Origin of the sequence: Streptomyces monashensis (genome assembly GCF_001866665.1) — a bacterium.
In the GTDB taxonomy this organism is placed as follows: domain Bacteria; phylum Actinomycetota; class Actinomycetes; order Streptomycetales; family Streptomycetaceae; genus Streptomyces; species Streptomyces monashensis.
Map to the genome: position 1 here is coordinate 56,394 of NZ_MLYO01000040.1, position 44,804 is coordinate 101,197.

47 protein-coding genes and 1 pseudogene (1 of these 48 only partly in view) are annotated in these 44,804 nt (G+C 71.4%); 22 read left to right on the top strand and 26 right to left on the bottom strand.

The features are described 5' to 3' along the window. Positions 1–398 carry the 5' portion of an SDR family oxidoreductase gene (locus BIV23_RS24370; RefSeq protein ID WP_071383071.1) on the bottom strand. Its footprint begins 307 nt before the window's first position, so 398 of the gene's 705 nt are visible here — the first part of the coding sequence; it begins with the start codon at positions 396–398; its stop codon lies beyond the left edge, outside the window. 170 nt (positions 399–568) lie between these two features. Between BIV23_RS24370 and BIV23_RS24375 the strand changes: the two genes are divergently transcribed. Then, positions 569–1,708: a (4Fe-4S)-binding protein gene (locus BIV23_RS24375; protein WP_071383072.1), complete on the top strand. Its 1,140-nt coding sequence runs from the start codon at positions 569–571 to the stop codon at positions 1,706–1,708. Positions 1,709–2,408: 700 nt separating this feature from the next. Then, on the top strand, positions 2,409–3,209 hold the full coding sequence (locus tag BIV23_RS24380) for an SAM-dependent methyltransferase (RefSeq protein ID WP_071383073.1): 801 nt from the start codon (positions 2,409–2,411) through the stop codon (positions 3,207–3,209). 262 nt (positions 3,210–3,471) lie between these two features. On the opposite strand, the gene BIV23_RS50480 is transcribed toward BIV23_RS24380, so the two are convergent. Beyond that, entirely contained in the window at positions 3,472–3,831 is a 360-nt protein-coding gene (locus tag BIV23_RS50480; protein ID WP_177240011.1) for a hypothetical protein, read from the bottom strand. Between the two features lie 194 nt (positions 3,832–4,025). On the opposite strand from BIV23_RS50480, the gene BIV23_RS24390 reads away from it, so the two are divergent. Then, positions 4,026–5,504 (top strand): glutamate-cysteine ligase family protein, encoded by a 1,479-nt coding sequence (locus BIV23_RS24390; RefSeq protein ID WP_071383075.1) that lies wholly within the window; start codon positions 4,026–4,028, stop codon positions 5,502–5,504. A 6-nt stretch (positions 5,505–5,510) separates the two neighbouring features. Here BIV23_RS24390 and BIV23_RS24395 read toward each other — a convergent pair whose 3' ends face one another. The 3 genes from BIV23_RS24395 to BIV23_RS24405 form a co-directional block, all read right to left on the bottom strand. Continuing rightward, positions 5,511–6,884, bottom strand: coding sequence for a S41 family peptidase (locus BIV23_RS24395; protein WP_071383076.1), 1,374 nt, complete (start codon positions 6,882–6,884; stop codon positions 5,511–5,513). A 113-nt stretch (positions 6,885–6,997) separates the two neighbouring features. After that, positions 6,998–7,414: a nuclear transport factor 2 family protein gene (locus BIV23_RS24400; protein WP_071383077.1), complete on the bottom strand. Its 417-nt coding sequence runs from the start codon at positions 7,412–7,414 to the stop codon at positions 6,998–7,000. Positions 7,415–7,467: 53 nt separating this feature from the next. Then, positions 7,468–7,833 carry a winged helix-turn-helix transcriptional regulator gene (locus BIV23_RS24405; RefSeq protein ID WP_071383078.1) on the bottom strand — a complete coding sequence of 122 codons (366 nt, stop codon included), beginning with the start codon at positions 7,831–7,833 and terminating at the stop codon, positions 7,468–7,470. A 129-nt stretch (positions 7,834–7,962) separates the two neighbouring features. Between BIV23_RS24405 and BIV23_RS24410 the strand changes: the two genes are divergently transcribed. After that, entirely contained in the window at positions 7,963–8,613 is a 651-nt protein-coding gene (locus tag BIV23_RS24410; protein WP_071383079.1) for an FMN-dependent NADH-azoreductase, read from the top strand. A gap of 56 nt (positions 8,614–8,669) precedes the next feature. Here BIV23_RS24410 and BIV23_RS24415 read toward each other — a convergent pair whose 3' ends face one another. Continuing rightward, the gene (locus tag BIV23_RS24415; protein WP_071383080.1) at positions 8,670–8,999 is read right to left on the bottom strand and encodes a branched-chain amino acid transporter permease; all 330 of its coding nucleotides are present in this window, start codon (positions 8,997–8,999) and stop codon (positions 8,670–8,672) included. Next, positions 8,992–9,636 (bottom strand): AzlC family ABC transporter permease, encoded by a 645-nt coding sequence (locus BIV23_RS24420; protein WP_342746376.1) that lies wholly within the window; start codon positions 9,634–9,636, stop codon positions 8,992–8,994. Before BIV23_RS24420 ends, BIV23_RS24415 begins: the two co-directional genes overlap by 8 nt. A 167-nt stretch (positions 9,637–9,803) precedes the next feature. Here BIV23_RS24420 and BIV23_RS24425 point away from each other — a divergent pair, with 167 nt between their 5' ends. From BIV23_RS24425 to BIV23_RS24435, 3 genes are read left to right on the top strand one after another with little or no spacing between them, the layout of a single operon-like run. Next, a complete protein-coding gene (locus tag BIV23_RS24425; protein WP_071383081.1) occupies positions 9,804–10,262 on the top strand; it encodes an Lrp/AsnC family transcriptional regulator in 459 nt (152 codons plus the stop codon). Positions 10,263–10,278: 16 nt separating this feature from the next. Beyond that, a complete protein-coding gene (locus BIV23_RS24430) occupies positions 10,279–11,136 on the top strand; it encodes a thioesterase family protein (RefSeq protein WP_079173330.1) in 858 nt (285 codons plus the stop codon). 57 nt (positions 11,137–11,193) lie between these two features. Continuing rightward, complete coding sequence (locus tag BIV23_RS24435; RefSeq protein WP_071383083.1) at positions 11,194–11,796, top strand: flavin reductase family protein; 603 nt, start codon at positions 11,194–11,196, stop codon at positions 11,794–11,796. Positions 11,797–11,805: 9 nt separating this feature from the next. On the opposite strand, the gene BIV23_RS24440 is transcribed toward BIV23_RS24435, so the two are convergent. Next, entirely contained in the window at positions 11,806–12,567 is a 762-nt protein-coding gene (locus BIV23_RS24440; RefSeq protein ID WP_071383084.1) for a PDC sensor domain-containing protein, read from the bottom strand. Between the two features lie 37 nt (positions 12,568–12,604). Continuing rightward, positions 12,605–13,354 (bottom strand): FadR/GntR family transcriptional regulator, encoded by a 750-nt coding sequence (locus BIV23_RS24445; protein ID WP_425443520.1) that lies wholly within the window; start codon positions 13,352–13,354, stop codon positions 12,605–12,607. A gap of 100 nt (positions 13,355–13,454) precedes the next feature. Between BIV23_RS24445 and BIV23_RS24450 the strand changes: the two genes are divergently transcribed. From BIV23_RS24450 to BIV23_RS24490, 9 genes are all read left to right on the top strand, one after another. Further along, positions 13,455–14,486 carry an ABC transporter ATP-binding protein gene (locus BIV23_RS24450; protein ID WP_071383085.1) on the top strand — a complete coding sequence of 344 codons (1,032 nt, stop codon included), beginning with the start codon at positions 13,455–13,457 and terminating at the stop codon, positions 14,484–14,486. Positions 14,487–14,521: 35 nt separating this feature from the next. Then, a complete protein-coding gene (locus BIV23_RS24455; RefSeq protein ID WP_071383121.1) occupies positions 14,522–15,718 on the top strand; it encodes an ABC transporter substrate-binding protein in 1,197 nt (398 codons plus the stop codon). Positions 15,719–15,721: 3 nt separating this feature from the next. Then, entirely contained in the window at positions 15,722–16,615 is an 894-nt protein-coding gene (locus tag BIV23_RS24460; protein ID WP_071383086.1) for an ABC transporter permease, read from the top strand. Between the two features lie 25 nt (positions 16,616–16,640). Then, positions 16,641–17,456: an ABC transporter permease gene (locus BIV23_RS24465; RefSeq protein WP_071383087.1), complete on the top strand. Its 816-nt coding sequence runs from the start codon at positions 16,641–16,643 to the stop codon at positions 17,454–17,456. A 39-nt stretch (positions 17,457–17,495) separates the two neighbouring features. After that, positions 17,496–18,161, top strand: coding sequence for a maleylpyruvate isomerase N-terminal domain-containing protein (locus BIV23_RS24470; RefSeq protein ID WP_071383088.1), 666 nt, complete (start codon positions 17,496–17,498; stop codon positions 18,159–18,161). 75 nt (positions 18,162–18,236) lie between these two features. After that, positions 18,237–18,518 (top strand): hypothetical protein, encoded by a 282-nt coding sequence (locus BIV23_RS24475; RefSeq protein ID WP_071383089.1) that lies wholly within the window; start codon positions 18,237–18,239, stop codon positions 18,516–18,518. 205 nt (positions 18,519–18,723) lie between these two features. Further along, complete coding sequence (locus tag BIV23_RS24480; RefSeq protein ID WP_071383090.1) at positions 18,724–20,475, top strand: carbohydrate binding domain-containing protein; 1,752 nt, start codon at positions 18,724–18,726, stop codon at positions 20,473–20,475. 31 nt (positions 20,476–20,506) lie between these two features. Then, entirely contained in the window at positions 20,507–20,851 is a 345-nt protein-coding gene (locus tag BIV23_RS24485) for a hypothetical protein (protein ID WP_071383091.1), read from the top strand. A gap of 80 nt (positions 20,852–20,931) precedes the next feature. Beyond that, positions 20,932–21,813 carry a DMT family transporter gene (locus BIV23_RS24490; RefSeq protein ID WP_071383092.1) on the top strand — a complete coding sequence of 294 codons (882 nt, stop codon included), beginning with the start codon at positions 20,932–20,934 and terminating at the stop codon, positions 21,811–21,813. Between the two features lie 30 nt (positions 21,814–21,843). Here the strand turns inward: BIV23_RS24490 and BIV23_RS24495 are convergent, their stop codons facing one another. Then, positions 21,844–22,452, bottom strand: coding sequence for a TetR/AcrR family transcriptional regulator (locus BIV23_RS24495; RefSeq protein ID WP_245790616.1), 609 nt, complete (start codon positions 22,450–22,452; stop codon positions 21,844–21,846). An 85-nt stretch (positions 22,453–22,537) separates the two neighbouring features. Between BIV23_RS24495 and BIV23_RS24500 the strand changes: the two genes are divergently transcribed. Both BIV23_RS24500 and BIV23_RS24505 read left to right on the top strand, forming a co-directional pair. Further along, positions 22,538–23,359 (top strand): SDR family oxidoreductase, encoded by an 822-nt coding sequence (locus tag BIV23_RS24500; RefSeq protein ID WP_071383093.1) that lies wholly within the window; start codon positions 22,538–22,540, stop codon positions 23,357–23,359. Positions 23,360–23,509: 150 nt separating this feature from the next. Further along, complete coding sequence (locus BIV23_RS24505) at positions 23,510–24,739, top strand: polysaccharide deacetylase family protein (RefSeq protein WP_071383094.1); 1,230 nt, start codon at positions 23,510–23,512, stop codon at positions 24,737–24,739. Positions 24,740–24,779: 40 nt separating this feature from the next. Here the strand turns inward: BIV23_RS24505 and BIV23_RS52105 are convergent. Beyond that, a pseudogene (locus tag BIV23_RS52105) lies at positions 24,780–24,911 on the bottom strand (Rid family hydrolase); the annotation flags it as partial. Between the two features lie 42 nt (positions 24,912–24,953). Between BIV23_RS52105 and BIV23_RS24510 the strand changes: the two are divergent. Beyond that, complete coding sequence (locus tag BIV23_RS24510) at positions 24,954–25,340, top strand: pirin-like C-terminal cupin domain-containing protein (RefSeq protein ID WP_071383095.1); 387 nt, start codon at positions 24,954–24,956, stop codon at positions 25,338–25,340. 217 nt (positions 25,341–25,557) lie between these two features. On the opposite strand, the gene BIV23_RS24515 is transcribed toward BIV23_RS24510, so the two are convergent. Further along, positions 25,558–25,986, bottom strand: coding sequence for a type II 3-dehydroquinate dehydratase (locus BIV23_RS24515; RefSeq protein WP_245790617.1), 429 nt, complete (start codon positions 25,984–25,986; stop codon positions 25,558–25,560). Positions 25,987–26,576: 590 nt separating this feature from the next. Here BIV23_RS24515 and BIV23_RS48830 point away from each other — a divergent pair. Next, positions 26,577–27,614 carry a helix-turn-helix transcriptional regulator gene (locus BIV23_RS48830; protein WP_177240014.1) on the top strand — a complete coding sequence of 346 codons (1,038 nt, stop codon included), beginning with the start codon at positions 26,577–26,579 and terminating at the stop codon, positions 27,612–27,614. A gap of 127 nt (positions 27,615–27,741) precedes the next feature. Here BIV23_RS48830 and BIV23_RS24525 read toward each other — a convergent pair whose 3' ends face one another. Both BIV23_RS24525 and BIV23_RS24530 read right to left on the bottom strand, forming a co-directional pair. Next, on the bottom strand, positions 27,742–29,082 hold the full coding sequence (locus tag BIV23_RS24525; protein ID WP_071383096.1) for a cation:proton antiporter: 1,341 nt from the start codon (positions 29,080–29,082) through the stop codon (positions 27,742–27,744). Further along, on the bottom strand, positions 29,079–29,795 hold the full coding sequence (locus BIV23_RS24530; protein WP_245790618.1) for a thioesterase II family protein: 717 nt from the start codon (positions 29,793–29,795) through the stop codon (positions 29,079–29,081). The genes BIV23_RS24525 and BIV23_RS24530 overlap by 4 nt, the downstream gene beginning before the upstream one ends. Before the next feature lie 329 nt (positions 29,796–30,124). On the opposite strand from BIV23_RS24530, the gene BIV23_RS24535 reads away from it, so the two are divergent. Beyond that, positions 30,125–30,319, top strand: coding sequence for a ferredoxin (locus tag BIV23_RS24535; protein ID WP_071383098.1), 195 nt, complete (start codon positions 30,125–30,127; stop codon positions 30,317–30,319). A 134-nt stretch (positions 30,320–30,453) separates the two neighbouring features. On the opposite strand, the gene BIV23_RS24540 is transcribed toward BIV23_RS24535, so the two are convergent. Next, positions 30,454–31,260, bottom strand: coding sequence for a class I SAM-dependent methyltransferase (locus BIV23_RS24540; protein ID WP_071383099.1), 807 nt, complete (start codon positions 31,258–31,260; stop codon positions 30,454–30,456). Then, complete coding sequence (locus BIV23_RS24545; RefSeq protein WP_071383100.1) at positions 31,257–32,558, bottom strand: cytochrome P450 family protein; 1,302 nt, start codon at positions 32,556–32,558, stop codon at positions 31,257–31,259. Before BIV23_RS24545 ends, BIV23_RS24540 begins: the two co-directional genes overlap by 4 nt. A 347-nt stretch (positions 32,559–32,905) precedes the next feature. On the opposite strand from BIV23_RS24545, the gene mhpA reads away from it, so the two are divergent. Further along, the gene (mhpA, locus tag BIV23_RS24550) at positions 32,906–34,543 is read left to right on the top strand and encodes a bifunctional 3-(3-hydroxy-phenyl)propionate/3-hydroxycinnamic acid hydroxylase MhpA (RefSeq protein ID WP_071383101.1); all 1,638 of its coding nucleotides are present in this window, start codon (positions 32,906–32,908) and stop codon (positions 34,541–34,543) included. Between the two features lie 30 nt (positions 34,544–34,573). On the opposite strand, the gene BIV23_RS24555 is transcribed toward mhpA, so the two are convergent. From BIV23_RS24555 to BIV23_RS24600, 10 genes are all read right to left on the bottom strand, one after another. Then, a complete protein-coding gene (locus BIV23_RS24555; RefSeq protein ID WP_071383102.1) occupies positions 34,574–35,473 on the bottom strand; it encodes an ROK family protein in 900 nt (299 codons plus the stop codon). 16 nt (positions 35,474–35,489) lie between these two features. Beyond that, positions 35,490–36,203 carry an HAD-IA family hydrolase gene (locus tag BIV23_RS24560; RefSeq protein WP_071383125.1) on the bottom strand — a complete coding sequence of 238 codons (714 nt, stop codon included), beginning with the start codon at positions 36,201–36,203 and terminating at the stop codon, positions 35,490–35,492. A 15-nt stretch (positions 36,204–36,218) separates the two neighbouring features. After that, positions 36,219–37,301, bottom strand: coding sequence for a Gfo/Idh/MocA family protein (locus BIV23_RS24565; RefSeq protein ID WP_071383103.1), 1,083 nt, complete (start codon positions 37,299–37,301; stop codon positions 36,219–36,221). Continuing rightward, on the bottom strand, positions 37,298–38,458 hold the full coding sequence (locus BIV23_RS24570; protein ID WP_071383104.1) for a DegT/DnrJ/EryC1/StrS family aminotransferase: 1,161 nt from the start codon (positions 38,456–38,458) through the stop codon (positions 37,298–37,300). Before BIV23_RS24570 ends, BIV23_RS24565 begins: the two co-directional genes overlap by 4 nt. A gap of 118 nt (positions 38,459–38,576) precedes the next feature. Continuing rightward, positions 38,577–39,392 carry a shikimate dehydrogenase family protein gene (locus BIV23_RS24575; protein ID WP_245790619.1) on the bottom strand — a complete coding sequence of 272 codons (816 nt, stop codon included), beginning with the start codon at positions 39,390–39,392 and terminating at the stop codon, positions 38,577–38,579. Then, a complete protein-coding gene (locus BIV23_RS24580) occupies positions 39,386–40,684 on the bottom strand; it encodes a 3-deoxy-7-phosphoheptulonate synthase (protein WP_071383106.1) in 1,299 nt (432 codons plus the stop codon). Before BIV23_RS24580 ends, BIV23_RS24575 begins: the two co-directional genes overlap by 7 nt. Then, entirely contained in the window at positions 40,681–41,751 is a 1,071-nt protein-coding gene (locus tag BIV23_RS24585; RefSeq protein ID WP_071383107.1) for a 3-dehydroquinate synthase family protein, read from the bottom strand. Before BIV23_RS24585 ends, BIV23_RS24580 begins: the two co-directional genes overlap by 4 nt. Positions 41,752–41,758: 7 nt before the next feature. After that, positions 41,759–43,102 (bottom strand): NAD(P)/FAD-dependent oxidoreductase, encoded by a 1,344-nt coding sequence (locus tag BIV23_RS24590; RefSeq protein ID WP_071383108.1) that lies wholly within the window; start codon positions 43,100–43,102, stop codon positions 41,759–41,761. A gap of 59 nt (positions 43,103–43,161) precedes the next feature. Further along, positions 43,162–43,932 (bottom strand): arylamine N-acetyltransferase, encoded by a 771-nt coding sequence (locus BIV23_RS24595; RefSeq protein ID WP_218161873.1) that lies wholly within the window; start codon positions 43,930–43,932, stop codon positions 43,162–43,164. A 44-nt stretch (positions 43,933–43,976) separates the two neighbouring features. Next, positions 43,977–44,804: beta-ketoacyl reductase (locus BIV23_RS24600; protein ID WP_143079105.1), on the bottom strand; the 828-nt coding region annotated here is incomplete at its 5' end.

Genomic DNA, 44,804 nt, shown 5'->3' on the forward strand with positions numbered 1-44,804 from the left:
AGCACGGAGTGCACGTTGAGGAGGTGTCCGCCGCCGTTGCGCTCGAGGACCGGAACGAAGGCCCGGGTGACCAGGAGCGGACCGTAGAAGTTGGTCTCGAACTCACGCCGTACGACGTCGATCTCGGCGTCGAGGAAGGAATGCGCGCCGAGCGAGACACCCGCGTTGTTGATCAGGATATTGACGTCCTGCGCCTGCGCGGCGGCCTCGGCGACGGAGGCCGGGTCGGTGACCTCCAGGGCGAGCGGAACGGCGTCCGGGTGGGTCACGGTGCGCGGGTCCCGGGCCGTGGCGTACACCTTGGCGGCCCCGCGCGCGTACAGCTCCTCCACCAGCGCCCTGCCCAGGCCCCGGCTGCCACCGGTGACCAGGGCGACGGAGTTCTTGATCGCGGTCATGTCGTCTCCAGGGGGAAGTCACGAGTGAAAACCGATCGGTTTCCGATCGGTCTCCCCACGGTAAACCGATCGGTTTCCAACTTCAAGCGCGCCCCGAGGCCGCCTGTTGCCACCCCGCCCACTATCCTGCCTAGTAAGTTTGATTTTCCAACTCAGCACGAGGAGGCCGCATGAACGAGCAGCGCACGGCCGACGGAGCGGGGAGCCGGAAGCTGCCCGCCCGCCTAGCCGCCCACCCGTCGGTACGGGCCGTACTGGCATCCCGTGCGAACGCCGCTCCGGCACCGCCGCCCGCGGTGATCGACGCGGAGTGGCTGCGCGCGCTGTGTCTGGAGGCCGGTGCGGACGACGCGGCGGCGGTGAGCCTGGACCACCCCGACCTCGCCGGGGAGCGGGACCATGTCCTGGCCGCCCTGCCGGGCACGCGCGCGCTGGTCTCACTCATGGTCCGGATGAACCGCGACAACACCCGCTCGCCCGCGCGCAGCGTGGCCAACCAGGAGTTCCACCAGACCGACGAACAGGTCAACGCCGCCGCCCGCAGGGTGGTCCGGGCCCTGGAGGACGCCGGCCATCGCGCGCTCAACCCGTCCGCCGGGTTCCCGCAGGAGATGGAGCGCTTCCCCGGCCGTATCTGGGTCGTCGCGCACAAGACGGTCGCCGTGGCCGCGGGTCTGGGCGTCATGGGGCTGCACCGCAATGTCATCCACCCCCGATTCGGCAACTTCGTACTGCTCGCCACCGTGCTCGTGGACGCCCCGGTCAGCGCGTACGGCCGACCGCTGGACTACAGCCCCTGCGTGGACTGCAAGCTGTGCGTGGCGGCCTGTCCGATCGGGGCCATCGGCAAGGACGGCTCGTTCGACGCCCTGGCCTGCACGACCCACAACTACCGGGAGTTCATGAGCGGCTTCACCGACTGGGTGCAGACCGTGGCCGACAGCGCGGACGCGGCCGACTTCCGCTCACGGGTGACCGACCCGGAGAACGCCTCGATGTGGCAGAGCCTCGCCTTCAAGCCGAGCTACAAGTCCGGCTACTGCCTGGCCGTGTGCCCCGCCGGCGAGGACGTGCTGGGCCCGTATCTCGACGACCGCAAGGCCTATCTGGAGACCGTGCTGCGCCCGCTCCAGGACAAGACGGAGACCCTCTACGTCCTGCCGGGCTCCGACGCCCAGCGGTACGCCGAGCGCCGTTTCCCGCACAAGCCGGTCAAGGAGGTCTCCGGCGGCTGGCGGCCCCCCGCCGTGCGCCGTCCCGTCGAGCGGCCCGCCGACGAGGAGCGCCCGGGGTCCCCCGGACCCGGCTGAGCACCGCCACCCGCCGGGCAGCCCTCGTCACCCGGGCGGCCCGTCTCCGCTGGCCGTCGCGCGCCCGGTGGCAGAGGGTCTGAACAAGATCGGTGGGTCGATGCCTCGTCCGACCGGTCGCCGAGTCGCCCCTCCCTGTCCGTGACGACGTGCCGAGGCGGGCCGACCCACCGGGGGGGGCGGGGAGCGATCAATCCATGCGCTCGGGTAGTTCCCCGCCCTCTCCCACCCCGCCCGTGCCACCCGCGTCGCCCGGCGACCCGCAGTCCGGCCAAGAGCAGCCCTGATCGCTGACCGCCGCGCCGCAGGAAGCGGATCACCGGGTGTCCGTCGGCGGTGGTGACCGCGGCGTCGACGCCGTACACCCGCTTGATCAGGTCGGTGGTCGGGACCTCGCCGGGCGGGCCCTCGGCTACCGCCCGCCCGCCGTGCAGCACGAGCAGCCGTGGCCGTGCGCACCCGCCCCCGCAGTCGGGCGACGAGCTGCTCGCCGCGCTTCTCCACGCCGAACGCCCGGGCCAGGTCGCGTGTTTCGCCGTAGACGGCAGCCAGGGCGAGCGGCTTCGCGCGGGACCCGTCGCCGCCCCGCGCACGGCCGTCGGCAGCCGGAACTGTGGGCACGAACGGGGTAGTTGATATGGCAAGCTTTGGCCAATCGTTCACGGGACGAGGCCGTGACGGTCGGGGAGAGGAGCCCACTGTGACTCAGGACGGCGGCCAGGCCGTGCGCATCGACACCAGCAAGCCGCATCCCGCGCGCATCTACGACTACCTCCTGGGCGGCAAGGACAACTACGAGGTGGACCAGCAGGCGGGCGACCAGCTGGCCGCGGCGGCCCCCGAGGTGTGGATCTCCGTGCGCGCCAACCGCGCCTTCCTGCACCGCGCGGTGCGCTACGTCGTCGACAGCGGCGTCCGCCAGATCCTGGACATCGGCACCGGACTGCCCACCTCCCCGAACGTGCACGAGGTCGCCCAGCAACTGGCACCGGACGTGCGTGTCGCCTACGTCGACAACGACCCGATCGTGAAGGCGCACGCCGACGCGCTGCTCAGCCGGGCCGGCACGACCAGCATCGTCCTCGCCGACCTGCGCGATCCGCAGTCCGTCATCGATCATCCGGAGGTCCGCCGGATCATCGACTTCGGCCGGCCGGTCGCCCTGTTCCTTGTCGCCGTACTCCACTTCATCCGTGACGCGGACGAGCCCGAGCGGATCGTGGCCACGTTGCGCGACGCGCTGCCGGCCGGCAGCTTCCTCGTCCTCTCCCACGCGACGGGCGACTTCGCCGACGACCGCAGCGACGCCGAGGCCGTCTACCGGAGCGCCACCGCCACCATGAACCTGCGCTCCCGCGACCGGGTCGAGCGGTTCTTCGACGGCCTCGAGCTGGTCGAACCCGGCCTGACCCAGGTCCCGTTCTGGCGCCCGGACACCACCCCGCCGGCCGGCTCCGAGGAGATCGGCTTCTACGGCGCGGTGGCCCGGAAGAACGCCTGAGCACGGCGAGTCCCCCCGGCCTGCTCGACCCCGACGACCTGGTGCGCGACCATCTGCCGGACTGCGCCGGGGGCGGCCGGGACGCCGTCACCGCCGGCCGTCCGTGGAGCCACACCGCGCCGCTGCGGGCCGCCGCGACCGGGCCGCGGGTGAGGCCTTCGACCAGGGCTGGGACAAGCTCATGGCGCTGATCCGCGCCTCGGACGCCGACCCGAACCGGGTTCCCGGGCAGCGGGCGGCCTGTCCGGGCCATGCCGGGTACCTACTGCTCGGGGAGATCGCGGCCCGCCGCAGCGGTACCGCCTTCGGGGACTTCCTGGGTACCGAGGTCACCGGCCCGCTCGGGCTGAGCGCCGCGCTCGGCGGCCCGCTCGGCGCCCACATGGTGCGGGTCCCGTACCACGGCCCCGCCGAGCTCGCGGCCCGCGTCGCCGGCTTCGACGTCGTCCGGGGCCACCCCGGCGCATGTGTGGCCGGCCCCTTCGGCGAGGCGGCCGTCGCCCTTCGGCCGCACCGCAGGCAGCGCCTGTGTGGTCCTGGCGGACCTCGACGCCGGGGTGACGATCTCGGCGTACTTCAACGGCAGCGCCGCGCTCACCGAGCGCGCGGCCGCTTCGATCACGCACTGTGCACGGTGGTGTACGAGGATCTCGGTCTCGCCGCCCCTGGGCACACGGGCCGCGACCACCTGGCCCCGGGCCGCCTCGGCCTCATCCGAGAGCCGCCGGCCGCGGGGTTCCGCCCGCTTGGTGGGTGTCGTCCGATGGTGCGACGCTGGGTGGAGACGTGGCCGACCCGGGGACTCCTGGAGGGCCGATGGGACGTGACGTCCCGGCGCTCGTCTTCACCCGCGAGGACCGCCGCCGGTACCGGATCAAGATGCACGGATGCCTCGACGCGCTGGCGCAGATGCTGCGCGAGCAGCGGTTCGAGTCCGAGCGGCCCCAGGTCGGCCTGGAGATAGAGCTGAACCTGGTGGGCGACGACGCCGAACCGGTGATGCGCAACAGCGATGTGCTCCAGGCCGTCTCGGACCCCGCCTGGTCCACCGAACTGGGCCGGTTCAACCTGGAGATCAACGTCCCGCCCCGGCGGCTGACGGCGGGCGGCCCCGACGCGTGGGAGGGCGAGATCCGCGCCGCGCTGAACCACGCCGACGAGCGGGCCCGCACGGTCGGCGCCCGGCTGATCATGATCGGGATCCTGCCCACGCTGCGCCAGGAGGACATCGGCGAGGGCGCGCTGTCGGAGAACCCCCGCTACCGCCTGCTCAACGACCAGATCTTCGCGGCCCGGGGCGAGGACCTGCGCATCGAGGTGGACGGCGCCGACCGGCTGCGGACCTACGCGGACACGATCACCCCGGAGGCGGCCTGCACCAGTACCCAGTTCCACCTTCAGGTCTCCCCCGAGGAGTTCGCCGCCTACTGGAACGCGGCGCAGGCGATCGCCGGCGTCCAGGTGGCGCTCGCGGCCAACTCCCCTTTCCTGTTCGGCAAGGAGCTGTGGCACGAGACCCGTATTCCGCTGTTCGAGCAGGCCACGGACACCCGCCCGGAGGAGATCAAGGTGCAGGGCGTACGGCCCCGGGTGTGGTTCGGGGAGCGGTGGATCAACAGCGTCTTCGACCTCTTCGAGGAGAATCTGCGCTACTTCCCGGCCCTCCTCCCGCTGTGCGACGAGCAGGACCCGGCCGAGACCCTGGACCGGGGTGACGTTCCCGAGCTGGGAGAACTCACCCTGCACAACGGCACGATCTACCGCTGGAACCGCCCCGTGTACGCCGTCACGCACGACGTGCCGCACATCCGGGTGGAGAACCGGGTGCTGCCCGCCGGTCCGACCGTCGCCGACACGCTCGCCAACGGCGCCTTCTACTACGGTCTCACCCGGGCCCTGACCGAGGAGGACCGGCCGGTGTGGTCGCGGATGTCGTTCTCGGCGGCCGAGGACAATCTGCACACCGCCGCCCGGCACGGCATCGAGGCCCTGCTGTACTGGCCCGGGATGGGCGAAGTCCCGGTGCCCGAACTGGTGTTGCGCCGGCTGCTGCCCCTGGCGCACCGGGGACTCGCGCTCTCCGGCATGGACGAGGCGTGGCGCGAGCCGCTGCTCGGCATCATCGAGCAGCGCTGTGTGACCGCGCGCAACGGCGCGGTGTGGCAGAAGGAGACGGTCCACCACCTCGACGCCACCACGCACACCAGCCGCCACGAGACACTGCGCCGGATGACCCAGCTCTACATCGACTACATGCACCTCAACGCTCCGGCGCACACCTGGCCGGTGGACTGAGCCGGCTCAGCCGCGGTCGCGCAGCAGGCTGACGGCCCGGTCGAAGGCCGAGTCCCGGTTCTTGGCGAACTCCTCCTCGGTGAAGACCGGTTCGGTCAGCTGCGGCGGGATGCCGGTACCGTCGAAGGTGCGTCCGGTGCGGGTCAGGTACTCCTCGTTCGGCAGGGTGAAGGCGAGCCCGTCGGGCAGGCAGCGCTCCATGACGTCCGAGAAGACGCCCTGCGTGGCCTGTCCGATGCGCACGGTCGGTCCGGGCCGGTCGATGAGCGCCTGGGTGAAGGTCTCGCCCGCGCTGACCGTGGAGCCGCCGGTGAGGACGGCGACCGGGCCGGTGTAGCGGGGCGCGTCGGCGGGGACGACGGGCACGGGTTCGGGCCGGGTGTGCCGGGCGGGGTCGGCCGGGTCGTTGCGGGCCCGCTTGGCGTACGCGGTGTAGGGCGTGTCCGTCAGCCGCTGGGCGATCCGGATGCCGAGGCTGTCGGCCCCGCCGCCGTTGACGCGCAGATCGATGACCAGTCCCTTGAGCCGCTTCGTCCGCCCGGCGTCGAGCACGGTGTTCAACGCCCGGTCCAGTTCGGCCTGTTCGGCGGTGTACGGCGCGTCCTTGCCGGCGTATCCGCCGAAGCCGGAGAGGCGCAGGTAGCCGAGGTCGCCCGGCAGGTCGGCGTAGGTGATCCGGCCGGCGCCGAAGTCCTGACGGTGGGCGGCGTCCCCGAGGTCGCGGGCGACGATGAACTTCTTGGCCTTCGCGTCGAGTTCCTCGCTCGGCACCTCGGTACCGCGACGCACCTCGGCGAAGTGCCGGCGACCGTCGGCGACCACGACATGGGCGTCGTACAGGGGGCGCACCATCCGGCTGAGGATGGCGAAGAGCCGGTCCTTGGTGGTGTCCTGGCGGACCAGTGGCCGGTAGCGGTCGCGTACGGCGTGCCAGTCGATGCCCTTGGCGGCGAAGAAGGGGTAGTTCTCCTCGAAGGTCTGCCAGAAGACGTCGAAGGCGGTGCGCGGGTCGATGGACGCCGGGCGGGCGCAGCCGGCGGGCAGGGCGGGCAGTCGGCGCAGTTGCCGGTGGCCCACCGAGCTGTCGGCGGCGAACAGTGCGTGATCCCGGTCGTGCAGGGTCCGTACGGTCAGCGCCGTGCCGTCGGTCGTGAGGTAGGTGCCCGGCCCGGTCTGGCGCGAGGTGTCGCCCTTGAGGCAGCTGACGGACGTCGTCTGGTACTCCTGGAGCACTCCCCCGCCGGCGACGAGGACGGTGCCGTAGCCGTCCACGCGCCACACCCCGTCGGTGCCGGACGGGCCGGACGCGGCGGCGGCCGCGGCCGGTACGGCTCCGGCGGCGAGGGTCAGGACGGCGACGGTGGCCGTGAGGGTACGCACGATGGGGTCCTTCCGGTTCGGTGCACGCAGGACTCCACCGTCGCCGCCGCGCCCCTGTCCGCACCATCCGGAGTCCCGGTGCACCGGACCGGGGGACAACCCCCGTACACGCCTCACCCGGACCGGTGCACGCCGTTCAGGGGGACGCGCCGCGCGGTCAGTGTGCGGTGGCTGATCCGCCAGCCGTCGGGGGTGCGGACGAGGACGTCGTCGTACGTGAGGGAACCGCACGTGCCGTCCGCCCGGACGCCCAGCCCCTTGGAGCGGGCGCGGACCCGGCCGTCCGCCTCCTCCCGCACGACGGTGTTGGTGACGTGATGCGCGACGGGATTGCCGTCCCCGAGTGCCAGCGCCGCCTCCCGGACGGCGGCCAGGCCCACCAGGGGCTCCTGGCCGAAGTCGGACACGTCGTAGACGATGTCCGGGGTGAACAGCTCGCCCATGCGGTCGAGTTGTCCGTCGTCCACGACATGACCGTGCAGCGCGATCAACTCGCCGATGGCAAGCCGGTCTTCGAGCCCCAGCGTCACACACGTCTCCCCTCGGCCGACCCCTGCGCGGATGCCCCGGTCAGGCCCTCCCGCTACGCCGCGCCCGGGCACTGCGGCGCGTCCGGCAGATGGGTCTTGGCCCAGTCTCCCAGCTGCCGCAGCGCGGGCTCCAGGGCGGCCCCCGCCTCGGTCAGGCGGTAGGAGACGCGCAGCGGCGGGCCCTCGTCGACCTCACGCACGACGAGGCCGGCGGCGCCGAGCTCGGCGAGCCGGTCGGAGAGCATGCGTTCGCTGATGCCGGGAACGGCCCGGCGCAGGTCCGCGAAGTGCGCGGGCTGATGCACCAGGACGGAGACGATCGGACCGCTCCAGCGCTTTCCCAGCAGCTGGAAGACGCGGGTGATGCCGTCGTCCACCCGCTTGCACATCTCACCGTCATGATTCCGCTCCGCCGCCATGTGATCAGGGTACTACTTCACCGTAGGAGGTGAAAAAAAGTAAGCCCCTGTGCTATTCATAGCTAGGTACGAAACTTCAGCCCGGCACGTCCGTTCCGGGCTGCCCTGATCCGTTTCCTGGAGTTCCCCATGGCCACCCTGCTGCACATCGACTCGTCCGTGTTCCCGGCCGAGGTCTCGTCCTCCCGCGCCGTGACCGCGGCCTTCCGCAAGCACTGGGAGGAGCAGCACCCCGAGGGCACGGTCGTCTACCGCGACCTGAACGCGCAGCCCGTCGCGCACATCACCGCCGCCTCGCACACCGCCGGTTTCGTGGACCCCGCCGCCCACACGCCCGAGCAGGCCGCCGCCTTCGCCGAGCGCGTCCGGCTGATCGAGGAGCTGGAGCAGGCGGACGCGGTGCTGATCGGCGCCCCGATGTACAACTTCTCGATCCCCTCGACCCTCAAGGCCTGGCTGGACAACGTGATCCTGATGGGCCGCACCGCGGGCGAGACCCAGTCCGCCAAGGGCACCCCGGTGACCGTCGTCGCGAGCCGCGGCGGCTCGTACGAGCCGGGCACCCCGCGCGAGGACTTCGAGTACGTGCGCAACTACCTCGGTGCCGCCCTCGGCGCGGGCCTCGGCCTGGACGTCGACTTCATCGTCCCGGAGCTGACGATGGCCCCGCAGAACCCGGCGATGGCCGAGCTGGTCCCGCTGTACGAGGCCTCCCGCGACCGCGCCCTGGAGCAGGCCGCCGCGAAGGCCGGCCGGCTCGTGGAGCGCCTGGCCGCCTGAGCCCGCCTCGTCCGACCCGGGTACCGCCGACGAGGCCGGACCCGGGTCGACGTGTGTCAGTGCGCGAAGACCGTGCTGGCCAGCGCGACGTCGACCGCGGTACCGGCCAGGATGCTCAGCGGCGCGTTGCGGCGCCACAGGTGCACGCCGACGGTGACGGCGAGCGCCGCGAGCGGGGCCAGTACGGCGGTGCGGGTGACCGGCAGGTCGCGCAGGCAGTAGACGACCAGGATCACCATGATCCCGGCGGGCATCCGGGACTGGAGATACCCCACGGTGCGGCTCGCGCGCAGCCGCCCGAGCGCGGCGAAGGGCAGGGCGCGCAGGCCCCAGGTGACGGCGGCGGAGACGAGGACCGCGGCGACGAGGTACGGCGTGTCAGGCATGGCGCGGGTTGTCCTTGGTGGTCAGGTGGCGGGCGAGGAGCCCGGCAGTGAACAGGGCGAAGGCGGCGAGGAGCAGGCTGCCCGGGAAGAGGAGCCGGGCGGCGAGCGCACCGAGCAAGGCGAGCACCGGTGTCGGCAGATCGCCCCGCCGGTCGCGGACGGCCTCCAGCGCCAGCACGGTGAACAGCGCGGTGAGCGCGAAGTCCAGGCCCTGGACACGGTCGGGGACGAGGGACCCGAGCAGCGCCCCGGCCGTGGCGCCGCCGGCCCAGTACAGGTGCATGAAGAGCTGGAGCCAGAGGATCCGGCGGCCGGACCAGGCGCGGGCCCGCTCCCCGGCGGTCAGCGCGTAGGCCTCGTCGCACAGCGCGAAGGTGCCGTACGCCCTGCCGAGCCGCCCCCGCACCCGGTCCAGCGGGAAGGACAGGGCGTAGAAGACGTGCCGCACGTTCACCAGGAACGCGGAGACGGCGATCGAGGCCAGCGGTACGGCGGCGGTGACCAGTCCGATGAGCAGGAACTCGAAGGAACCGCCGTAGACCAGCGCGCTGGACAGCGTCGCCCACCACCAGTCGATGCCGGAGTGGGCGACGAGGACGCCGAAGGCGACTCCGAGCGGGACGAAACCCAGTCCCACGGAGGCGGAGTCCCGCAGCGCGGCCCGCGCCTCCGAGGGGCTCCGCGAAGGCGGGACGGCCATGGACGGGGACGCGTCACGGCCGACGGGAGGGGAGATGTGCATGGAGACATTTTAGGACAGAGTGTGCGCCATATGGTTGCCAAGAATGTCCCTATCATGACCTCATGCGCAATGAAGTGAGCCTGGACGCCATCGATCGGGACATTCTGTTTCACCTGCGCCGGTACGGACGGCTGACCAACGTCGAGCTGGCCCAGCGGGTGGGCCTGACCCCGCCGCCCTGCCTGCGCCGGGTCAAGCGGCTGGAGGAGGCCGGTGTCATCACGGGGTACCGGGCGGTGGTGGACCCCGAGGCGCTGGGCCGCGGGCTGGAGGTGCTGATCGACATCGAGGTCAGCGCCAACGACCGCACGACGTTCCTGGAGTTCGAGGACATCGTGGCCGGGTACGAGGAGGTCGTCGAGTTCCGCCGGATGTACGGCCGCCCGGACTATTTCGTCCGCGTCGCCGTCGCCGACCACGCCGCGTACGAGGCCTTCCTGGTGGACAAGCTCAGCGCACAGCCCTGCGTCCTGCGCATCGACTCCCATCTGACCATGAAGGCGATCAAGTCCGGCCCGTGAGCGCGGCGCGAGCAGGATGTACGGTGCATCTACCTGCTCGACGCCCCGTGATCATGGACACCCCGAGGAGAGTCACCCGTTGTCCGCGAGCTACTTCGAACGCATCGATCCGCACCACTACAAGCCCACGGCACACGCGAGCGGCGCGTGGGACACCGACGAGATGCACTTCAGCCCGCTCGCCGGTCTTGTCGTCCACGCGATCGACGGGTATCTCGCCGAGCGGCCGCGGCAGGGCGGACTGCTGGTCTCCCGGATCAGCTTCGACATCCTGGGGCGGCTCGCGCTGGACGAGTGCGAGATCCGGGTGGAGTCCATCCGGCCCGGCCGCACCATCGAACTCCTCGAAGCGGTCGTGGACATCGCGGGACGGACCGCCGTACGGGCCCGCGCCTGGCTGCTGGCCGAGGGGGACACCCGCGCCGTGGCCGGCGGCGGTGACGCCCGGCTCACCCCGCCGCCGGACGCCGTCGCCGCGCGGTCGCTGGGCTCCGTGTGGCCCGGCGGGCACTGCGCGTCCGTCGACTTCCGGCCGCTCGCTCCCGCGGAGCCGGGCCGCGCCACGGCGTGGATCTCCACGCACCTCGGCCTCGTCGCCGGCGAACCGAGCAGCCCGCTCGCGTCCTACGTCGCCCTGATCGACACCGCCAACGGCATCGCCGTACGGCGCTCGCCCACCGAGTGGATGTTCCCCAACGTCGACCTGACGATCCACCTCCACCGCCAACCGGAGGGCCGCTGGGTCGGGTTGGACACCACGGTCGTCTTCGGCCCGACCGGCCAGGGACTGACCAGCTCCGTGCTGCACGACCTGGCCGGCCCGGTCGGCCACGCCCAGCAGACCCTCACCGTGCGCCCGCTGCCGGGCGCGTGACCCCGCGCCGCGCGGGCGGGCCCGTGCGGCGCTGATCAGATGACATACGGTGCTGTCATGCGCGTCGACTACTCGCCCGAGTCCCTGGGGGCCGGGGCGTTCTACCGTCTGCTCACGTCCGTCGTCGTACCCCGGCCGATCGCCTGGGTCTCGACCCTCGCACCGGACGGGGAGACGGCGAACCTGGCCCCGCACTCGTTCTTCACCGTCGCCTGTACCGATCCGCCCGTCGTCCAGTACACCGTGGTCGGCCGCAAGGACTCGTTGCGCAACGTCGAGGACACCGGGGAGTTCGTCGTCAACCTCGCCCCGGAGCCGCTCCTCGCCGAGATCAACGCCACGGCGACCGAATTCCCCCGGGACCAGGGCGAGTTCGACGCCGTGGGCATCGAGCGGGAGCCGTCGCTGCGGGTGCGGCCGCCGCGGGTGGCCGCGTCCCCGGTCGCCCTGGAGTGCACGCTGCACTCGACGCTGCGCCTCGGAAACTCGACGGTGGTCTTCGGCCGGGTCGTGCACGCCGCCGTCCGCGAGGACGTACTGGTGGACGGCCGGCCGGACATCGGCCGGCTGCGTCCCCTCGCGCGCCTGGGCGGGAACGAATGGTCCACCGTCGGCGAGGTCCACGAGCTGGCCCGGGTGCCGTACCGGGGGCGTGTCTGACCGTCCGCCTCAGGCCAGCACCAGCACGAGGGGCACGCCCGCGCACGGCACCAGGCCGAGGCCGTCGTGCGTGCCGGGGCGTGCCGTGCCGAGCAGGTCACCGAAGCGCGGACCCCGGGTGAGCGAGCCGGCCAGATGGGCCGGGTCGGCGGAGGCGGCCACCCGGCCCCGCGCGTTCACCAGGTGCGCGGGGCGGGGCAGGCTCCGCAGCAGCGGCAGGACGGCCGCCTCGAAGTGCCGCAGATACACGTCGGCGGCGGCCACTCCGGCGAACCGGCCCTGGACGAGCACCGGTTCGGACAGGGTGAGGCTGTACTCGTCGGAGCAGAGGTAGTCGACGTACGGTCCGGCCACGGCCCGGCGCCCGGTGGCGCGGGGCAGCGCGAACCAGTCCCAGTGGGTGTAGTCGGCGTACGCCGACTGCCCGGAGTCGAGGTCGAGCTGGAGCGGGCGCACCACGCCGTCGGCGCCCGACTGCCACCACTCCAGCCAGGCGGGTACGTCGCCGAGCAGGCCGGGCGCCGCGACGAAGCCGGCGCCGGAGACGAGGTCCTCGCCGGTCAGCTGCCGGTGCAGTCCGGGGCGCAGGGCGGCGAGATCGGCACTGGCGGGCCGCCGTTCCTCGCCGGCCGCCCGGCGCAGCAGGTCCTCGGTCTCGGCGCGGATCGCGGCGACCGCGGCGAAGACGGCCTCCAGCGCGCCGCCCACCTGCGCGGCCACCCATGTCGCCGGGTCCGTGTCCAGGGTGGCGAGCGGGGGGCTGCAGCCCATGGTGTCCTCCAGCGGACGGGAACCGGACGCGGCGCGGTCAGAGCCCGAGGCGTACGGCGACGAGCCGCGCCACCGGCTCTCTGACACACCGCTCGGCCAGCGTGCCGGCCGTTTCGTGGGCCCCATCCTGCACGGCGGAGACCAGGGCGCGATGGCGGTCCGCAACTTCTTCACGAAACGCGTCGTCGGCGAGGACGAGGCAGAGCAGGGCGCCGATCTCGCTCTGGAGGGCGACCTGTTCGCGGGTGAGCCGGGTGGACTGGGCGGCGGCCGCGAGTTCGACGTGGAAGCGGCCGTACAGCCTGCTGCGCGCCGCCGCGTCCCCAGTGTGCGCCAACTCCTCGGCGGTGCGGTGCAGTTGTCGCAGGTCGTCGGGTTCGGTGCGCTGGGCGGCGAGGCGGGCGGCGGCGCCGGACAGGGCGGCCCAGTGATCGCCGAGGTCGCGCAGTTCGTCGGTGCTCCAGCCGCGCAGCCGTGCCTTGAGACGGTCGTCGGCGGGGACTTCGGGCACGGAGACGAAGCTTCCGCCGCCGCGGCCCCGGCGGGTGGTGACCAGGCCCTGCTGCCGCAGCGCCATGAGTGCCTCGCGCAGGGTGACCGTGGAGACGCCGAGCTGTCCGGCCAGTTCGCTCTCGCCGGGCAGTTGCTCGCCGTCGGCGATCAGGCCCAGCTCTATGGCGTCGCCGATGCGGCGCACCACCGCCTCCACGCGAGCCCGGTTGTCCACCGGGCTGAAGACGGCCTTGCGGGCGGCGCCCTCTTTCTCGTCCTGTTTCACGGCCACCACCTCGTGCACTGACTCAAGCTTTACCCTAAGGGGCTCTTGAGCTATGAACTATGACTTCATATGTTTACGCCAACGTTGAGCGAGCCAGAAAGGTTCCCGTATGGAGGGAATGGCGATCCGGCTGCATGACCTGCACAAGTCGTTCGGCGCGACGACCGCCGTGGCCGGGGTCGACCTGGAGATCCGGGACGGGGAGTTCTTCTCCATGCTCGGCCCGTCCGGGTCCGGCAAGACGACGGTTCTCCGGCTCGTCGCCGGGTTCGAGACCCCCGACCGGGGCCGGATCGAACTCGCCGGGCAGGAGGTCACCGGGCTCGCCCCGTTCGAGCGGGACGTGCACACCGTGTTCCAGGACTACGCCCTGTTCCCGCACATGACGGTCGAGCAGAACGTCGCCTACAGCCTGAAGGTCCGCAGGGTCCCGAAGGCCGAACGCCTCGTCCGCGCCCGCAAGGCCCTCGCCGAGGTCCGTCTGGAGGGCTACGGCCAGCGGCGCCCGGCCCAGCTCTCCGGCGGCCAGCGCCAGCGCGTCGCCCTCGCCCGCGCGCTGGTCGGCCGGCCCCGGGTGCTGCTGCTCGACGAGCCCCTCGGCGCCCTCGACCTGAAGCTGCGCGAGCAGATGCAGGTCGAACTCAAGGCGCTGCAGCGGGAGGTCGGCGTCACCTTCGTCTTCGTCACCCACGACCAGGAGGAGGCGCTGACGATGAGCGACCGCATCGCCGTCTTCGACCAGGGCCGTATCGCCCAGGTCGGCACGCCCGCGGAGATATACGAACGCCCGGCGACGCCCTTCGTGGCCTCCTTCGTCGGCACCTCGAACCTGCTCGACGGCGAGACGGCGCACCGGATCGTCGGCGCCCCGGGCACGTACAACATCCGGCCGGAGAAGATCCGGGTGCTCAAGGAGTCCGCCGAGGCCGACGAGCCGGACCGCGCCACGGCCACCGGCACCGTGGCCGACGTCGTCTACCTCGGCGACGCCACCCGCTTCCTGGTCGACCTGGACGGCGGCGGCCGGCTCACCGCGCTCCAGCAGAACCTGGAGACCTCCGCCGAGGACGTCGCCGGCTACCGCGGCACCCGGGTACGCCTGGCCTGGCACCACCGGCACGCCGTACGGCTGCCCTCCTGACCGCTCCCCGTCCCTACGCCTTCGTGGAGATCGTCGTGCGTCTCAACCGCATCCCCCGGGCCGCCGCGGTGGCCGCCGCGCTGCTGCTCGCCGCCGCGTGCGGCTCCTCCGGCTCCGGCGGCTCGTCCGCCACGGGACTCAACCCGCCCGCCCTCAAGGCCCCGACGAAGCTCGGCGCGACGGAAGGCCAGGTGAATCTGATCGCCTGGGCCGGATACGTCGAGGACGGCTCCAACGACCCCAAGGCCGACTGGGTCCACGCCTTCGAGAAACAGACCGGCTGCCAGGTGCACTCCAAGGTCGCCGCCAGCTCGGACGAGATGGTCAAGCTGATGAAGACCGGCGAGTACGACGCCGTCTCGGCCTCCGGCGACGCCTCCCTGCGCCTGATCGCCTCCGGCGACGCGGCCCCCGTCAACACCGCTCTCGTCCCCAACTACAAGGACGTCTTCGCCGGGTTGAAGAACGGCGCCTGGAACTCGGTGAAGGGCCAGATGTACGGCATCCCGCACGGCCGGGGTGCCAACCTGCTGATGTACAACACCCAGAAGGTCAAGCCCGCGCCCACCTCCTGGTCGGCGGTCTTCGAGGACGCGGCACGGCACAAGGGCCACGTCACCGCGTACGACTCCCCGATCTACATCGCCGACGCGGCTCTCTATCTCAAGTCCACCAGGCCCGAGTTGAGGATCCAGGACCCCTACGCGCTCGACCAGAAGCAGTTCGACGCGGCCGTGTCCCTGCTCAAGCAGCAGAACCGAAGCGTCGGCGAGTACTGGAGCGACTACCTGAAGGAGGTCTCCGCGTTCAAGAGCGGCGACTCGGTGATCGGCACCACCTGGCAGGTCATCGCCAACCTCGCCGCCTCCGAGGGCGCGAAGGTCAGGGCGTTCGTGCCGAAGGAGGGGTCCACCGGCTGGTCCGACACCTGGATGGTCTCCAGCAGGGCCAAACACCCCAACTGCGCCTACAAATGGCTGAACTGGATCGTCTCGCCGAAGGTCAACGCCCAGGTCGCCGAGTACTTCGGCGAGGCCCCGGCGAACTCCAGGGCCTGCGCCGAGACCAGCGACAAGAACTTCTGCACGGTCTACCACGCCGCCGACGAGGACTACTGGAAGAAGATCGCCTTCTGGAACACGCCCATCGCGCAGTGCCTCGACGGCCGCAAGGACGTGCGTTGCGTGCCGTACGACCGGTGGGTGCAGGCCTGGACCGAGATCAAGGGCTGAGCGGTGGCGACCGACGCGAACGCCGCCGCCGGCCGGGGCTCCGTCCGGCGGCTCGCCGGCAGCCTGCACCGCAGACCCCGGCTGCGCCTCGCCCTGCTGCTGTCCGCCCCGCTGCTGTGGCTGGCCGTGCTCTACCTCGGCTCGCTGGCGGTGCTGTTCGCCTCCGCGTTCTGGACGACGAACTCCTTCACCTCGCAGGTGGTGCGGGTCTGGACGACGGACAACTTCCACGAGTTGTTCACCACGCCCGTCTTCCGCGAGGTCGTCGTGCGCAGCGTCGGGGTGGCGCTCGCGGTGACCGCCCTGTGCGCGGTGCTCGCCTTCCCGGTCGCCTTCTACACGGCGCGTGTGGCGCGTCCCCGGTGGCGGCCGCTGCTCGTGGTGGCCATCCTCACCCCGCTGTGGGCGAGTTACCTGGTGAAGGTGTACGCCTGGCGGCTCATCCTGTCCCAGGGCGGCCTCGCCGACTGGCTGCTGGCGCCGTTCGGGCTGAGCGGGCCCGGCTTCGGCCTGCCGGCCACGGTCCTGACCCTGACGTACCTGTGGCTGCCGTACATGATCCTGCCGATCCACACGGCCCTCGCCCAGCTCCCGGCGAACCTGCTCGACGCGTCGGCCGACCTCGGGGCGCGGGCCGGGCGGACCTTCCGTTCGGTGGTGCTGCCGATGGTGCTGCCGTCGGTCGCGGCGGGCTCGGTGTTCACCTTCTCGCTGAGCCTCGGCGACTACATCACCGTGCAGATCGTCGGCGGCAAGACGCAGCTGATCGGCAATCTCGTGTACTCCGACATCGAGCTCAACCTGCCGATGGCCGCCGCGCTCGGCACCGTCCCCGTCGTCGTGATCGTCCTGTACCTGCTGGCGATCCGCCGCACCGGCGCCCTCAACAGCCTCTGACCCCCCTGCCGGAAGGAAGAGCGCCATGCATCTCGGCCGCACCGCGCGCATCGCCCTGCGCGCCGGCGCCGCGCTCGGTTTCGCGGTGATCTACGTGCCGCTGCTCCTCGTCCTCGTCAACTCCTTCAGTCCCGACCGCAGCGCGAGCTGGCCACCGCCGGGGCTGACCGGGCACTGGTGGTCGGTGGCCGTGCACAACTCCGGTGCGCGGCAGGCCCTGTGGGTCTCGGTGAAGGCGGGCCTCGGGGCCACGGCGATCGCGCTCGTGCTCGGCACGCTCATCGCGTTCGCCGTGACCCGGCACCGCTTCTTCGGCCGGGACACGGTCTCGTTCGTCGTGGTCCTGCCGATCGCGCTGCCCGGCATCGTCACCGGCATCGCCCTCAACTCGGCCTTCGGCACGGTCCTTCAGCCGCTCGGCGTGGGCCTCGGGCTGTTCACGGTGATCGTCGGCCACGCCACCTTCTGCATCGTGGTCGTCTTCAACAACGTGGCGGCCCGGCTGCGCCGTTCGGCGGCCTCGTACGAGGAGGCGGCCATGGACCTCGGCGCGACCAGCTTCCGCGCCTTCGCCGACGTCACCTTCCCGCTGGTCCGCTCCGCGCTGCTGGCGGGCGGTCTGCTCGCCTTCGCGCTGTCCTTCGACGAGATCGTGGTCACCACGTTCACGGCGGGGCCGGGGATCGAGACCCTGCCCATCTGGATCTTCGACAACATGACCCGGCCGCAGCAGGCACCGGTGGTCAACGTGGTGGCGGCCGTCCTCGTCCTGCTGTCCGTGATCCCGATCTACGTCGCCCAGCGCCTGTCCGGGGACACGGCGACGTCGAGCCGGGTGTGACACCCTGGGCAGCTGACGGACCGACGGACCGGGAGCGTGATGGACACCGGAGCACGGGTGCTGCGCGCGGCGTACGAGGCCGCCGCGGAGGCCGTCGGGGGCCTGGGCGACGAGGAGTCGTGGCTGCCGAGCGGGTGTACCGGCTGGGCGGTCCGCGATCTCGTCTTCCACTGCCTCGGTGACGCCCAGCGCGGCCTGGTGGCCTTGCACACACCATCGCCGGACCCGGCGGACCGGGACGCGGTGACGTACTGGCGGGACTGGCGGCCGAACGCCGCCGGCGCGGCGAACGGCCGCCGCTGGGCGCGGGTGAGCGCGAGCATGTTCCTGGACTGGCGACAGCTGCGGGGCCTGTATCTGGAGACGCTGGCGGCGGCCGTGCACGCCGGGGACACCGCCGATCCCGCCCGGCATGTGGCGACCCAGGGACATGTGCTGACCGCCGGGGACCTGCTGACCACCCTCGCGGTGGAGGCGACCGTCCACCACCTGGACCTGACCGTCGGTCTCCCGCACGCCCCCGGCCCGGCGCCCGAGGGGCTGGCCGCGGTGCGTGCCACCCTGGACGGTCTGCTGGGCCGGCCCGCGCTCCCGGAGTGGAGCGACGGACACTACGCGCGCGTGGGTACCGGCCGGGCTCCGCTCACCGCGGCGGAGCGCGCCGCCCTGGGCCCGGCGGCGGACCGGTTCCCGCTGTTCGGCTGAGACCTGCGGACCCCTGCTGCCGACACACCATCAGAAAGCAGACACACAGGTCGGGTTGATGGAAACGTGCGGGCCATGAACCAGCCGCCCAGCATCAACAGTTACGTCGACCGCGTCACCGCCGGCCCCGGTGGCGCGCTGACCGACGAGGCCGGTGTCCTCACCGGCGACCTGACCGTCGCGACCATCCTGCGGTCCGACGGACACAGCGCTCGCGTCGCCGTCCAGCCCCTCGGCAGCGACAACTGGTACACCCTGAGCGGCAGTCCGGCACCGGTGCCCGCCGGGCAGCTCGCCGCCTATCACCGGGATCTGCTGGGCCGCATCCGGCGCGGCGGCGGCACCCGGGCCAGCTGAGCACCATCCCGTATGACATTCCGTCAATGACCGTGTCCAGCAGGACGGTTGACTCCCTCATGAACGTGCAAAAGGCGGCCCCCAGCCCTTGACCGGCGTTTGGTCCAGACCAATCATGGCCTAGACCAATAGCCCGGCCGGGCCGCTCGACCCGTTCGACCGCCCGTCGTTCGATCGCCTGTCGTTCGCTATCCGGGAGTACCCGATGACACGTCCGAGATCCGTACGCGCCCTGCTCGCCGGTGTGGCCACCCTGGCCGCCTCCGCGGGGCTGGCCCTGGGGGCCACCGGCACGGCCCAGGCGGCGACCCCGCTGCCCACGCACGTCTTCGCACCCTACTTCGAGGCCTACAACGGCGACAGCCCCGCCGCGCTCTCCCAGGCCTCCGGCGCCAGGTACCTGACCATGGCGTTCCTCCAGGCCGACACGAAGGGCTCCTGCACGCCGTACTGGAACGGCAACACCAGCACCCCGGTCGACACCTCCGTCTTCGGCTCCGACTTCGGCACCATCCGCTCGCGCGGCGGCGACGTGATCCCCTCGCTCGGCGGCTACGCGGCCGACAACGGCGGCACCGAGATCGCCGACAGCTGCACGAACGTGGACTCCGTCGCCGCGGCCTACGAGAAGATCATCACGACGTACGACGTCTCACGGCTCGACATGGACGTCGAGGACAATTCCCTCACCGACACCGCCGGCATCGACCGCCGTAACCAGGCCATCAAGAAGGTCCAGGACTGGGCCGCCGCGAACGGGCGCTCGGTGCAGTTCTCGTACACCCTGCCGACCACCACCAGCGGACTCGCCGACAGCGGACTCGCCGTGCTGCGCAGCGCGAAGAACGCGGGCGCCAGGATCGACGTCGTCAACATCATGACGTTCGACTACTACGACGGCGCCACCCACCACATGGCGACCGACACCCAGACGGCGGCGAGCGGCCTGCACGACCAACTCGCCACGCTGTACCCGAACATGTCGGACAGCCAGCTGTGGAACTCGATCGGCGTCACCGAGATGCCCGGCATCGACGACTACGGCGCGGCCGAGACCTTCACCACCGCCGACGCGACCAGCGTGTACGACTGGGCGGTCGCCAAGGGCATCAACACCCTCTCCTTCTGGGCCCTCCAGCGCGACAACGGCGGCTGCCCCGGCACCGGGGGCTCCGACAGCTGCTCCGGCATCGCCCAGGACACCTGGTACTTCAGCCACACCTTCGCGCCCTTCACCGGCGGTACGACGACTCCGCCGGCCAACGACTTCAACGTCTCCCTCTCCCCCACGGCCGCGTCGGTCGACCCCGGCGGCTCGACGACGGCGACCGTGAAGACGTCGGTGACCTCGGGCAGCGCCCAGAGCGTGAACCTGACCGTGAGCGGCGCGCCGAGCGGAGTGACCGCCGCCCTCAGCCCGGCCTCCGTCACCGCGGGCGGCACCGCCGCCCTCAGCGTGCGCACCAGCGCCTCGACGGCACCGGGCACCTACACCCTGACCGTCACCGGCACGGCCGGCCCGGCCTCGCACAGCTCCTCGCTCACCCTGACCGTGAACGGCTCCGGCGGCGGCACGACCGCACTCGCCAACGCCGGCTTCGAGACCGGCTCGCTCACCCCCTGGACCTGTGACGGCGGCGCGTCCGTGGTCACCTCGCCCGTGCACGGCGGCTCCCACGCCCTGAAGACCACGCCCTCGGCTTCGCAGACAGGTCAGTGCGCGCAGACCCTCACCCTGAAGCCCGGCACCTCCTACACCCTGAGCGGCTGGGTCCAGGGCCCGTACTCCTACCTCGGCGTCAGCGGGGGCGCCACGGCCAGCACCTGGGCCTCGTCCTCGTCGTGGTCGAAGCTGACCGTCCCGTTCACCACCGGCTCCTCGGGCACGGTCACGGTGTACGTGCACGGCTGGTACGGCCAGGGCGCGGTGTACGCCGACGACCTGAGCGTCAGCTGATCCACCGCTCCCCTTCACGAGGCCCCACCCGGTGAGCACCGCGCGGGGCCTCGTCATGTACCGCATGTACGACTGCCGCCCTGGCGCCGACCTGGACCGTGGCCTCGCGGAGACGACCGTGGTGTCGATCGCGGAGCAGGCCGGCGCCGGTGTCGCGCGCGTCGACGCGCTGCTGCGCGAGCGCCCGCGCGACGAGCCCGCAGTGCGGGACGACCGCCGGGCCGTCAAGGCCCGGCTCGCGCCGTCGACAACCCGGCCCGACACGTGCACCCGGCCGGCTCGGCCACCCCGAGGAGGTCGCCGCCCGGCCCCGGCGGCGGCCGTTCGGCGATGCTGCTCCGCGGCCGACCCGGCACATGGGCGGCGCCTTCCGTAGGCTGAAGAGGTCCGAGACTCCGCAGAAAGACTCCGAGGCTCCTCCGGGACCGCGAGGTGCCCCGCAGGCAGGAGACGGTCGTGATCGAACTGGCCGCGGCGTTCGCCGTCGCGGGAGCGGCGAGCAACGCCGTGGGCACCGCCTTCCAGCGCAAGGTGGCGTCCACGTCCCGCCGGAGCGGGATCCGTCTGGTCGCGGAGCTGGCGCGGCAGCCCCTCTGGATGATCGGCATGGCCGGCGTGGTCTGCGCCGCGCTGTTCCAGAGCCTGGCCCTGGTCAACGGCCCGCTCGCACTGGTCCAGCCGCTGTTCATCCTGGAGCTGCCGTTCGCGCTGCTGGTCGCCGCCCCGCTGATGCACAAGCGGATGCCGCGCTCGGGCTGGTGGGGCGTGGGCGGCTGTGTGGCGGGGCTCGCGGTCCTGCTGATCGCGGCCGCCCCGCACGGCGCCACCGACCACGCGCCGCTCACCCGCTGGATCCCGGCCCTGACCGCGTGCGTCGGCGGAATGGCGGCGGCCGTGCTGCTGGCCGGCCGGGGCCATGCGCCGACCCGGCGCGCCGCGCTGCTCGCGGCCGCCTCCGCGACCGGCAACGCCCTGACCGCCGCGCTGCTGAAGTCGGCCAGCGGCACCTTCGCCGACCACGGCTTCGCGGCCTTCCTGCGCGCCTGGCAGACGTACGGCTTCCCGCTCGCCGGGGTCGCCTCCGTGATCCTGCTGGAGAACGCGCTCCAGGCCGGCCCCCTGGTCGCCGCACAGCCGGCGCTCACCATCGGCGACGCGATCGTGAGCCTGACGCTCGGCATGACCCTGTTCGACGAGCGGATCCGCCTGGGCTGGTGGCTCGTACCGGAAGCCTGCGGCGCTCTGCTGATCGTCGCGGGCGTGGCGGTCCTCAGCCGTGCCGTCCAGAACATCACCACGGTGCCGGTGGCGGCGGAGCAACGGCAGACGGCCGCGTGACACGGGCCCCGGACTGATTGCGCCAGGCCGCTACCGCCCCGCGGCGATCCCGTCGATCCAGGACAGCAGACGCTCGCCCTGGGCCGCCATCAGGCCGGGATCGCGCAGGGTGTTGGTGAGGACGGACATGCCCTGGTAGGCCGCGAGGAGTTCGACGGCGAGCGCGGCGGCGTCGGCGCGGCCGAGCTGGGCGAACTGGGACTCCACCCAGTCGAGCATGGCGCGCATGACCTTCGCGGCGGCGAGGTCCAGTCCGTCGTCGCGCTTGTCCAGTTCGGTGGCGAGGGTGCCGAAGGGGCAGCCGAAGCGGGCGGCGGTCTCGCGCTGCTCGACCCAACCGGCGACGAGCGCCCTCAGCCGGGCGGCCGGGTCCGGGAGGGCGTCCAACTGCCGGGTGAGCGCGTCGAGTTGCGCACAGTGCGCGTCCACCGCAGCCTCGACCAGCAGGTCCTTGGTCTTGAAGTAGTAGTAGACGTTGCCGAGCGGCACCTCGGCCGCGCGTGCGACGTCGCCGAGGGTGGTCTTCTCCACACCCTGCTCGTGGAAGACCCGCACGGCGGCCCGCACCAGGCGCTCACGCTTGCCGCCCCGGCCCGGCCGTGCGGCCTTCTCCCGGGTGACGGTTTCTGAGTCAGTCACCTCACTGACTATAGACAGCGGGAAAGGGGTCCGGCTAATGTCTCGACTTAGTCAGTCAACTAACTAACTCACGGAGGGACACACCATGATCGTCGTCACGGGCGCCACGGGGAACGTGGGCCGAGCGCTGGTCGCCGCACTGTCCGAGGCCGGAGAGACGGTGACGGCCGTGGCACGGCACATCGGCGGCGACGCCGTCCCGCCGGGTGTCCGGGCCGTGTCCGCCGATCTCGGGAAGCCGGAGAGTCTCGCGCCCGCCCTGGAAGGCGCGAAGTCCCTGTTCCTGCTGGTGGCGGGCGAGGACCCCGCAGGCCTCCTGCGCACGGCCGCGGCAGCCGGTGTCACGAAGGTGGTGCTGCTGTCCTCACAGGGCGTGGGCACCCGGCCCGGGACATACCCGCAGGCGGCGGCCTTCGAGGCCGCCGTCGCCGACTCCGGACTGGCCTTCACCGTCCTGCGCTCGGGCGGCCTCGCCTCCAACGCGCTCGCCTGGGCGGAACCGGTCCGCCGCCACCGTACGGCGGCGGCACCCTTCGCCGACGTGGCGCTGCCGTTCGTCGACCCGGCCGACGTCGCGGCGGTCGCGGCGGTCGCGTTGCGCGAGGACGGACACACCGGCGCGACCTACACCCTGACCGGCCCGGAACCCATCACACCGCGCCGGCGCGCCGCCGCCCTGGCGGAGGCGCTGGGAGAGCCGGTGGCCTTCGCGGAACAGAGCCCCGAGGAGGCCCGCACGCAGATGCTCGCGTTCATGCCGCCGGCGGTGGCCGACAGCACACTCGCCATCCTCGGCACACCCACCCCGCAGGAACGGACGCCCACCGACGACGTACCCCGCCTGCTCGGCCGCCCGGCAGCGCCCTTCGAGGCCTGGGCGGCACGCAATGCGGCGGCGTTTCGCTGACGGACCGGAACACCGGGGACATCCCTTTTGTGCGCCACACCGACCCAAATGAACTATTTGTCGGTTAATCAGTTCTATGGTGCGAGGTGTTCGGATTCTTGATCGAGGGGTGCACAACGCGTCACGGCAGGGCGCGGGTTGGGAAGGGCGATGAGTGGAATCAGCCGCCGGGGCCTGGCACGGCTCGGGCTCGGTGCCGGTGTCGGTGCGGCCGCCGCCTCGCTGGCCGGATGCGGAGGCCAGGACCGGAACGACGGCCGGGAGGGGCCGCAGGCGGCGCCGCGGCTGCTAGGGGACGGCTCGACGTCGTACACCGGACCGCAGCCCCACCAGCCGCCCCCGCCCGCACCCCTCGAACCCGGCCGGACCCCGCCGCAGTTCGTGGTGTTCTCCTGGGACGGCGCCGGCGAGTTGGGCACCGGCCTGTTCCCGCGCTTCCTCCGGCTCGCCCAGGACCACGGCGCACACATGACCTTCTTCCTCTCCGGTCTCTACCTGCTGCCGGAGGACAAGAAGCGGCTGTACCGGCCGCCGAACAACCCCGTCGGCGCCTCGGACATCGGCTACCTCACCGACCACCACCTCAGACAGACCCTGACCTACGTGCGTCAGGCCTGGCTCGACGGCCACGAGATCGGCACACACTTCAACGGCCACTTCTGCGCGGGCCCCGGCTCGGTGGCCGACTGGACGCCGGCGCAGTGGCGTTCGGAGATCGACCAGGCCCGCACCTTCGTCACGTCCTGGCGCACACACACCGGGTGGGACAGCGAACCACCGCTCCCCTTCGACTACGACAAGGAACTGATCGGCGGCCGCACCCCGTGCCTGCTCGGCCAGACGAACCTGCTGCCGGTCGCCCAGGAGCTTGGGTGGCGCTACGACGCCTCCTCACCCGGCGGGCTCCAGCGCTGGCCGAGGAAGCGCGGCGGCGTCTGGGACCTGCCGTTGCAGAGCATCCCCTTCCCGGGCCACCGGTTCGAGGTACTGTCCATGGACTACAACATGCTGGCGAACCAGTCCCTGCACACGACGCGTGCCCCGTCGTACAACTACCCTTTCTGGCGCGCCCAGGCGACACAGGCGTACATGGCCGGGTTCGAGCGGGCGTACGCGACCAACCGTGCGCCGCTGTTCATCGGCAACCACTTCGAGCAGTGGAACGGCGGCATCTACATGGACGCGGCCGAGGAGGCGCTCAAGCAGATCGCCGACCGCGAGGACGTCCGCCTGGTCTCGTTCCGGCAGTTCGTCGACTGGCTCGACGCCCAGGAGCCCGAAACACTCACCAAGCTGCGCAGCCTCCAGGTCGGCGAGAGGCCCGACGGCGGCTGGACGACGTTCCTGCGCCCCACAACGAGCTACCGCGACGCGGCGTGACCACCGCCCCGGACCGACGGACGGGGTGCGGAGCCGGCGGTCAGCCGCCGTGGCGGCGGGCGTACACCTCGATCTCGATCTTCATACGCGGGTCGGCGAGGCCGCACTCCATCATGGTCGCCGCGGGTCGCACGTCCCCGAAGCAGCGTCGCAGCACGGGCCAGCAGGGCTCCCCGAGCAGCACCGGCACACCGCGCCGGACTTCCGGCACCATGTGCCCGAACCGCGGCACCTCGACGGCGCCGTCCTCCGCGTCTTCCTCGGCATCCTCGTCGACGAGGGCCGGATCCGCACCGCCGGAACCCTGCTGCGACCGGCCGAGTTGGGCTACGTCCCCGACGGCGCCACCACCCTCACCCTCACCCTCACCAACGAGTCCGACACCACGGCCCGCCTGCTCCTGCTCGGCGGCCCGCCGCTCGGTGAGGAGATCGTCATGTGGTGGAACTTCGTCGGGCGTACGCAGGGCGACATCGAACAGGCCCGGGAGGACTGGCTGAGCGGGTCGCGATTCGGGGAAGCGAAGGGGTACGACGGGGATCCGCTGCCTGCGCCGGAGCTGCCGTCGGTGCCACTGAAGGCGCGGGGAAGAGTGCGCTGAGCCGAAACTTTCCAGTCCCCCGCGCAGACAGCCGGGTTGGTGGAGGTTCCCCGTCGAGGTGGGGGCGTCGTCGCCGACACGGCCACTCGGCGTGGCGCGGGCCGTACGCGTGGCCCTGTCGCTCCGTGCGGCAGACGTCGGCGCGCAAGCTCTTGGGGGCAGGGCCGGCCGGAGGCGACGGGGGAGGCGCCCCGACCGGCCCTGGTCTGTGGGTGGATCAGAGCGGGGCCGGGGTGGACAGGTGCATCAGTGCCTGGGCGGCCAGGCGGTAGCCGAAGGCTCCCAGGCCGACGACGACACCGCTCGCCAACGGGGCGATGACCGACTCGTGCCGGAACTGTTCACGGGCCCAGACGTTGCTGAGGTGCACCTCGATCCACGGCGGGGCATAGCTGGCGAGTGCGTCGCGCAGACTCCAGCCTGCGATCATCAGGGCACCGGGATTGACGATGGCACCGACGGTGGAGTCGCTGTGCCGGTGAAGGGCACCGACGAGATCCCCTTCCGAGTCGTGCTGGACGGACAGCACGTCCCAGCCGCGGACGCTCACCTCCTCGGCGACCGCCGCCTCGATATCGGCGAGCGTGTCGGTGCCGTATATCTCCGGCTCCCGTCGCCCCAGAATGCCCAGATTAGGACCGTTCATGAGAAGTAGGACACTCAAGGAGGCCACCTAGGTATTCGTATTCGCCGCCAACTGCGGATCGCTTCCATGCTGTGGCCTCCCTTCCTGGTGCGCCACCCTCAGAGCTGATAGTTCAAGCGGCTTCGGACCTGCGCCTTTCTCGCGTGGCCGACCAGGCCGCTCAAGAGCCGCTCGGGCACCGGTCGAGGCCCCCCACACTCCCCCCATACTCCGCATCGGCTCGCGCCGCCGTCACCGCAGCTCCGCCCTACCCTGGTCCGCGTCGGGGCCCGCACTCGGACGGTATGAATCCCGTGACAGGAGACGTGATGCTCGATTCTTCGTTTCGCTTGCGACTTCCTCCGTTCTTCTCCGTCATATCTCTCTGCCGGAACAGCTCCTGCGAAACGGCCCGCTTGTCCGAGTCCTCTTCTGCCGCCTGGTCCCGCGGTGATCTCGAAGAAGGCATTCGTCTGGCGAAGGCCGCCGGTCGGAACGAACCAGAAGACGCTGGAAACTGCCGGGGGTTGGCAGGGATCTGGCATGCCGCACTGCTGATCCGGATCCGCGATCTCTCCTCCGCGGCACGGGTGTTGGCCGACGTGGACAAAATGACTGCGGCACGACGCGAGGTCGGCGACGGACTTGCGGCGGCATCACTGCTCTGTGCGGCGGACCTCGCGTTCGCCAAGGGGGATGTCACCACCGCCGTCGATGTCGCGGGCAAGGGCATCGACCAGGCACAGCGAGCCGGCCTCCATCGCCTGGTGCCCGATGCGCGCACCGTGATGGCGTTGAGCGCCCTGAGGCAGGGCAACATGAGTGTGAGCAAGGAGTTCGCCGATCAGCTGCGGGACGGCGCGCTGCTCGGGCAGACCGCCCACAGGCCCAGTCAGAGTGCCTGGGTCGCGGCTCAGCTTCTTGAGGTGCAGGGCGGCCCCACGAGGGCGGCCGAGCTCATCACGGGCATCGTCACGGACGACCAACTCCTCCTGGAGCTACTGGCGGCGCAGCCCGCCGCCGCCGCCTGGCTCGTCAGGGCCACGCGACAGCTGGGCGCCGAGGCGCTCGCCCGGCGGGTGGTCTCGGTGGCCTCCGCCCTGGCCGCGCGGAACCACGGGCTCCGTGCTGTGGCAGCGGCGGCGCTGCACGCATCCGGCCTCCTGGAGCGGGATCCGGGCAGGGTCGTCGCCGCGGCCGCCTCGCATCTGGACGTGTGGGCCGCCGCGTCCGCCTGGGAGGACGCCGGCAGGCTCTTCGCCGTGCAGCCCGCCGGGCGGGAACGGGCGGTCGAGGCCCTTGAGTCAGCCGCGGACGGCTACGCCAGCGCCACGGCCCCGCGTGATGCCCGCAGAGTGATGAGCCGACTGCGCTCGCTCGGAGTCCGGCGGGGACACTATCCGCAGTACGCCGGCCAGGAGGGCGTGAGCACGAGCGCGCTCACCCGGACGGAGGCGGCCGTGGCCGAGTTGGTGAGCCAGGGGTTCACCAACTCCCAGGTGGGCGAGCGTCTGTTCATCTCCGGTCACACCGTGGCCTTCCACTTGAAGAAGATCTTCCGGAAGATGAACGTGGCCTCCCGTGTGGAACTGACACGGGCGTGGAGCCAGGTGCCGACCGCGGCCGCCTGGGGCGCCAAGGCCCAGTGAGGTGCCGTATCACGGTGGACACCGCAGGCACTGCCGTGCACCGAACGGACGGCCGGCGTCCGGGACGTGTGCGGAAGGCCGATCGCGTCGGCCCCCTTTCGCGTGCTCGCGCCGGCTGTCCGCGCCCTCACACCGCGGCGGGCGGCTGGGACACCAGGTCGGGTGTGTGCGTGCCGGCCAGGCCCATCTCGTCCTCGGCGTTCTTGTCGATGCGGGCCATGGCGACACGGAGGACGGGCGGTGCCATCAGCGACGTCACGATGGCGACGAGGATGACGACGGTGTACGTCTCGGCGCCGAGGACCCCGAGTTGCAGGCCCACCGTCGCCACGACGACCTCGATCACCCCGCGGGAGTTCATGCCGGCTCCGAGCGCGAGGGCCTCCCAACGGCCGAGGCCGCTCAGCTTCGCGCCGACGAAGGCACCCACGAACTTGCCGAGGATCGCCACGGCGAGCACCGCGCAGGCCGTGGCCAGGACAGTGGGCCTGACCAGCGCGGACAGGTCCATCCGGAGGCCGGCCGTGGCGAAGAAGACCGGTGCGAGGAAGGCGAGGACCGTCGTCCGCAGCGCAGTCAGCTTCTCCCGGTCCAGCTCACCGCTCGTGCCGATCAGGACGCCGCACACGAACGCGCCGAAGACCGCCTCAAGGCGCATCGCCTGCGACGCCGCCGCGCCGAGCAGCACGATCACCGTCACCACCGCGACGGTGGGCGCGGGCGACGAGGAGCGGCCTGCCGCGCGTAGCGCCGCGCTCACCAGGGGGCGGCCCACCAGCCAGGCGGCCAGCACGATGCCCACGGGGTAGAGCAGGGAGATGGCGATCGTCCCGGTGCTCAGCCCGGCCGTCGCCATCGCCGACACGATGGAGAGCAGGAACCAGCCGACGACGTCGTCGATCACGCCGGCGGCCAGGGTCAGCTGCCCCACGTCGCGGTGCAGCAGGTCCATGTCGATGAGGGTCTTCGCGATCACCGGGATGGCGGTGACGCACATGGCCACACCGAGGAACAGCGAGAAGACCGTCGGGCTCGTGTCGCCGGGCATGAGCGAGGACGGCAGCAGGTATCCCAGGCCGACGCCGAGCCCCAGGGGCAACAGCAGACCGCAGAGGCTCACCCGGACCGCGGTGAGCCGGCGCCGTCTGACGAGGTCGAACTTCAGCTCCATGCCGGTGACGCCGACGAGCAGCACGACACCCACCTGCCCCACGGCGTCGAGCAGATGCATCTGGCCGGGATCCTTCGGCAGCAGCCAGTGGGCGAGGCCGGGCCATACGTGGCTGAGGATCGAGGGGCCGATGATCACGCCGGCGAGCAGTTCGCCGACGATCGCGGGCATCTTGAATCGGGCGGCCAACTGCCCGAGGGCCAGGGTCAGAAGAAGCAGAACCGCCAGCTGGAGGAGGAATACCAGCAGCGAGTGCTGGGGAATGGTGGGTACGGGCGTGGAGCTCAACTCGGTCACCTCGGATAGGTCAGTTCGTGACGTGCGCCGACGTTCCGGCGCGTCAGGCGGTCCGCGAGGAGTCCGGAGACACGCGCGCTCTCGTCGGCGAGGAAGAAGTGGCCTCCGGGAAACACCTGGAGCTCCGTCCGGCCCGTGGTGTGCTCTTCCCAGGCCGTCGCCTCGTCGATGGAGACCCGGGGGTCACTGTCACCGGTGAGGATCGTCACCGGGCACTCCAGGCTCCGGCCGGGTTCGCAGCGGTACCTCGCGACCGCGCGGTAGTCGCTGCGGATCGCCGGCATGATCATGTCCATGAATTCCGGGTCGGCGAGCATCGCCGCGTGCGGTCCGCCCAACTTGCGCACCTCGGCCATGAGCTGCGCGTCCGACGCCAGGTCGAGCCCTTCATGGCGGTCGCGGGACGGGGCTCGGCGGCCGGAGGCGAAGAATCGTACGGGTGCGGGAAGGCCGGCGTCCTGCATCCGCAGAGCGATCTCGTAGGCGACGGCGGCGCCCATGCTGTGTCCGAACAGCGCCAGCGGCCGGTCGTCGAGGTGGCGTATCACCTCGAAGATCCGGTCGGCCAGTTCGGGAAGGCTGTCGATGCTCGGCTCATGGCGCCGGTCCTGCCGTCCGGGGTACTGCACCGCCAGTACGTCCACCGTCGGCGGCAGCGCCCTGGACAGCGGAAAGTAGAAGCTCGACGCCCCGCCGGCGTGCGGCAGGCACACGAGGCGGACAGCGCTGTCCGGCGCCGGGTGGAATCGGCGGACCCATGTTCCGAATTGCTCCGGTGCTTGAGGCACGGCCAGAAATTCCTTTCAGGAAAAGTCTTTCCACAGGGTAGGAACGGTGTCGCCATCCCGGTATCCCTCGACCTGATAGGCCATCGCTGTGGTTCCGCTAGAGGCGTCCCACATTCTCGAACTCACCCTTGACGGTGCCGACTTGAATTCCGCTGGAGTGGCGCCATCAATGTGGCTGGCGCGGCGACTCGATTTCGCCCGTCTCCGGCATCATGTCCGAAGGCCTGCCGTTCACGCCGTAGGAGGCGATCACCGTGAAGATAGTCGCGGACACCGGAAAGTGCGTCGGCGCCGGTCAGTGCGTGCGCACTGCGCCGGAGCTGTTCGACCAGGCAGAGGGCGACGGCCTGGTCGTCGTGCTGAACCCGGAGCCCGAGGACGCTCTTCTGCCGGCGGTCGGCGAGGCCGTCGACCTGTGTCCGGGCCGGGCTCTCTCCCTCCTTCGCTGACATCGCCCGCGGGCGGCGTGCACCCGCCGGCCTGTCGCACGCGTCAGCGGGCCCACGCCACTGCGGCGCAGGCCCGCTGACGCGCTGTTGCGGGCGGGGACAGGGTCAGACGCCCGGTCCGGGCCGGCGTGGGCTCAGCGGGGGCGGCGGGCGACGATCCGGGCGTGGTGCGGGTCGGTCTTGCCCGCCTCGACCAGCGTGCCGAGCGCCTCGTCCAGGAACTCGTCGACCCGGCCGCCGAGGACCTCGGCCTGGGAGGCGAACCAGGTCCGCCTGAACCGCGTGCGCATCTCCGCGAGTTCCTCGGGCGTCAGGACCGTGCCCTTCTTCCTGCTGAACGGGTGCGGGAGTTCCGGCTCGTAGTGGGTGAGTTCGAGTCCGGCGTCCCTGAGCAGGTCGGCCACGTCGTCGGCCGGGTAGTCGCGCATCGCCGGCGGCACCTCGGCGAACAGGTCCTTCCACTTCGGGCTGTCCGCGATCCCGCGCAGGATCCCGAAGAGTCCGGTGCCCTCGCTGCGCGGCTGGGCGCCCGTCCACTGCAGCACGAGGTACCCGCCCGGGCGCAGCGCGCGGGCCATGCGGCGCAGCGGCTCGTGGGCCTCGGACACCCAGTGCAGCACCCAGGAGGAGTGGATGACGTCGAACTTGCCCTGTGGGAGGTCCAGTTGCTCGACCGTGCGGACCTCGCTGTGCACGGGGAGCCCGGCGCACAGCTGCTGTGTGGTCTCCACCATGGACGGTGACGCGTCGCTGGCCCAGACCTCGAAGCCCCGCTCCGCGACGGTGCGCGCGATCTCACCGGCGCCGCAGCCGATCTCGGCGAAGGTGCCGCCGCGTTCCAGGGCGTCGCCCGCGAGCGCGAGCGCGGCCAGTGCCGTCTTGACGTGAGGCGAGTTCACCTTCACGTATTCCTCGGCCACCCACGTGTTGGTGTCGGTCATCGGCGAAGTCCTGTCTGTGTCGGGAGGTCCATCGGCGGGCGGGCGGTATGCAGCGGGAGCCGCTCGACCCGGGTGACCCCGGGCCGCAGCACCCAGGGGATCTGCCCTCGTTCCACTGCGAGGGACAGGTCCGGGAAGCGGGTGAACAGCGCGTGCAGCGCCACTTCCGCCTCCTGGAGGGCGAGCGGCCGGCCGAGGCAGTAGTGCGCCCCGCGCCCGAACCCGAGATGGCGCTCGCCGCCTCCGTGGTCCCGGCCGATGTCCAAGCGCTCGGGGTCCTCGAACTGACGCGGGTCGGTGTTCGCGGGCAGGATCAGTGGCAGGATCGTGGAGCCGGCCGGAATTGTCGTGCCGCCCAACTCGACGTCCTCCGACGGGTACCGGGGCACCCCCCACTGCGTGGGCCCCAGGCGCATGAGTTCGTGCACCGCCTGCGGCCACCGGGACGGGTCGTCGCGCACCAGGGCGAGCTGGTCGGGGTTGTCCAGCAGGGCGAGGACGGAGGTGGCGAGCAGCTGCGTCGTCGTCTCGTGCCCGGTGATCACCAGGGTGAAGACCAGGGTGACCATTTCCTGTTCGGTCAGGCGGTCGCCGTCGTCCTCCTGTGCCTGTACGAGTGCGGTGATGAGGTCGTCGCGCGGCTCGGTGCGCCGGCGCGCGATCACCTCCAGCATGTGGTCCACGCATTCCCGCATGACGGCCGGGATGCGCTCACGGTGCTCCGTGGGCGAGCCCAGGCATGTCCCCCACTCGTACCACGGCTCGCGGTCGGCCTCGTCGATGCCGACCAGCTCGCAGATCACGGTGAACGGCAGCGGGTAGCAGAACGACTCCATGAGGTCGACCGGCGTCCCGTCGCGTCCCTCCTCGGCCAGCCGGTCGAGGAGCTCCGCAGTGATGTTCTCGACCCGGGGGCGCAGTTCGGCAACCCGGCGTGCGGTGAACGCCCGCGAGACCAGGCTGCGCAGTCGGCGGTGGTGGTCGCCGTCGATCTGCATGAGCTTGTCGTCGAGGTAGTCGACGAGGTCGGACGGGATGTTGAGCTGCTTCATGATGGTGGTCCGGACGGCTGGGGCGTCCGGCACCGATGCCGGGTTGTTCAGGAACCTGGGGTCGGTGAGCACCCGACGCACGTCGTCGTAGCGGGTGACGAGCCACATCGGACGCCCGCCCAGCATCGTGCCGACGAGCGTCGGTGCCTGCTCGCGCAGCCGTGCGTAGCCGGCGAACGGGTCGGCCACCAACTCCGGCGAGAGCAGCTCGACCGGATCGGCCGTGTTCTCGGCGGTGACGGTCATACGTCTCCCTCTTCTGCTTCCAGGTGTCCAGGTGTGCCGCTGTCCCGGCGTCCGGAATTACGGCCGGAATTTCCCTCGATCCCGACTTGACCGTCGGTCGAGAACAAGGTGCCTGTGCCGCGACTTGCATGGCTGTTCCACACACTAGGACAGGCCTGGTGGGCCAGGCATCCCCCGATCTGATAGGGCGCCGCGAACGGGGATCCACCGCGCACAACGGAGTGCTAATCTCGCCGAATACCCAGGGGTTCGGGGGTCGTTTCTCCGATTCCTCTTTCCGCGCCCTTTTCCATGCCATACGCCGGGGCCCTCGCGGCTTTTCCGACACCTTGCGAGTAGGGATGACGATGTCCACCACGCGCCCGCACGACCTGTACGAGTCCCCGACGGACACGGACGTGGCCATCGTCGGCAACGGACCGATCGGCGCCGCCCTGTCGGTGCTGCTCGCCCAGCGCGGCCTGCGCGTGACCGTCCTGGAGCGCCGCCCCCGGCCGTATCTGCTGCCGCGCGCGACCAGCTTCGACGGGGAAACCGCCCGGCTGCTCGCGGCCACCGGCATCGGGGACCGGATCGCCCGGATCACGGAGCCGGCCACCGGCTACCAGTGGCGTACAGCGGCGGGACAGACGCTGCTGGACATCGCCTTCTCCTCCGCCGGGCGTTACGGCTGGCCGGACGCCAACACCATGCACCAGCCCGCCCTGGAGGAACTGCTCGCGGCCCGGGCGGCGGCGCTGCCCGGCATCACGGTGCTGCGGGGGCACCGGGTCGTGGACATCACCCAGCACGACGAGCGGGTGGCACTGACCGTCGAGACCGACGACGGAGCGACCCGTACCGTGGTCGCGCACTGGGCCGTCGGCTGCGACGGCGCCAACAGTTTCGTGCGCGAGCACCTCGGCGTGCCCGTCACCGATCTCGGGTTCTCCTACGAGTGGCTGCTGTGCGACGTCGAACTGCACGAGCCGCGCGAGTTCAACCCCACCAACGTCCAGATCTGCGACCCGGCGCGGCCCACGACGCTGGTGGGCAGCGGCCCGGGGCACCGCCGATGGGAGTTCATGCGGCTGCCGGGCGAGAGCAGCGCCGAACTGAACAAGGAGGAGACGGCCTGGCGCCTGCTCAAGCCGTTCGGCGTCACCCCGGACACCGCCACACTGCTGCGCAGCACCACCTATATCTTCCGGGCGACTTGGGCCGACGAGTGGCGGGTGGGCCGGGTGCTGCTCGCCGGTGACGCGGCGCACCTGATGCCGCCCTTCGCCGGCCAGGGCATGTGCTCCGGGATCCGGGACGCGGCCAATCTGGCGTGGAAGCTGGATCTGACGCTGCGCGGCCTGGCCGACGCCGGTGTCCTGGACACCTATGCCGAGGAGCGTCGGCAGCACGTGAAGGATTCGATCCAGTCCTCGGTGCAGCTGGGCAGGGTGATCTGTGTGACGGACCCGGCGGCAGCCGCGGAGCGCGACGCCACGGTCCTCGCGGGCCGGCGCGGTCGTACGGGACCGGGGGAACCGGAGCCTGCGAAGCCACTGTCGGGCGGGCTGCTGGGGCGGCTGTCCGCCGGTTCGGCCGGGCCGCAGGCCGGTGCGGTGGTGCCGCAGGGCCGGGTGAGCGCTCAGGGCGGCACGGGCCTGTTCGACGAGGTCGTGGGCCGTGGCTTCGTCCTGCTCACCACGGACGATCCTCGACCCGCGCTCGGCGAGGACCGCTGGTCCTTCCTCTCCGCCCTCGACACCCACGTGGTGCGCCTGTTGCCGGCCGGAGCGGCCGAGGACACCGAACAGGGCCTGACCGATGTGATCGATGTGGACGGCTTCTACCGGGCGTACCTGACCGAGCACGACGCGACCGCCGTGCTCATCCGACCGGACTACCACGTCTTCGGCTCCGCGAACGGCCCCGAGGACACCGCCGCGCTGGTCGACGAACTGCGCGACGGTCTGTACGCGGCCGTGCCGGCCGGGGAAGCGGTGCACTGACCGCTCCCGGCCGCCCGGCGGGCCGTCCGCTCAGGATCGGACCAGCCGGGCCAGTGCGACGGCACCACGCAGTGAGGACAGTCCGCCCAGCGCGGCCGGTCTCACGTCGAGCCGGGGCTGTCCCGGGCGGACCAGTTCCGCCAGCTGTGCGGAGACAAGGGTGTCGAGGCCCGGGATGCCACTCGCGAAGCCGCCTCCGATCAGCAGGAGTTCTGGGTGGAACAGCTCCTGGACGCTGACCGCGGCGGCGGCCAGGGCGTGGCAGGTGCGCCGCAGCGCGGTGACCGCCCAGGGCTGCCCGTCGTGCCAGGCCTGTCGCAGGGCGTCGAAGGTGACGTCGCTCCCACACAGCCGGGCCGCGTGGCGCAGCGTGGCGGGGCCCGAGGCAACCGCCTGGAGGCATCCCCGGCGGCCGCACACGCACGGCGGACCGTCCAGCTCGAGAACCGTGTGCCCGATCTCGAAGGATCCGCGGCCCAGGCCCGGGCACAGTTCGCCGCGCAGGACGAGGCCGCCGCCGATGCCGGTGCCGACCCCCAGATAGAGGAGGTCCGCGCGGCCGGCGGCCTGTGCCTCGGCGAGGGCGCCGAGGTCGCCGTCGTCCGCCCAGGCCACGGCGGTGCCGGGGAACAGAGCGCGCAGTGCCGCGCCCAGGTCCGTACCGGCCCATTCGGGCCGGCTCGGCCAGGCGGTGATCCGTTCATCGGATCCGACGGTCGCCGGCATGGCGACGCCCACCGCTCTGGGCGACACCGCCAGCCTGCTGCAGAACTCGCCCACTTCTCGTGCCAGTTGGGCGAGATCGCGGTCGGCGCTGTGCCGTGGCCGCCAGGCGAAGACGGTCTCGTCCACGCACTCTGCGCCGGCTTCCACCCGCAACGCGACCTTCGTGCCCCCGATGTCGACACCGAGGTGATGTGCCGTCTCCATGCCGCCGTGCCGATCCTCAGTCGCGGGGCACGGGCGGGCACATGGCCAGCAGGTCGGTGGGGTGGCGCAGGACGACGCCCGGCTCGGCGGCCAGCAGTTCGTCGGGCTCGGACAGCGCCCACAGCGCGCCGGCCGAGGCGACACCCGCGCCGTGGGCGCTGGCGATGTCGGTCGGTGCGTCACCGACCATGACGGCCTGCTCGGGCGTGAAGCCCATCAGGTCCAGCGCGAGCTCCACGATGTCCGGGGCCGGCTTCGGACGGGCGACCTCGTCCGAGCCGATCACATGCTCGAAGAAGGGCAGCAGCCCGAGCCCGCCGAGCAGGGAGCGCGCCCGCGGCCCGCTCTTGCCGGTGGCCACGGCCAGCCTGAATCCGCGCGCCCGCAGTGTGGTGAGCAGCTCCACGACGCCGTCGAAGACCGGCACCTGGGACGCGAGACGGTAGCTCTCGCGGACGAAGGGCTCCTCCATCTCCAGGGGCAGGCCCATGATCCGCATGATGTCCGGGAAATAGCGCCCCAGGTGGCGCCGGTACTCGTCGAACGGCGCGGGGCCCTCGCCCACGACCTCCTTGTACGCGATGGCGAACGCCTCGTACATCACCGTGAAGCTGTCGACAAGGACGCCGTCCAGGTCGAAGATCACGGCCCGGCGCGCCGGCTGGAGCGCCTGCGTCGCCGTACCCGGCCGGCCGGGTACGGCTCGTTCTGTCGAAACTGGTGAGCTCACCGGTTCCTTCACCTCCTAGTGACGGGCGGGCACGGCGGTCTGCTCGTGCGTGCTGCGGGCCGACGCGTAGAAGCCCTCGATGACACGGACGGTCGTACGAGCCTCGCCGATGGCTCTGCCGCGGCGGCCGGGGTCGCCCAGGGCCTCGGTGAGGCCGTCCAGCTGCCGTCGGTACTCGGTGCCGATGGGCTCGTCCGGTACCGGCAGGGACGTCGTGGTGCCCTCGCGGGTCAGGGTCAGGCGGGCGTGCGGGTGGCGGTTGGGGCTGAAGCCGAAGGTGCATCTCAGTTCGGCGGTCCCGGCACTGCCCGCCACCTGGATCCGGGTCTCGTCCCGTGCCTCGTGCGACGCCCAGCCGGCGCTCAGGCAGACCGAGACGCCGTCATCGCGGACGAGGAAGCCCCGGGCGGTGTCCTCGACGTCACCGCAGGCGCCGGCAGCGGGCTCGTCCTGCCGCCAGGCCGCGCTCCAGGTGCCGCTGCCCACGAAGTCGTTCGACGTCACGCCGACGACCTGGGTGAAGCGGGCCGGGCCGAGCAGGGAGGCGAGCGTGTCGAGCAGATGCCAGCCGAGGTCGAAGAGGACGCCGCCACCTGCCTTGTTGCGCTGGGTGAACCAGCCGCCGGCCTGCGGGATGCCGCGTGCCCGCACCCAGGACAGGTCGACATGGCGGATGCGGCCCAGCTCCGGCAGCAGGCGCGCCAGGGCGTCCACGTCGCCGCGGTGCGGTGCGGCGCTGCCGGCGAGGAGCGTGGCGCCGCCGTCGCGTTCGGCGGCGGCCAGGGTGTCGGCCTCGGCGGAGGTCAGGCACACCGGCTTCTCCAGGAAAACGGAGATGCCCTTGCCGAGCAGCCGTGCGGCGACCTCGGCGTGCAGATGGTTGGGTACGGCGACGACGGCGAGGTCGACCGCGCGGGCGGTGAGCGCGTCCAGCGTCGGGTGCACGGGTACGCCCGGTGCCGCGTCGAGCGCGGCCCGCGCGTTCGGTGCGGGGTCGACGACGGCGACCACGTCGAAGCCGGCGTGCTCGGTCAGCCGGGGCAGCCACAGCTCCCGTCCCGCCCAGCCGAACCCGACGACGGCTGCCCTGATGTTCATACGGCGGCCACGACGTCCGCGATGATCTCGGCCGTCCGGTGCATGTCCTGCTCGCCGGCGAGCAGCACGCGGTGGTGCAGCCAGATGCAGTCCTGGCTGATGGCCTCCGTGTGGGGGCAGCGCTCGGCGATCTGGTCCGGGGTTTCGTCAGGGGCGGCGAACTCCCAGAAGGCGTCGGTGCGGTAGATCGCGCGGAATGCCGCGAACGCCGGGAGGCCGGCCGCCACGAGCCTGTCGACCAGGGCGTTGCGGTCGTCCTCGCCGATGCCGGGCACACGGAACATCGCCATGTAGTGCGAGGGGAAGTCGGTGCGCTCGTCACCGCGCTGCGGGACCACGCCGTCGATCGCTTCGAGCAGCGGGGAGAGCACGGCCCAGCGCTGTTGACGGGTCGTGATCTGCGCTTCCACGCGGCTGAGCTGGGCTCGCAGGACCGCTGCGGAGAATTCGTTGAGCCGCAGGTTGGTGCCGGCGATCTGGTGCAGATAGCGGCGGTCGGTGCGGGGCCGTCCGCAGCTGTGCCGCAGAAACGCCGTCTCGTACATCTCCGAGTCCGGGAACAGGACGGCGCCGCCCTCGCCCGCGGTCATCAGCTTGCCGTTCTGGAAGCTGAACGCGGCGACCGTTCCGAGCTCGCCCACGCGCTTCCCCTGCCAGCGGGCGCCGTGGGCGTGCGCTGCGTCCTGGAGCAGCGGGACGCCCGTGTCGGCGGAGAGCTTGGACAGCGCGTCCATGTCGGCCATGAAGCCCGCCATGTGCACGGGCATGATGGCCCGGGTACGCGGCGTCACGGCGGCCGCGGCCGCCGCCACGTCGATGTTGTAGGTGTGCGGGTCGACGTCCACCGGGACCGCGACCGCGCCCAGCCGCTGTGCCGCCTGCGACGAGGAGATGAAGGTGAAGGCCGGGACGATGACTTCGGTGCCGGGGCCGACGCCCATGCACTGCAGGGCGAGTTCCAGCGCGTGGGTTCCATTGGTGACGGCCAGCGCGTGCGGAGCACCATGGAGTTCGGCGAACTCCCGCTCGAAGGAGTCGACTTCCTGTCCGCCCATGCGCCACCACTGGCCCTGCTCAAGTGCGCGGATGAGGCCTTCCCGCTCGTTTTCGTCGTACTGCGGCCACTGGGGGAATTCCGGCGCCTGTCGCACGTTCATGATTCTCCAAGGAATTGGATGTAGCTCGATACAGGGCACAGAACAGCTGAAGAACAGGTCCAAAGTAGGTCTCTGCCGACGCCGCTGCATCCCTTGGTTCGGTAGTCGTGGGCAGAATTCAACGAAGGTCGAAGAAAGCCCTATAGGAATTCAGTTGTCCCTCAAGCATGTGAATCCCGTGATGGATTCGGTGTCCCCGTGCGGCGGCCTCGCGCAGGAGCCGTGTCTCGCGGGGCTTCATGATGATGTCGGCCACGACGCAGCCCTGCGTCAGGGGCTCCAGCGGGAACGGCAGCGGATCGTCCGCGCGCAGCCCGAGCGGTGTGGCGTTGACGACGATGTCGACGTCCCGCAGATGCGGTCCGGTCAACGCGTGCACCCGCCCCGGCCAGTGCCCTTCGAGCCGGGCGGCCAGCGCGGTGAGCTTCGCGGTGTCCGTGTCGTACACCTGGAGCCGGCCGACGCCGGCCGTGAGGAGCGCCGCGGCGATGGCACTGCCCGCGCCGCCCGCACCGACCAGTGCCGCCCGTGTGCCCTTGGGGTCGAGTCCCGCCCCGGCGAGGCCCGTCACGAAGCCCGAGCCGTCGAAGTTCTCCGCGAGCCAGCCGCCGTCGGCCTCGCGGCGCAGCACGTTCGCGCTGCCCACGATGTCCACGGTCGTTCCGCACCGGTCGGCGAGCCTGCGGACGGCCACCTTGTGCGGCACGGTGACGAACATGCCGTCGAGGTTCTCCACCCGCTGCAGGCCGCGTACGACGGTCTCCAGGTGCTGGGGGCGGGCGTGCACCGGCACGACCACCGCGTCGCGGTGCAGCTCGGCGAGGATCGGGTTCATCAGTGCGGGAGCCTGGACCTGGGCGACGGGGTCCCCCAGGACGGCGTACAGACGGGTGGTGCCCTGGACGGGCATTGCGGGAGGTCGTTCGGTCAGCACAGCCTGTCCTTCCGGTCCCTTGCGCTTCCGGCCGCCAACTCGGCGATGACGTGGGTGAGTTCCTGTGCCTGGTCGGCGTTGAGGCGGGGGTCGCAGGCCGTGCGGTAGCGGGTGGGCAGGTCGGCCTCCGCGGGGCCCTGGGCGCCCCCGACACATTCCGTGACGTGCTCGCCGGTGACCTCCAGGTGAATACCGCCGGGGTGCGTGCCGAGCGCCCGGTGCACCTCGAAGAAGCCGGCGATCTCGTCGGATACGGCGGTCCAGTGCCGGGTCTTGAGTCCGCTCGCCGACGTGTAGGTGTTGCCGTGCATCGGATCGCACTGCCAGACCACCTGATGACCCGAGGCGGTGACTTTCTCCACGATCGGCAGGAGCACGTCCCGGACGCTGGTGTGTCCCATACGGCTGATCAGCGTGAGTCGGCCGGGTTCGACGTGCGGGTCGAGCCGACGCACGTAGGCGAGGGCCTGCTCCGGTGTGGTGTTCGGACCTATCTTGAGGCCGATGGGATTCGACAGCAGCTCCGCGAACGCGATGTGCGCGCCGTCGAGTTGGCGGGTGCGCTCGCCGATCCACAGGAAGTGCCCGAGGCCGCTGGACAGGCGGGGCTCGGGCCCGCTGAGGTCCGTGCGCAGCGAGGAGGTCTCGTAGTCGAGCAGCAGCGCCTCATGGCTGACGTAGACGTCGCCGCCTGCCGCCCGCGGGCCGGGCATGTCGCTGCGGCCGAGCCGGCGGATCAGCGCCATGGTGTCCGCTGCGCCGGCGCGGGCGCGCAGCATCCGGGCGGGGTCGGGGGTCCGGGCCGCCCGCGTGGGCTCGGCGGAGTTGACCATGTCACCGCGGTATGCGGGCAGCCCCTGGGCGTCGACGGCTCGGGAGCGGGGTTTGGCGTACTGGCCGGCCATACGGGCGACCGTGACGACGGGCAGCGCGGTACGGCGGGTGAGGACATCGGCCATCCGCGCCAGTGTGCGCAGATTGGCCCGTTGGTGGGCTTCGGTGTTCTCGGCGAAGGACTCGGCGCAGTCGCCGCCCTGGAGGAGTATCGCCTCGCCACGGGCGACCGCGGCGAGATGGCAGCGCAGTCGTGCCGTCTCGGCCGGCGTCACGAGCGGCGCGGCGCGGCGCAGCAGCGCCACGACATCCTGGGCCCGTTCCGCGTCCGGCCAGACCGGCTGCTGCGCGGCGGGCCGGGCCAGCGCGTCCGCCAGCCTGCCGGCGAGCAGCCGGTCGGCCGCTTCTGCCGCACCGGCCGGTCTGTCGGTGTCGGCCGGCCACTGGAGCTGTCTCATGGGCGTGCCGTATCGGTCGTGGCGGCGGGCACGGCCTCGTCGACGAGTTCGCCCAGCGGCATGCGGGGCATCCCGTCGAGGACGTGCTCGACCGTCTCATGCGGTACGTCGTCCACGAGTTCCGCGCCGTTCGGCCCGTCGAGGACGAACGCGAGGCCGCCGATCGCCTTCTTGTCGTGCCGCATCAGCCGGATCAGGGTGGCGGACTCGGTCTCGGCGGGCAGTGCGGCGGGCAGCCCGTAGGAGCGGACGACATCCTGGTGCTCGGCCACCCGCGCCCGGTCGATACGGCCGAGGGCACCGGCGAGCCGGCCCGCGAAGACCGTGCCGATGGCGACCGCCTCGCCATGGCGGAGGGCGAAGCCCGTCGCTCTCTCCAGCGCATGGCCCAGGGTGTGGCCGTAGTTGAGGATGTGCCGCAGGCCGCTGTCCCGCTCGTCGACTTCCACGATGCGGGCCTTGAGCCGCACACTGGCGGCGATCTGGTCCGCCAACGGGAGCGAGCGCAGGTCGGGCGCGCCGATGAAGTGGGCGCGGGCGATCTCGCCGTAGCCGTTGAGCATCTCGCGCCGCGGCAGGGTCGACAGATAGTCCGTGTCGCACAGGACCGCGCCCGGCTGCCAGTACGCGCCGACCAGGTTCTTGCCGGCGGGCAGGTTCACCGCTGTCTTCCCGCCGACGCTGGCGTCCACCTGGGCCAGCAGTGTGGTGGGCAGGTGCACGACGGTGACGCCCCGGTGGTAGAGGGCGGCGGCGAGACCGACCACGTCGGTGGTCGTTCCGCCGCCGCAGGAGACGACGAGGTCGGACCTGGTGAGCCCGAAGCGTACGAACTCGCCGCACAGCGCCTCCACCGTGGTGAGGGTCTTGTCCCGCTCTCCGTCGCGTGCCGGAAGCAGCAGGGTCTCCACACCGGTGTCGGGCACCCATTCCCGTGGACGGGCCGACACGACGACGGCCCGTCTGGCGCCCAGCCGTCCGACGACCTCGGCGAGCGACGTACGCACTCCGGGGCCGATGAGCACGTCGTACGAATGATCCCTCAGGCGCAGTGGAATGGATGCCATGACGTCTCTACCGGCCCGCCGTCACCCGGCGGACACGCGACTCGGACCGCTCCTTGCGGTCGATCTCGTCCAGGTGCGGGTACGAGGGGCAGCCGTAGACGCGCTGGAACGGCTCGAACGTGTCCCACTCCTTGCGGCGCCGCATCTCCTGGGCCACCGAGTTGTGCTCGCTCCAGAAGTCGCCGCCGATCAGGCGGACGAGATACTTCTCCAGGGTTTCCCGGTCGGTCGAGCGCGCGGCGTCGGCGGCCATGGCGACCAGCTCGCCGTCGTAGTAGGCGTGGATGAGCCGGATGTAGGTGTCGTAGCCGGTCTTGAAGTAGTTGGAGTACCGCTCCAGCAGGCGCTCCTCCGCCGACCGGTCCGCCAGGGCCTCCCCGAGGGTCTCGGCCGCGCGGACCGCGGTGGCCGTCGCCACCAGGACGCCGCCGGAGAACATGGGGTCGCCGAAGCAGCCGGCGTCGCCGACCAGGAGCCAGCCGGGGCCGGTGACCGTGTCGGCGTGGTAGCAGTAGTCGGTCTCGATCTTGAGGTCCATGGAGGGCCGCGTACCGGTCAGGCGCGCGACGATACGCGGCACCCGGGCCACGTGCTCCTCGAACACCTCCTCCGGAGTCGACGCGCGCAGCACGTCGCGCGGCATGACCGTGCCCACGCTGATGGTGTCCTTGGTCAGCGGGATGGCCCACACCCAGCCGTCGTCGTGGGCGCCGACCTGGATGTCGCCCTCGACACCGAGGTTGTGGCTCTCGTCGAGCCCGCTGTAGTGCCGGAACACGGCGACCATGCGGAGCTTCTCAAGGGTCTTGCGCAGTCCGAAGCGATGGGCGATCTTGCCCGCGCGGCCACTCGCGTCGATCACGTAGGCGGAGCGCACCTCGTGCGACTCGCCGTCGCGCTCGTAGCGGACGCCGACCATGCGGTCGCCCTCCATGAGCAGCTCGTTCACGTTCGCCCCGAAGACGAGCTTCGCACCGGCGGCCTGGGCCTGCTCGGCGAGCATCCGGTCGAACCGGCGCCGCTCGACCTGGAACGCGTTGTCGTGCCGGCCCGTGCCCTGCTTGGTGAAGTCCGCGCGGAAGACGCCCTCGAAGAACTTCTTCTCGGTCGGGTCGATGAACTCGCCGCCGAACTTCCGCACGAAGCCCTGGCCCTCCACCACCTCGCGCAGGCCGATCCGCTCGAACAGGCCCATCATGTACGGCAGCAGGGACTCACCGATGTGGAAGCGGGGGTCGAGCTCCTTCTCCAGGAGCAGCACGGAGTGCCCCTGTTTGGCGAGCACATAGGCGCTGACCGCGCCGGCCGGCCCTGCGCCGATCACCACCACATCGGCTGTTTCCTTCGCCATCGTTCTCCCTTTCTGATGCCAATTCGTTTGACCAACGCGCTCGGTGACCGGAGTGCGATTCACCTGAACTCACCCGACAGCAGGTGCGAGACCAGCTGCTCGTGCTCGTCGTCGCCGGTGATGGTGCGTATTTCCTCGCGGCCGTCACGGACCGTCAGATGCCGTCGTCCCTTGAGGACGACCTGACCGTTCTCGAAAGTCCGGCCACAGAGGATCTTCTGGCCGTCCTGCGGCCCGGTGTCCGCGGTGATCTCCCGGATCAGGAAGTCCTCCATGCCCTTCCAGTCGCTCCACTGACGGGGTTGCATCGTGAAGGTGTAGACGACGCCCCACCGGGTGATCCTGCCTCGGCGCTGTAGAGCGATCCTTGATCCGCGCTCGACCAGGCGGTACTGGCATCCGTACTGGCTCTGCACCGCGTCGCAGACCAGCAGCGGCTCGACATAGGAGGGGCCGGGGTAGCCGACGTCCACGAGCCACTCGTCGCCGTCCAGAGCGACGCGGTTGAACATGTGCTCCACATCGAGCCCGGAGGCCTCCCAGCCCTCGGCGGTGCTGGCAGCCAACACCGTGACGTCGTAACCCAGTTCCGTCAGCAGCCGAGCGAACAGCCGGTTCAGCTGGAAGCACGTGCCGCCCCGCCCTTGGACGACGCTCGTGTCGAAGGTGGCGTCCTCGTCGATGTCCACGATGCGCACCCCGTCGCTGAAGTCCTGGGTGGCGCCGTTGTACGGAATCGCCATGAGGTGCCTCTTGTGCAGCTTCCGCAGCGTCGCGACGTCGACGCCGGTTTCTCCGGCACAGCCGATCCGTTCGAGATATCTGTGCACGTCAAACAACTGTCATCACCTTCTTCCGCAAGGGGATCGCTGCATCACACGGAGACCGCTACGGGCTGTGCCGCCTGTTCGCCGCACATCAGGCCGTGCAGATGCGCGGCGAGCATTCCTGCCGTCGGATAGTCGAAGACGAGGCTGGGCGAGAGCTTGGTCTCGGTGACGTCACGGAGCCGGTTGCGCAGTTCGATGGACGTGAGCGAGTCGAAGCCGACCTCGAACAACCCCTGGTCCGGGTCGATCCGGTACGTGGCGCTGTGGCCCAGCACGGCGGCCACCTGGGCCTGCACCAGGTCGAGCAGCACCTTCGCCTGCTCGGCACCCGCAAGCCCCGCCAGCCGGTCGGCCAGCGCCTGGCCCTTCTCACCGGAGTCCGTCGCATGAGCCTGCTGCCGGCCCGCGCGGACCAGGCCGCGCAGCATGTGCGGCACTCCCCCTCCGGCCGCGGCCTGGGTCCGCAGCGACCGCAGGTCCAACTTGGCCGGCACCAGGTGCGCCTGCCCCGACCCCACGGCGGCGTCGAAGAGCTCCATGCCCTCGGTGGACGTGATCGCCTGAAGGCCACCGCGGCGGTTCATCCGCGCCTTGGTGAGGTCGTCGGTGTTGGCCGCCATGCCGCTGGTCTGCTCCCACAGACCCCAGGCCAGGGCGACCCCCGGCAGACCCGCCGCCCGGCGGCGGGCCATCAGACCGTCCAGGAAGGCGTTGGCCGCCGCGTAACTGCCGCTGCCCGCACCCATGAAGACCGCCGAGACCGAGGAATAGACGACGAACGCGTCCAGCTCCAGGCCCCGCGTGAGCTCGTCCAGGTGACGTACGGCGTCCACCTTCGGCGCGAACACCCGCGCCAGGCGCTCCGGAGTCAG

Coding starts and splice junctions, on each gene's coding strand:
- BIV23_RS24375 (WP_071383072.1), top strand. CDS start 569: ATGAACGAGCAGCGCACGGCCGACGGAGCGGGGAGCCGGAAGCTGCCC.
- BIV23_RS24390 (WP_071383075.1), top strand. CDS start 4,026: ATGGGACGTGACGTCCCGGCGCTCGTCTTCACCCGCGAGGACCGCCGC.
- BIV23_RS24405 (WP_071383078.1), bottom strand. CDS start 7,833: ATGGCGGCGGAGCGGAATCATGACGGTGAGATGTGCAAGCGGGTGGAC.
- BIV23_RS24410 (WP_071383079.1), top strand. CDS start 7,963: ATGGCCACCCTGCTGCACATCGACTCGTCCGTGTTCCCGGCCGAGGTC.
- BIV23_RS24415 (WP_071383080.1), bottom strand. CDS start 8,999: ATGCCTGACACGCCGTACCTCGTCGCCGCGGTCCTCGTCTCCGCCGCC.
- BIV23_RS24425 (WP_071383081.1), top strand. CDS start 9,804: ATGCGCAATGAAGTGAGCCTGGACGCCATCGATCGGGACATTCTGTTT.
- BIV23_RS24430 (WP_079173330.1), top strand. CDS start 10,279: ATGTACGGTGCATCTACCTGCTCGACGCCCCGTGATCATGGACACCCC.
- BIV23_RS24435 (WP_071383083.1), top strand. CDS start 11,194: ATGCGCGTCGACTACTCGCCCGAGTCCCTGGGGGCCGGGGCGTTCTAC.
- BIV23_RS24440 (WP_071383084.1), bottom strand. CDS start 12,567: ATGGGCTGCAGCCCCCCGCTCGCCACCCTGGACACGGACCCGGCGACA.
- BIV23_RS24450 (WP_071383085.1), top strand. CDS start 13,455: ATGGAGGGAATGGCGATCCGGCTGCATGACCTGCACAAGTCGTTCGGC.
- BIV23_RS24465 (WP_071383087.1), top strand. CDS start 16,641: ATGCATCTCGGCCGCACCGCGCGCATCGCCCTGCGCGCCGGCGCCGCG.
- BIV23_RS24470 (WP_071383088.1), top strand. CDS start 17,496: ATGGACACCGGAGCACGGGTGCTGCGCGCGGCGTACGAGGCCGCCGCG.
- BIV23_RS24475 (WP_071383089.1), top strand. CDS start 18,237: ATGAACCAGCCGCCCAGCATCAACAGTTACGTCGACCGCGTCACCGCC.
- BIV23_RS24480 (WP_071383090.1), top strand. CDS start 18,724: ATGACACGTCCGAGATCCGTACGCGCCCTGCTCGCCGGTGTGGCCACC.
- BIV23_RS24500 (WP_071383093.1), top strand. CDS start 22,538: ATGATCGTCGTCACGGGCGCCACGGGGAACGTGGGCCGAGCGCTGGTC.
- BIV23_RS24505 (WP_071383094.1), top strand. CDS start 23,510: ATGAGTGGAATCAGCCGCCGGGGCCTGGCACGGCTCGGGCTCGGTGCC.
- BIV23_RS24515 (WP_245790617.1), bottom strand. CDS start 25,986: ATGAACGGTCCTAATCTGGGCATTCTGGGGCGACGGGAGCCGGAGATA.
- BIV23_RS48830 (WP_177240014.1), top strand. CDS start 26,577: ATGACTGCGGCACGACGCGAGGTCGGCGACGGACTTGCGGCGGCATCA.
- BIV23_RS24540 (WP_071383099.1), bottom strand. CDS start 31,260: ATGACCGACACCAACACGTGGGTGGCCGAGGAATACGTGAAGGTGAAC.
- BIV23_RS24545 (WP_071383100.1), bottom strand. CDS start 32,558: ATGACCGTCACCGCCGAGAACACGGCCGATCCGGTCGAGCTGCTCTCG.
- mhpA (WP_071383101.1), top strand. CDS start 32,906: ATGTCCACCACGCGCCCGCACGACCTGTACGAGTCCCCGACGGACACG.
- BIV23_RS24555 (WP_071383102.1), bottom strand. CDS start 35,473: ATGGAGACGGCACATCACCTCGGTGTCGACATCGGGGGCACGAAGGTC.
- BIV23_RS24565 (WP_071383103.1), bottom strand. CDS start 37,301: ATGAACATCAGGGCAGCCGTCGTCGGGTTCGGCTGGGCGGGACGGGAG.
- BIV23_RS24570 (WP_071383104.1), bottom strand. CDS start 38,458: ATGAACGTGCGACAGGCGCCGGAATTCCCCCAGTGGCCGCAGTACGAC.
- BIV23_RS24580 (WP_071383106.1), bottom strand. CDS start 40,684: ATGAGACAGCTCCAGTGGCCGGCCGACACCGACAGACCGGCCGGTGCG.
- BIV23_RS24585 (WP_071383107.1), bottom strand. CDS start 41,751: ATGGCATCCATTCCACTGCGCCTGAGGGATCATTCGTACGACGTGCTC.
- BIV23_RS24590 (WP_071383108.1), bottom strand. CDS start 43,102: ATGGCGAAGGAAACAGCCGATGTGGTGGTGATCGGCGCAGGGCCGGCC.